The organism is Roseateles sp., assembly GCF_039595595.1.
Taxonomy (GTDB): domain Bacteria; phylum Pseudomonadota; class Gammaproteobacteria; order Burkholderiales; family Burkholderiaceae_C; genus Roseateles.
Window position 1 is genome coordinate 112,557 of record NZ_JBCNLG010000009.1, and the last position, 56,547, is coordinate 169,103.

Here is a 56,547-nt window from a genome sequence, read left to right on the forward strand (position 1 = left end):
TCTGCACCCCGATGCCGATCTGGTTGGTGCCCGCGCCGTTCAGCGCCGAGGCGTACAGGTCCGCGAACTCGGCCCGCGACGACTTCGCGCCGTAGGTCTGCGCGTTGGCGATGTTGTTGCCGATGACCTCCAGGTTCTTGCTGGAGGCGTTCAGTCCGGAGAGGCCTTGTTGGAAGCTCATGGGGATGTCCTTGGGCGGTTCGGTCGGGGGCGGTTGGGAGATGCCGGGATCAGCCCAGCGCGCGGACCTTGTCGTAGTCGACCAGGCCGGAATTCTTCAGATCGAGTTGCAGCGTCGCGCCGGTGGTGTTCACGGCGCGCACCGTGTCGCGCATCAGCGTCGTGGCGGTGACGGCGTTGCCGGACTTGGTCGCGGTGACGCGGAAGGTCAGGTTGGCGGTTTCGCTCGCCTTGGAGGCATCCCAGGTGTAGCTCTGGCTGCCGCCCTTCATCTTGCCCAGGTCCTGCGTCGAGATCACCGCGCCGGCGCCGTTGAGCACCTCCAGCTTGACGGTGTCGGCGGCGTCGGCCAGGTCGAAGTTCATCGTCGCCTTGCCGTCGGCCACCGTGACCTTGTTGCCGGGGACGGTGACGTCGCGGCCGACCAGGCTGACGCTCTGCAGCGCCTGCATCTGCTGGAACTGGCTGGACAGGCTCTGGATGCTGTTGTTCAGCGTTCCGACGCCGGTCACCGTCTGGATCTGCGCGAGCTGGGTCGTGACCTGCGCGTTGTCCATCGGGTTCATCGGGTCCTGGTTCTGCATCTGCGCCACCAGCAGCTTCAGGAAGCGGTCCTGGGTGTCGGCGGCGCCGCTGCTCTGGGCGGCCGAGCTCGTCGAGGTCTTGTTGGTGCTCGAGTTGACGTTCAGCGAGGTGTAGTCCATGACGGGCCTTCCGGTCGGTTCGTTCTATGAAGCGCCGGGCCTCAGCCCTGGCCCATCTGCAAAGTCTTGAGCAGCAGCGACTTGGCGGTGCCCATGACCTCGAGGTTGTTCTGGTACGAGCGCGAGGCCGAGATCATGTTGACCATCTCCTCCACGCTGTTGACGTTGCTGTAGGTGACGTAGCCGTCGGCGTCGGCCAGTTGATGGCTGGGGTCGTGGACGCGGCGGCCCGGGGTCTGGTTCTCCTGCACGCCCACCACCTGCACGCCGACGTCGGTCTGGTCGGTGCCGTTCTGCGCCAGCACGCTCTGGAACACCACCTGGCGCGCCTTGTAGGCCTGGCCGTCGGGGCCGGCCACGGTGTCGGCGTTGGCCATGTTGCTGGCGACCGCGTTCAGGCGCTGGCTCTGCGCGCTCACCGCGCTGCCGCTGATATGGAAGATGCTGAACATCGACATGACGGGCTCCTTGATTCAGCGCGCGGCGTCAGGCGGCGTTGGGCGACTTCATCGCATCCAGCATGGTGCGGATGGAGCCGTTCAGGAAACGCAGCGAGGCCTCGTACTTCACCGTGTTGTCGGCGAAGCTGGCGCGCTCGCGGTCCATGTCGACGGTGTTGCTGTCCATGCTGGTCATGGCGCTGAGGCTGCTCTGCAGCGCGCTTTGGGTGCGCTGCGTGAGGGTCTGGTTGGAATCGGTCCCGGCGGCGGGGGAGGTCGCCGCGCGCAGCGCCTTGGCGAAATCCATGTCCTTGGACTGGTAGCCCGGGGTGTCGGCGTTGGCGATGTTGCTGGCGAGCAGGCGCTGACGCTCGGCCCGCAGGGTCAGCGCCTGGGCCTGGAAATTCATCGCGTCGGTCAGTCTGTTCATCATGGCGATCTCCTTCGGGGACCGGTCCGGCGGGCGGGAGCCACGGCCGTTTGTTCACGTTCGGGCATTGTGGGCAGCGGCCCGGAAAACATGAGCGCGATAAGACGGGTGATCCGGGCGCATTTCCAAGCCAATGGCGCGGCCTGGATCCGTACAGTTGCGCCTCATGCCGACAAGCTGCCCCCACTCTCATGCCGGTGCCCCGCTGGCGCTGCCCGCCCTGCTGGCGGGCGCGCTGCTGGCCGTGTGGATGATGTTCGGGTGGCTGGACGTGGCGCAGGCGCAGACCGTTCAGGTCGCAGCCGCCTCGCAGACGTCGACGGGCGAACCCAATGGCTCCGGGCTGGGCGCGCTCGACGCGACGCTGGAGGACCGGCTGCAGACGCTGGCCATGGCTGGCGCGCGCCAGGTGGCGCCGAATCAGGCCCGCGTCGAGGTGGAACTGGGCCGGCTGGACCCGCGCCTGCGCCTGGCGCCCTGCGCGCAGATCCAGCCTTATCTGCCGCCTGGATCGAAGATGTGGGGCCGCACGCGGCTGGGCCTGCGCTGCCTGGCCGGCGTGACGAAGTGGAATGTCACGCTGCCGCTGACGATCAAGGTCTACGGACCGGCCTATGTCGCGGCATCTGACCTTCCTGCGGGCACGGTCCTGACTCAAGATCACCTGCGTCTGGCCGAAGTCGATATTGCCGGCGAGGCCGGCGCCATCTATACACAAGCGGACGGCTGGGTCGGACGCCATCTGGCCAAGCCGGTCGCGGCCGGCGAGGCCCTGCGCTCCGCCGACCTGAAGCTGCGCCAATGGGTGCAGCCGGGCGACCGGGTGCAGGTCATGGCGACCGGGGACGGCTATGCCATCGCCGGCGAAGGCCAGGCGATGGGCGTCGGGCTGGAAGGCCAGGATGTCCGGGTGCGCTTCGACAATGGCCGCATGGTCACCGGGCGTACGATCGGTGAACGTCGCGTGGAGGTGGTACTGTGAGCACTGTTTTCGCGCGATCTGTCGAATTTGTGAAGCGCGCCCCTCAAGTTCCGCCCAGGCGGGTCGATAAGCCCGTTATTGGAAGGGGTCCGGCAGTCCACGGGCCCATGGAGATTTGCCATGAAGATCGGTAACAACGCTGACCTGAACGCCTACTCGAAAGTGGGCGGCACTGCTTCGGGCGCCGTCGACGGCGGCTCGAAGGCCGCCAAGCCGGGCGGCGCCAAGGCCTCGGAGGCCGCCGGCGCCACCGTCGAGCTGTCGAGCACGGCGAGCAGCCTGATTTCGGGCACCACGTCCGATGACGGCAGCTTCGACGCGGAAAAGGTGGCGCGCATCGCCAGCGCGATCGAGAAGGGCGAGTTCAAGATCAACGCCGACGCGATCGCCGACAAGCTGATCGCCAACGCGAGCGAGATGCTCGGCCGGGCCCAGCAGTCGTCGCACTGACGCTCGATCGCAAGAATCTCAGCTGACGCGCCCACACCCAACGGTTTTCCGGTGATGCCATGACTGCCACGCCCCTGACCACGACCGCCGCCGACCTGGAGCAACCGCTGCAGGACGTCGAAAGCTGCCTCAACCTGCTGGGCGAGGCGCTGCATCGGCGCGATTCGCAGGCGATCGAACTGCACGCCGCGGCGCTGCACGCCGCGCTGGCGCGGGCGATCGAGCAGTTCAGCGCGGCCGCGCGCACCGGTTCGGTGCCGGCGGTGCTGCGGACCCGGCTGATGCAGGCGGGCGGCCGCGTCGCCGCGCAGCGCGAGTCGCTGGCCCGCGCCACCGCGGCGCTGGACCGGGCCATCGACGTGCTGATGCCCGGCGAGCCGTCGGGCCTGTACGGCGCCTCCGGCAAGAACGAGCGCAAGTCGGCGCTGGGCGGATCGATCCAGGCCTGAGCCGGATCCCCTCCCGAAAGAAGAAGGCCACGCGATGCGTGGCCTTTTTCATGGCCTGGACCGTCCCGGCGGCGCGAGCGGCCTCAGACCGGCGTGCGCGTCGCCTTGCGCCGCAGGCAATCCAGGTAGGCGTGACCGTCCGGCGGCAGGCCGCTGCGCTGCGAGCTCCAGATCATCTCGCCCAGGCATTCCATCGCCTCGTGATGCGCCTCGTGCAGCGACTGCCGGCGCGCCGCCAGCAGGTCCAGCGCCTGGCGCACGCCGGTGGGCTGGTCGATCTGATGCTGCTCGATCAGGCTCAGGTGCATCGACAGATGCAGGAACGGATTGGTGCGGCCGTCCTCCACCGTGTAGACGGCCGCCAGCGCCGCGTCCTCGTCGGCGAGCTCGTCGTGATACTCCGGATGCTGCGTGATCCAGTCCGAGGCGATCGCCTCCATCGGCGTGAGCGGCAGCCCGTCGCGCTGCTTGCGGTAGGTCTGGCAGAAGAAGCGCCGGACCTCGAGTTGGGAAGGGGCAAACATAGGGGCGCGATTGTCGCCGGGGCGCTCAGGCCTTGCCCGGCTGGGGCTGATCGGACGGAACGGGCGCCGACCCGGGCGCCTGGTGAGGCTCCTGCCAGGGCTGGGTCCTGCGGCCGTCCGCCAGTTCCCGGCGCTCCGCTGCCAGCCGCTCCTCCAGCTGTTCGCGGCCGCGCTTGGACATCGCGATCAGCGTGTCCAGGTCGCCGCGGTGTGGTCGCATTTCCTCGGTCTGCTCGACGGTATGACGCCGGAAGCGCCACGCCATCTGCCGCGCCGCGTGGCGCTCCCAGCCGAGCTGCTCCAGCACGGAGCGCGCGCTCATCAGCGCCGAGTCCAGCGTCTCGCGCTCGATCAGTTCCACGCCGAGTTCGCGCAGCGCGTAGTAGTGCTGCACGTTGCGCGCCCGCGCGACGATGGTCAGGTGCGGGAAGTGCTGGCGCGCGATCTCGGCGATCTTGACGCTGTGGTTGAAGTCGTCCACCGCGAGCACCAGCACATGGGCGCGCTCGGCGCCGGCGATGCGCAGCAGCTCCAGCCGCGTCGCGTCGCCCCAGAACACCCGCCAGCCGAAGCGCCGCAGCGACTCGACCGTGTCGGCGTCGTGGTCCAGCACCGTGGCCGGGATGCCGTTGGCGAACAGCATCCGCCCGATGATCTGCCCGTAGCGGCCGAAGCCCGCGATGATCACCGCGGATTCCTGCTGCTCCTTGAGCTCGTGCGGCGAGCGGCGCTCCACCTGCCCGGCGCGCCGCTGCGCCCAGGCCAGCAGCGCCGGGGTCAGCGCCAGCGACAGCGCCACCGCCGCCACCAGCACCGAGCGCTGCGCGGCGTCGAGCAGCGTGGCCTGCTCCGCCAACTGGAACACGACGAAGCCGAATTCACCGCCCTGGGCCAGCAGGATCACGAAGACCGCGCGCTCCGGCCTGGGCAGACCCATCAGCCGGCCCAGCACCGCCAGCACCACGCCCTTGCACAGCCACAGCGCCGCCAGCAGGCCGAGCACGGCGAAGGGCTTGTGCCACAGCACGCTCAGGTCCAGGCCCATGCCCACCGCGATGAAGAACATGCCCAGCAGCAGTCCTTTGAAGGGCTCCAGGTCGGCCTCGAGGGCGCGGCGGTATTCGCTCTCGGCCAGCAGCACGCCGGCCGCGAACGCGCCCAGCGCCATCGACAGTCCCACCTTCTGCATCAGCATCGCCGCGGCCAGCACCAGCAGCAGCGAGGCGGCAGTGAAGATCTCCGGCGTGCCGCTGCGCGCGATCCAGCGCAGCAGCGGACGCAGCAGCAGGCGCCCGCCGAGCACGATCAGCACCAGCGCGCCCAGCGCCAGCCAGATCCGTCCGCCCGAGTGGCCGCCGGCGGGCCGCCCCTGGCTGGCCAGGATGGGCACCAGCGCCAGCACCGGGATGGCGGCGATGTCCTGCAGCAGCGCCACGCTGATGACGCTCTGGCCGGCGCGGGTGTTGCCCAGGTTCTTCTCGCTGAGCGTGGCCAGCGCCACCGCCGTGGACGACATCGCCAGGCCCAGCGCCGCGATCACCGCGGCGTGCCAGTCGGCGTCGAGGAAGAACGAGGGGATCAGCAGCAGCGCCGCGCAGCCCAGCATCTGCGCCGAGCCCCAGCCGAAGATCGGCCGGCGCATCGCCCACAGCCGCTTGGGCTCGAGCTCCAGGCCGACCAGGAACATCATCAGCACGACGCCGAATTCACCGACCTCCAGCACCGTCGCGGGCTGGCTGATCAGGCCCAGCACCTGCGGCCCGAGCAGCACGCCGGCCACCAGGTAGCCCAGGATCGAGCCCAGCTTCAGTCCGCGGGCGAGCGGCACCGCCAGCACCGCCGCGGCCAGCAGCACGAGGGGCGTCAGCAGCCAGTTGCCATGAGAGGCTTCCATCAGACCGGCGCTCCTTCCTCGCGCACCGGGCGCTCGTCGTCGGGGACCGCCTCCTGGGCGGGCTCGGGCTGGCGCTCGCACCACTCGGGCAGCGCGCGCAGGCCTTCGAGGAAGGCCTGGGCATGGGCCTGGACCTGCTCGGCCGAGGCCTTCTGCGCGCCATGCAGCACCAGCGGCGGCAGGAAGCGCATGCCGCACAGCGCGGCGGTCTGCGCGTAGGGCAGCAGGAAATCGCCGACCGGATGGCGGTTGTAGCCGCCGGGGCTGTAGGAGTGCGCGCTGCCGCCGGTCGAGGTGACCAGCCACAGGTCCTTGCCGTGCAGCGCGTGCCCGGTCTGGCCGTAGGCGAAGCCCACGCTCAGCACCTCGTCGACCCACAGCTTCATCAGCGCCGGCATGCCGTACCAGTGCATCGGATGCAGCCACACCAGCAGTTCGGCGTCGCGCAGCGCCTCCTGCTCCGCGTGGGTGTCGATCGCGTAATCGGGATAGAGCGCGTAGAGGTCGCGCACGCGGACGTTGGGCGTCCCGTGGGCGGCGGACAGCATCGCCCGCGTGACGCGGGAATGCGCAAGGTCCGGATGCGCGGACAGGATCAGGATGGACGGGGGAGCGCTCATGGCGGCGGATTTTGCGGTATCGCATAACATCCCGCGCACCTCATCGAGGAGAGGAGACGCCATGCCGGTGATCCTGGTCGCCAATCCGAAGGGCGGGGTTGGCAAGAGCACGCTCGCGAGCAACATCGCGGGCTTCCTGGCCCATCGGGGCCTGGCGGCCATGCTGGGCGACATCGACCGCCAGCAGTCGTCGGCGCGCTGGCTGGCGCAGCGGCCTGCGGCGTTGCCGCTGATCCGGGGCTGGGAGCTGGCCTCGGCCGAGCAGTTGCGCACGCCCAAGGGCGTGTCGCACGCGGTGCTGGACACGCCGGCCGGCCTGCGCGGCAAGCGCCTGACGCAGGCGTTGAAGGTGGCGGACCGGGTGGTCGTGCCCCTGCAGCCCAGCCTGTTTGACATCCAGGCGACATACGACTTCATCCGCGAGCTGCAAGATGCCGTCCACGCTCGCGACAAGCCCGGCGCGGCGCCCGAGATCGGCCTGGTGGCCATGCGGGTGCGCGAGGGGACGCTGTCGCAGCAGCAATTGCACCAGTTCATCGAGCAGCTCGGGCTGCCGTTGCTGGCCGAGCTGCGCGACACCCAGAACTACGTGCAGCTGGCCGCCCGCGGCCTGACGCTCTGGGACATCGCCCCGGGCCGGGTGGCGCGCGATCTGGAGCAATGGCAAGGGCTGTGCGCCTGGCTGGAACGGTCGACCCCGGTCGGCAAGGAGTGATCCGTCCGCTTCCGCCCCGGCGCCTGACGACTTCAACAGGACAGGAGATCGGGATGCGGATGTTCGAGAAGCTGGAAGACCTCACCCCCCTGGTGGGGCAGGAGATCGGCGTGTCCGGCTGGATCGCGGTGGATCAGCCGCGGATCCAGGCCTTCGCGGACGCGACCGAGGACCAGCAGTGGATCCACACGGACCCCCGGCGCGCCGCGCAGGGCCCCTTTGGCACCACCATCGCGCACGGCTTCCTGACGCTGAGCCTGCTGCCGCGCTTCTACGAGACCGCCTTTCGGGTGAATGAAGTCCGGATGGGGATCAATTACGGACTCGACCGGGTGCGCTTCCCGGCGCCGGTGCCGGTGGGCAGCCGCCTGCGCGGGCGCTTCGTGCTCAAGCGCCTGGAGGCGATCGAGGGGGGCGTCCAGATGATGGTGGAGGTCACCGTCGAGTCGGAGGCCGGCGGCAAGCCGGTCTGCATCGCCGAATCGCTGACCCGTCAATACCGCTGAGCGCGCGCCCGGCGGGGCGTCCGCTCATCGCCCTGCGCGATCGTTTTGATCAGTTCCCCTGCTTCATTTATCCAGCGACACGCCGGAGAAATAGCCTTTTCGGGCTGTTACTTCGATGTGCGAATACAAAATTCTGGGTTTGCCAATAGAACTTTCCGCTGGTAGCGACGCCACCGTAAGGGGGAGTGCCCGGTCCAAGGCGCGCGCCTATGATCGCGCCCTGGTTCAAGAAGTCATTTGGGACGGTGGCAGGGCCTGCTTCGTCCAACCCATCCAAGGAGACACGCCCGTGAGGGTTTTGCTGATCGACGACCACCCGCTGATCCTGGCCGCGCTCCAGACTGTGATTCAAGGTCTGGGAGAGGACGTGCAGGTCCTGGGTGCCGACAGCGCGGCTCAGGCGCGGGATACGCTCAAGTCGCGCCAGGATTTCGATCTGGTGCTGCTGGATCTGAATCTGGGCGATGCCAGCGGCTTCGACGTGCTGGAGGAATTCCGCGCGCAATACCCGTCGCTGCCCGTCGTGGTGATTTCCGCGTCCGACCGCGCCAGCGACGTGATCCGGGCGATCGACCAGGGCGCGATGGGCTTCATTCCCAAGCGCACCGGCAATGACGTGCTGGCGCAGGCGCTGAAGCTGGTGATGTCGGGCGGTATCTACGTGCCGCCGATGTCGCTGGGCTCCGACGCCCCCGAGCCGGAGCCGATCGTCGTCGCCGAGAGCGCGGCGCCGGTCAATGCCAAGCTGCACCAGGTCCAGGCGCTGGCCAGTCAGGCCGGCTACCAGACCACGGCGGGGCTGGAGAGCCTGCAACTGACACCGCGTCAGACCGACGTGCTGGCGCTGCTGCTGCAAGGCAAGCCCAACAAGATCATCGCCCGTGAACTGGGCGTGTCGGTCGAGACCATCAAGGACCACGTCGCCGCTGTGCTGAAGGCGCTGGGCGTCAGCTCGCGCACGCAGGCGGTGCTGGCGGTCGGCCAGATGGTCCAGCGTCAGCCGAACGCGGCGTTCACGACCTTCCGCTGATCCAGCGCCTGATGCTGGCGCTGTTGCTGGCGCTGTTCGCCGCCGCTCAGGACGGCGAGTAGGCCAGCCGCACGTAGATTGGCGCGAAGGCTTCCGCCTGCGTGATCTCGACCAGGCGCTCCCGCGACAGCTCCAGCATCGCGATGAAGGACACGACGAGCACCTGCGGCCCGCGGTCCAGTTCGAACAGATCCTCGAACTCCACGAAGCGCTGACCTTGCAGCCTTCGCAGCAGGTGCGACATGTACTCGCGCACCGACAGCTGCTCGCGCGAGATCTTGTGGTGCTGATTGAGCTTGGCGCGCCGCATCAGTTCGGCCCAGGCGGCGCGCAGGTCGTCGACGTTGACGTCCGGCAGCCGCGGCGCCAGCGACTGCTCGATGTGGATCTGCGCGCGCAGGAAGTCGCGGCCCAGCACCGGCATCTGGTCCAGCCGCAGCGCGGCCTGCTTCATCTGCTCGTACTCGAGCAGCCGTCTCACCAGTTCCGCGCGCGGGTCCTCGGGCTCGGCGCCGTCATCGCTCTTCTTGGGCGGCAGCAGCATCCGCGACTTGATCTCGATGAGCATCGCGGCCATCAGCAGGTACTCGCTCGCCAGCTCGAGGTTGTGCTTGCGCAACTGCTCGACGTAGCTGAGGTACTGCTTGGTGACCTCGGCCAGCGGGATGTCCAGGATGTTGAAGTTCTGCTTGCGGATCAGGTACAGCAGCAGGTCCAGCGGCCCCTGGAAGGCTTCCAGGAACACCTCCAGCGCATCCGGCGGGATGTAGAGGTCCTGCGGCATGGCGAACAGCGGTTCGCCATACAGCCGCGCGACGGCGACGTTGTCCACCGCCTCGGGCGAAGAAGCGCTGCCGCCCTGATCCGCCGGGTCCTCCGGCAGCGTCAGGGCGGGATCGCGCGTGTCGTCGGCGTTGCTCACGCAGCGGGGCGACGGCAGGTGGTCGGCAGCGGCCGAGTCAGTCCGACTTGGTCTGGTAGACGTAGGGCTGCTGCGCGACGCGGGCGTCGTTGTAGCCGGCCTGGGCCTGGCGGTCCTGCTCGCGGTCCCACAGCAGCGCGCGGCCGGCGCGTTGCTCGGCTTCCAGCGTCGGCTTCTTGGCCTTCAGTTCATTGATGAACTGGGTGGCCTCGGATTCATATTTCTTCCAGAACAGCGGCATGGTCGTCTCTTGATCGGGGTTCGAAAACTGGGGTCGGATTCTAGGGGCCGCGCTCAGCGCACGCGCATGCCGGGCTGGGCGCCGGGGAAGGGCTCCAGCACGAAGATGCCGGGATGGGCCTTTTCGTCGGCGTGGCTGGCGGCCAGCACCATGCCCTCGGACAGGCCGAACTTCATCTTGCGCGGCGCCAGGTTGGCCACCATCACGGTGAGCTTGCCCTCGAGTTGCTCCGGCTGGTAGGCGCTGCGGATGCCGCTGAAGACATTGCGCAGCCGGCCCTCGCCGACGTCCAGCGTCAGGCGCAGCAGCTTGTCCGAGCCCTCGACCGTCTCCGCCTTCACGATCTTCGCGATGCGCAGGTCGACCTTGGCGAAGTCGTCGATCTTGATCTCGGGCGCGAGTTCCTCGCCGCCGGGCAGCACTTTGGGGGGGGCGGGCGGCTCGAACAGCGCCTCCAGCATCTTCGGGTCGACGCGCTGCATCAGATGCTCGTAGCCGCCGATCCTGTGCGCGCCCAGCGCGCGATCAGCGTCGGCGAAGCACATCGGCGCGACCTGCAGGAAGGTCTCGACCTTGGCGGCCAGCGCCGGCAGCACCGGCTTCAGATAGATCGTCAGCAGGCGGAAGGCCTCGATGCAGACGCTGCAGACGTCCTGCAGCACCTGGCCCTTGCCCTCGAGCTTGGCCAGCTCCCAGGGCTTGTTCTGGTCGACGTACTCGTTGACGCGGTCGGCCAGCAGCATGATCTCGCGCAGCGCCTTGCCGAACTCGCGGGTCTCGTACAGCTCGGCGATGGTCGCCTTGTGGGCGCGCAGCGCGTCCAGCAGCGTCAGGCCCTCGACGCCGACGTCCGCCGAGAGCTGCCCGTCGAAGCGCTTGGACAGGAAGCCCGCCGCGCGGCTGGCGATGTTGATGTACTTGCCCACCAGGTCCGAGTTGACGCGGGCGACGAAGTCCTCCGGATTGAAGTCCAGGTCCTCGACCTTGCCGTTGAGCTTGGCGGCCAGGTAGTAGCGCAGCCACTCGGGATTCATGCCGAGCGCCAGATACTTCAGCGGATCCAGGCCGGTGCCACGGCTCTTGGACATCTTCTCGCCGCCATTGACGGTCAGGAAGCCATGCACGTACACGTGGTTGGGCGTCTTGCGGCCGCTGAAGTGCAGCATCGCCGGCCAGAACAGCGTGTGGAAATACGTGATGTCCTTGCCGATGAAGTGGATCTGCTCGGTGGACGGGTCGGCCATGAAGGCGTCGAAGTCGCGTCCGATCTTGCCGAAGTAGTTCTTCAGCGAGGCCAGGTAGCCGATCGGCGCGTCCAGCCAGACGTAGAAGTACTTGCCCGGCGCATCCGGGATCTCGATGCCGAAGTAGGGCGCGTCGCGGCTGATGTCCCAGTCGCCCAGGCCGCCCTTGCCGTCCTCGTCCTTGGCGAACCACTCCTTGATCTTGTTGAGCACCTCCGGCTGCAGGCGGCCGGGGGTCTGGGTCCACTGCTCGAGGAACTCGACGCAGCGCGGGTCGGACAGCTTGAAGAAATAGTGCTCCGAGCTCTTCATCACCGGCGTCGCGCCGGTCAGCACCGAGAACGGGTTCTTCAGCTCGGTCGGCGTGTAGACCGCGCCGCAGACCTCGCAGGAGTCGCCGTACTGGTCCTTGGCGCCGCACTTGGGGCATTCGCCCTTGATGAAGCGGTCGGGCAGGAACATCGACTTCTGCGGATCGAAGAACTGCTCGATCGTCTTCACCGAGATCAGCTCGTTGGCGCGCAGCGCCTTGTAGATCTCCTTGGACAGCTCGTGGTTCTCGGCGCCGTCGGTGGAGTGCCAGTTGTCGAAGCTGACGTGGAAGCCGTCCAGGTACTGCTTGCGGCCCGACGCGATGTCGGTGACGAACTGCTGCGGCGTCTTCCCGGCCTTCTCGGCCGCGATCATGATCGGCGCGCCGTGCGCGTCGTCGGCGCAGACGAAGTGCACTTCGCTGCCCATCATCCGCTGGAAGCGCACCCAGACGTCGGCCTGGGTGTACTCCATGACGTGGCCAATGTGGAAGTTCGCATTGGCGTACGGGAGGGCGGTGGTGACGAAGAGCTTGCGTGTCATGGCGCGATGTGGGCTGCGGTGGTCCCGGGCACGCCCGGCGCCTGGATAGGCGCGGCCGCGTGCGGGGGAGCCGGCGATTTTAGGCGTGCGCGGCGCGTGCCGCGTAGCGCTGGGCGAGCCATGAGCACAGGATCAGCTGCAGCTGGTGATAGAACATGATGGGCAGGACGATCACCCCCACCGCCGGGTGGGCGCCGAACAGCAGCTTGGCCATCGGCACGCCCGAGGCCAGCGTCTTCTTCGAGCCGCAGAAGACGGCGGCGATCTCGTCCTCGACCGGCAGCCCCATCGCGCGCGCGGCCAGGCGGCTCAGCACGATCACCGCGGCCAGCAGCAGCGCGGCGCCGAGCGCGGCCTTGACCAGCAGCTCCGCGCCATGGTCGCGCCACAGCCCCGAGGCCACCGAGTCGCTGAACGCCGACAGCACCAGCAGCACGATCACCCAGCGGTCGATCAGCGCGATGCGCGCCTTGTGGGCGGTGTAGAAGCGCAGCAGCAGCGGCCGCAGCAGCTGGCCCGCCACCAGCGGCAGCAGCAGCAGCTGGGTGAGCTTCCAGACCGCCTCGCCGAAGGGCAGCGTGGCGCCGCTGGTGCCGGCCATCAGCGCCACCAGCAGCGGCGTCAGCACGATGCCCAGCAGGCTGGAGGCGCTGGCGTTGAAGATGGCGGCGGGCACGTTGCCTTTGGCCAGCACCGTCATCGCCACCGAGGAGGAGATCGTCGACGGCAGCGCGCACAGGTAGGCGAAGCCCAGCGCCAGATCGGTGGGCAGCCAGCGGCCGAAGAGGGCGGTGAAGCCCCACCACAGCAGCGGGAACAGGACGTAGGTGCTGAGCTGCACCAGCAGATGGACGCGCCACTTGAGCGCGCCGTCGCGCAGGGCCGCGGCGGACAGGCCCAGGCCGGTCAGGAAGAAGACCAGCGCCACGCCCCAGTTGCTGACCACCTCCAGCCGCAGCAGGCCGCCGCTGCGGCCCAGGTCGGGCCAGGCGCTGGCCAGCGCCACGGCGCCGACCAGCGCCATCAGAAACCATTCCTTGCGGACCCAGGACCGGATGCCCATCGCCTTCCTTCCGCCGGCGCGCGGCCGGCACGTCACCCCTCGGGGAAAACAGGGACTCTAGCGGGCCCGCGTCTTGCCCACCTGTCACGAGCCTTGCCCGCAGGGCGATTTCTCCGTCCGCTGGAACGCTGGCCGCCCCGGATGTCGGATTCGTGACCCGGATCGGCACTTTCATGACGGTAATCGCACGGCTCGAACCGCCCCTGTGCGGGGTTGCGCGGCCAGTCTGTAAAGGCCCGGAGGTGCTCGCCATGCCTTTGCGGCTCCCCCGCAAGGGCGGTTCGGGGGTGTCCGACTTCCCTTGGCGGTTCAAGGAGCGTCGCTAAATCCTTGATTTCAAAGACCCCGGAAAGCTATCCACCGCGGCTGTGGATAACTGTGTGGGAAACTCGCCAGCGACCGCTCTAAACCCTTGATCGACGGCCTTCGGAGGTTCTGTGCCACATTTCCGGGCAGAGGAAATCGCGCCATAAGAATCAATGACTTAGCTGCGTCCCGGGAAAACGAGGAGCTGCGATGCAGCACAAGTGTTCGCAAATGTGCGAGAGCGTTGGAATGGGGATAAGTCAAGTCCCACGTCGTTGATTTTCCGGTTGACAACGCGGCCCTGACCCTGGAAGAGGCGACCTCGGGCCGAATGACACGTCCGCGACGCCAGATGACAACGCGCGGGGCCGATGGAGGCTGGGCAGTCCCCTAAAAGAAGGCGCGCGGCGCACCGCTAAAATCCGCGACTTTGCAAACGCATTCCTCATTTCTTTCATGACGCAGGCAGTGGCGGGCAACGCGCCGGGGCGATCAGCCTCCGGCAGGACTCCGGAACTTTTTGAACTGAAGAGCGCCTCGCTGAGCCTGCTCGCCCTCGTCCTGAAGTCGGCCGACCCGGCCGCGCTCGACGCGGAGCTGACGGCGAAGCTGGGCGAGACGCCCGACGCCTTCCATCACGATCCGCTGCTGCTGGACCTGAGCCAGTTGCCGGCCGTGGCAACCGAGGGGGCTCAGGCGTCCGCGGTGGCCGACGTGGCGGCTGAAACGGCCGAAGCTGCCGGAGCGGCCGAGGGCCAGGGCCAGGGCCAGTTGAACCTGGACGTCGAGGCGGCCCCGGCGGCCGCCGAATCCCGCGCTGCCGCGCCGCGCGTGGACATCGCGGCGCTGCTGCCGCTGCTGCGCCGCCACCGGCTGCAGCCGGTGGGCGTGATCGGCGCGAATGCCTCCGAACTGGCGCAGGCCGCGAGCCTGGGCCTGGCCGAAGCGCCCGACGAGCCGGTGCGCGCCGAGCGCGAGCCGCGCATCCAGAAGGTCGTCCAGCAGGTGATCAAGGAAGTGGTGGTCGAGCGCCCGGTCGAGGTGCCCGTCGAGGTGCCGGTCGCGGCCGAGTCGAAGACGGTCTACGTGGACCGCCCGCTGCGCTCGGGCCAGCAGGTCTACGCCAAGGGCGCCGACCTGGTCGTGCTGGCCGCGGTGAACCATGGCGCCGAGGTCATCGCCGACGGCAGCATCCACGTCTACGCCCCCTTGCGCGGCAAGGCGATCGCGGGTGCCCGCGGCAACGCGCAGGCGCGCATCTTCGCGCAGCAGCTCGAGGCCGAGCTGATCGCCATCGCCGGCATCTACCGCACGAGCGAGAACCCGCTGCCGGACAACGTCCGCGGCAAGGCCGCGCAGGTTCGCCTGGACGGCGAGAAGCTGATCATGGAACCGCTGGGCGCGTGACGCTGGCGGTGCCTCCTCACCAGACACATTGAAAGAAGGACTCCGACCCATGACCAAGATCGTTGTGGTGACCTCCGGCAAGGGCGGCGTGGGCAAGACCACGACCAGCGCCAGCTTTGCCACCGGCCTGGCCATGCGCGGCTACAAGACGGCCGTGATCGACTTCGACGTCGGCCTGCGCAACCTCGACCTGATCATGGGCTGCGAGCGCCGCGTCGTGTACGACCTGATCAACGTCATCAATGACGAGGTGAAGCTGGGTCAGGCGCTGATCAAGGACAAGCAGCTGGACAAGCTCTACATCCTGGCCGCCTCGCAGACGCGCGACAAGGACGCGCTCAAGCAGGAGGGCGTGGAGCGCGTGCTCGAGGAGCTCAAGGCGATGGAGTTCGACTACATCGTCTGCGACTCGCCGGCCGGCATCGAGACCGGCGCGCTGATGGCCATGCACTACGCCGACGAGGCGCTGGTGGTGACCAACCCCGAGGTCTCGTCGGTGCGCGACAGCGACCGCATCCTGGGCATGCTCAACAGCAAGACCAAGCGCGCCATCGAAGGCAAGGAGCCCGTCAAGGAGCACCTGCTGATCACGCGCTACAACCCCAACCGGGTCGAGGGCGGACAGATGCTGTCGCTGGAGGACATCCACGAGATCCTGCGCACGCCGCTGATCGGCGTGATCCCCGAGAGCGAGAGCGTGCTGCAGGCCTCCAACCAGGGCCTGCCGGCGATCCACCTCAAGGGCACGGACGTGGCCGAGGCCTATGCCGACGTGGTCTCGCGCTTCCTGGGCGAGGACAAGCCGATGCGCTTCGTCGAGGCCGTCAAGCCGGGCTTCTTCAAGCGCCTGTTCAGCCGCTGACATCCACGGGGAGAAACCATGGGATTCATGTCCTTCTTCCTGGGCGAGAAGAAAAGCACCGCCAGCGTCGCCAAGGAGCGGCTGCAGCTGATCCTCGCCCACGAACGCAATGGCCGCAGCGCCAGCCCCGACTACCTGCCGCAACTGCAGCGGGAGTTGCTCGCGGTGATCTCCAAGTACGTCGCCATCAATCCGGACGACATCAAGGTCCACATGGAGCGGCAGGACGACCTCGAAGTCCTCGAGGTCAAGATCGAGCTGCCGGAAATCCGCAAGGCCTGATCGGGGTTCCCGCGGCAGCGCCCGTGTAATCCCCTATGCCGGAATCCGCCTCGCGTCACTAGGGTGACGCGAGGCGTCCGGAGCCGTCGATAGACTGACCTGGACAGCCGACAACAAGTCCAGGAGACGACATGGCACTGATGGGCCAGATGATGTCCAGGCCGCTGCTGATCTCGTCCTTGATCACGCACGCGGCGCGGCATGCCGGGGATACGGAGATCGTCAGCAAGCGGGTCGAGGGCGATCTCCATCGCAGCACCTGGGCGGTGGTCGAGCTGCGCGCCCGCCAGCTCGCGCAGGCCTTCGCGCGGCTCGGTCTGCAGCCCGGCGAGTGCGTCGGCACGCTGGCCTGGAACGGCCACCGCCACCTCGAGATCTACTACGGCACCTCGGGCTCGGGCCTGGTCTGCCACACCATCAATCCGCGCCTGTTCCCCGAGCAGATCGCCTGGATCGCCAATGACGCGCAGGACCGCGCGCTGTGCTTCGACCTGAGCTTCCTGCCGCTGGTCGAGAAGCTCGCGCCGCACCTGGGTCAGGTCCGCGACTTCATCCTGATGACGGACCGCGCGCACATGCCGGCCGCATCGGCGATCCCCGGCCTGCGCTGCTACGAGGACCTGATCGAGGCCGAGGACGGCCACTACGTCTGGCCCGAGTTCGACGAGCACACCGCGTCCAGCATCTGCTACACGAGCGGCACGACCGGCCATCCGAAGGGCGCCGTCTACAGCCATCGCAGCTCGGTGCTGCATGCCTACGGCGCCGCGCTGCCGGACGCGATGGCCGTGTCGCGGCGCGACGTGATCCTGCCGGTGGTGCCGATGTTCCACGTCAACGCCTGGGGCCTGCCCTACAGCACCGCGCTGGTGGGCTGCAAGCTGGTGATGCCCGGGCCGCATCTGGACGGCAAGTCGCTCTACGAGCTCTTCGAGACCGAGCAGGTCACCTTCAGCGCCGGCGTGCCGACGGTGTGGCTGGGTCTGCTGAACTACGTCGGCGCCAACGGGCTGAAGTTCTCGACCTTCAAGCGCACGGTGATCGGCGGCTCGGCCTGTCCGCCGGCGATGCTGCGCACGCTGATGGACGAGTACGGCGTCGACGTGATCCACGCCTGGGGCATGACGGAGATGTCGCCGCTGGGCACGCTGTCGCGGCTCGACAGCCGCCAGCTCCAGCTGCCGGTGGAGCAGCAGCGCCGCCTGCTGGAGAAGCAGGGCAAGGCGATCTACGGCGTGGACATGGCCGTCGTCGACGACGGCGGGCGCGCGCTGCCCTGGGACGGCAAGAGCTCGGGCAACCTGGTCGTGCGCGGTCCCTGGGTCATCGACAGCTATTTCGGCCACGAGGACTCGCCGCTGATCCGCGTCACCGGCGAGGATGGTCGCGACGCCGGCCTGTGGTTCCCGACCGGCGACGTCGCCGCGATCGATGCCGACGGCTTCATGCAGATCACCGACCGCAGCAAGGACGTGATCAAGTCGGGCGGCGAATGGATCAGCTCGATCGATCTCGAGAACATCGCGATGGCGCATCCGGCGGTGCAAGAGGCCGCCGTGATCGCGGTGCCGCATCCGAAGTGGGACGAGCGTCCGCTGCTGGTCGTGGTGCGCAAGCCCGGCGAGGCCGGCGCGGCACTGACGCGCGAGGACGTGCTCGGCTTCTACGAGGGCCGGATCGCGAAGTGGCAGGTGCCCGACGACGTCGTGTTCGTCGACGAGATCCCGCACACGGCCACCGGCAAGATGCTCAAGCTCAAGCTGCGCGAGCAGTTCAAGTCCCACCAGCTGCCGGGCTGCTGAGCCCGCCGCAGCAGCGCTGTCGCGCGGCGCCGAGGCGCCGTCCCCGATGCCCTTCCGCAGGAGCCGACCCACCGATCTTTCTCACCGCAGTTCCCAGCAGTCCGCCGCTTCACGCCGTACTACGCCGCTTCCGATCGCCTTGCAATCACAACCACATCAGGAGACAAGCATGAGCAAGCACAGCACGCGTCCGATCCTCTCGCTGGCACGACCCCTGGCGGTCGCCGCATTCGCGGCGCTGGCCGCCTCGGGCGCCCACGCGCAGAAGGGCGAGGTGGTGAAGATCGCCTGGATCGATCCGCTGTCCGGACTGATGGCCCCGGTGGGGCAGAACCAGGTGAAGTCCTTCCAGTTCTTCGCCGAGAAGTTCAACGCCACCAATCCGGCCGGCGTGAAGTTCGAGATCATCCCGATCGACAACAAGCTCAGCCCCGCCGAATCGCTCAACGCGCTGAAGTCGGCGATCGATCAGGGCGTGCGCTACGTGACGCAGGGCAACGGCTCGGGCGCGGCGCTGGCCATCATCGACGCGGTCAACAAGCACAACGAGCGCAATCCGGGCAAGGAGGTGCTGTACCTCAACCACTCGGCGGTGGACCCGGACCTGACCAACAGCAAGTGCAGCTACTGGCACTTCCGCTTCGACGCCGACACCTCGATGAAGATGGAGGCGATCACCACCTTCCTGAAGGACCAGCCCGACGTCAAGAAGGTCTATCTGCTCAACCAGAACTACGCGCATGGCCATCAGGTCGCCAAGTACGCGAAGGAGGGGCTGGCCAAGAAGCGGCCCGACGTGCAGATCGTCGGCGAGGACCTGCACCCGCTGGCGCAGGTGCGCGACTTCGCGCCCTATGTCGCCAAGATCAAGGCCAGCGGCGCGGACACGGTGATCACCGGCAACTGGGGCTCGGACCTGGCGCTGCTGGTGAAGGCGGCCGCGGAGGCCGGCTACAACGGCAAGTTCTACACCTACTACGCCGGCGTCACCGGCACGCCGACGGCCATCGGCGCCGCGGGCGCGGGACGCGTCTACCAGGCGGCCTACAACTACAACAACATGGGCGGGCAGATGGACCAGTGGGCCAATGAATTCAAGGCCAAGTTCAACGACGACTTCTACACCGGCAGCGTCATCCACATCTACAACGCGCTGGGCAACGCGATGGCCAAGGCCAAGAGCACCGATCCGGTGAAGGTCGCGGCCGCGCTCGAGGGGCTGAAGTTCAAGTCCTTCAACGGCGACGTCGAGATGCGCAAGACCGATCATCAGCTGCAACAGCCGATCTACATCTCGCGCTGGGAGAAGGTCGACGCCAAGCACCCGTACAACGTCGAGAACACCGGCTTCAACTTCGCGCCGGTGAAGACCTATGACGCGTATGTGAGCAGCACGCCGACCAGCTGCCAGATGAAGCGTCCCGGCTGATCGTCGACGACAACGCGAGCGCATCGACGTGGAACAGATCCTGATCAACCTCCTCAACGGCTTGTCGTCCGGGCTGCTGCTGTTCATGCTCAGCTCCGGGCTGACGCTGATCTTCAGCATGATGGGTGTGCTGAACTTCGCGCATGCGAGCTTCTACATGCTGGGCGCCTACATCGCCTACACGATCGCCGGATGGATCGGGTTCTGGCCCGCGTTGCTGCTCGCGCCACTGGTGGTGGGCGGGTTGGGCGCGCTGTTCGAGCGCGGCGCGCTGCGGCGCGTCCACAAGTTCGGACATGTGCCGGAGCTGCTGATCACCTTCGGCCTGTCGTATGTCGTGCTGGAACTGGTCCAGCTGGTGTGGGGCCGCACCGCGGTCCCGTTCCCGCCGCCGCCTTCGCTGCAGGGCGCGGCCTTCACGCTGGTGCATGCGCCGGGCCAGGCGCTGCAGTTCGCGTGGGGCGACGCCCCGGCGGCGCTGTGCGCCGCCGCGAGCTGCTCCAAGTTCCCGCTCACGCGCGCCTTCATGATGCTGGTCGCGCTGGGCATGCTGCTGGCGCTGTGGCTGCTGCTCACGCGCACCCGCATCGGGCTGGTGATCCAGGCGGCGCTGACCCACCCGGAGATGGCCGAGGCGCTGGGCCACAACGTGCCGCGCGTGTTCATGCTGGTGTTCGGCAGCGGCTGCGCGCTGGCGGCGCTGGCCGGCGTGATCGGCGGCATCACCTTCGTCACCGAGCCGGCGATGGCGGTGATCGTCGGCTCCATCATCTTCGTGGTGGTTGTGGTCGGCGGCATCGGCTCGCTGGCCGGCGCCTTCGTCGCCTCCCTCGTCATCGGGCTGCTGCAGACGCTGCCGCTGACGGTCGACGTGTCGCTCGCCCAGGCCCTCGGGCTCGGCCCCGGCACCTTCGGCTACCCGCTGCTCAAGCTCACGCCGGCGCAGGTCGCGCCCATCCTTCCCTATCTGCTGATGGTCCTGATCCTGATCTTCCGGCCCAAGGGCCTGCTCGGCACGCGGGAGGGCTGACCGATGTCCGCCGTCATGCCCTCGAGCTCCACGTCCGCCACCACGCCCGCAAGCGCCGGCGCCACCGCCGCCAAGGCGCGTCCGCGGCGCGGGGACTCCTACCACTTCAAGCCCTACAACGTCGGCCGCTGGCTGATCTGGGGGCTGTACGCGCTGGTGCTGCTGCTGGCGCCGCTGCTGTGGACCAGCAGCCTGGCGCAGACCATGCTGTCGCAGATGGGCATCGCGATCATCGCCTGCCTGTCCTACAACCTGCTGTTGGGGCAGGGCGGCATGCTGAGCTTCGGCCACGCGGTCTACAGCGGCCTGGGCGCCTATCTGGCGATCCACACGCTCAACGCGGTGGGCGCCGGCCAGTTGGCGCTGCCGGTGAGCCTGGTGCCCATCGCCGGCGGCTTCGCGGGTCTGTTCTTCGCCGCGCTGTTCGGCTATGTCTCGACGAAGAAGTCCGGCACGCCGTTCGCGATGATCACGCTCGGACTGGGCGAGCTGATCTGGTCGATGTCGCTGATGCTGCCGGAGTTCTTCGGCGGTGAGGGCGGCATCTCCTCCAACCGCGTGGCCGGCAAGGCCGTCTGGGGCATCAGCTTCGGGCCGCAGATCCAGGTCTACTACCTGATCGCCGTCTACGCCTTCGTCTGCACGGCGCTGCTGTACGCGTTCACGCGCACGCCGCTGGGGCGCATGCTCAACGCGGTGCGCGACAACCCCGAGCGCGTCGAGTTCATCGGCTACGACACGCAGTGGGTGCGCTTCCTGGCCTTCCTGATCGCGGGCTTCTTCGCCGGTGTGTCGGGCGGGCTGTCGGCGCTGAACTTCGAGATCGTCACCGCCGAGGTCGTCGGCGCCGCGCGCTCGGGCGCCTATTTGCTGTTCACCTTCCTGGGCGGCGCGACCTTCTTCTTCGGGCCGATCATCGGCGCGGTGCTGATGGTGGTGGCGCTGGTGCTGCTGTCGGAGCTGACCAAGGCCTGGCTGCTGTACCTGGGCCTGGTGTTCCTGTTCATGGTGATGTACGCGCCGGGCGGCATCGCCTCGCTGATCATGATGAACCTGCGCCTGGCCGCCTTCGGCAAGCTGCGGGCGCTGTGGCCGTCCTATCTGGGCCTGGCGGGCGCCGCGGCGACGATGCTGCTGGGCGGCTCCGCGATGGTGGAGATGCTCTACCACCTGCAGCTCAACGAGGCGCTCGGTCCGAAGATGAGCTACCTGGGTCTGGCGCTGAACGCCCGCAGCGTCGAGTCCTGGTTCGGCGCCGGCCTGGTGCTGGCCACCGGGCTGGGCCTGTTCGAGCTGCTGCGCCGCCAGTTCCGCCTCGAGTGGGACCAGGCGCAGGAGGAGATCGAGAAAGAGATCAAGCGGAGGGAAAGCCTGTGAGCGCCCCGTATGCCCTGGAGTTGAAGGCGGTTCGCAAGCGCTTCGGCAAGAGCGAGATCATCCGCGGCGCGGAGCTCGCCGTGAAGCCGGGCGAGCGCGTCGCGATCATCGGCCCGAACGGCGCCGGCAAGTCGACGCTGTTCAACCTGATCAGCGGCCGCTTCGCGCCCAGCAGCGGCGAGATCCGGCTCTTCGGCGAGCGCATCGACCAGCTGCCGCCCTACCAGATCAACCGCCGCGGGCTGTCGCGCAGCTTCCAGGTCTCCAACCTGTTCACGCGGCTGTCGGTCTTCGAGAACATCCGCTGCGCGCTGCTGTGGTCGATGGGGTACCGGTACGCGTTCTGGAAGTTCCTCGCCGGCATGGACGAGGTCAACGAGCGCGTCGAGGAACTGCTCGAGATGATCCACCTCGACAAGAAGCGTGACGTGCCTGCGGTCAACCTGACCTATGCCGAGGCGCGCGCGCTGGAGATCGGCATCACGATCGCCGGCGGGTCGCAGGTGATCCTGCTCGACGAGCCGACGGCGGGCATGAGCAAGAGCGAGACGAAGCGCTTCATCCAGTTGATCCGGCAGGTCACGGAGGGACGGACGCTGCTGACGGTGGAGCACGACATGGGCGTGGTGTTCGGGCTGGCCGACAAGATCGCGGTGCTGGTGTATGGGGAGGTGATCGCCTTCGATACGCCGGAGGCGGTGCGCGCCAACGCGCGGGTGCAGGAGGCCTACCTCGGCTCGGTGCTGGCCGAGTCGCAGGCCGCGGGAGCCCACGCATGAGCGTCGCGATCAACGACAGCAACGCCGGCGCGATGCGCGCCGCCGCTCAGGGCACCGCGGCGGCGGGGACGCGAGCGCTGCGGCTCGAGAACGTCCATGCCTTCTACGGCAAGAGCCATGTGCTGCACGGCGTGACGATGCAGGTGCGGCCCGGCGAGATCGTCAGCCTGCTCGGGCGCAATGGCTCGGGGCGCTCGACGACGGTGAAGACCATCATGGGCCAGGTCGACGGCACCGGCTCGATCACATGGGGCGGCCAGGAGCTGCTGGGCCGCAAGGCCTACGAGATCGCGCATCGCGGCATCGGCTACGTGCCGGAGAACCGCGACATCTTTCCCAAGCTGACGGTGCATCAGAACCTGATGCTGGGCGAGAAGGGGAGCCGGGGCAGCAAGGGCAGCAGGGGCGCGCCGCCGCGCTGGAGCTTCGACGACATGTACGCGATGTTCCCGCGGCTCAAGGAGCGCCAGCACACCGAGGCGGGCGTGCTCTCCGGCGGCGAGCAGCAGATGCTGACGCTGTGCCGCACGCTGATGGGCGATCCGGACCTGATCATGATCGACGAGCCGACCGAGGGCCTGGCGCCCAAGATCGTCGAGCTGGTCGCGGACTACCTCAAGGAGCTCAAGCGTCGCGGCGTGTCGGTGCTGCTGGTCGAGCAGAAGCTGGCGATCGCGCTGGAGATCAGCGAGCGCTGCTACGTGATGGGCCACGGCCGCATCGTCTTCGAAGGCGCGCCCGCCGAGCTGCGCGCGAACGCCTACGTGCGCAAGGAGTGGCTGGAAGTGTGATCCGCCGGAGGATGGGTGACGACGGCGCCGGCCATCGAAGCAGGACCGCGATGCCGAGGCAGGGGCTGAGCCCCTCTCGATCAAGCGGGTCGAGCGACCGGATACGCCCGGCGCAGGGGCGCGAGCCAGTCGTCCATCAGCGCGAGCTGGTGCTCGGCGAGGGCGGCCGGCAGCACCGCGAGCTGTGCCCGTTCGTAGCGCTGGTGATCCTCGGGGCCTGCGTCGTCGTTCTGGATGCGCTCCTCCGCCGCCTCGAATTCCGCTTCGCGGTCCGCCTTGAGCTTCTGGTAGGCCTGATCCGCGAGCAGGCGATCGACCAGGCGCCGGATCGGCCCCTCGGGCGACGACAGCAGGTCACGCAGGCCCGGGAAGCCGGCGCGCACCTCCTCGCCGATGATCTGGTCGGCCATGTGGTGCATCCCGGCCGGCCAGTCCTTCGCCGCGGGCGCGGCCTCGGTGCGGCGCAGCCCGAAGTGCCTGCGCGCGTCGCGCATGCCGGCCGCGGCGCGATAGTGCGGGCGCGCCGTCCGCGTCATCGGCTTGCCGGTGAGGTTCGCGAGCTTGAAATCGATCAGCGCCTGCAGCGCCAGTCCCTGCTCGATGTTCTCCGCCGATGCGTTCTGGAGGGCCACGTGACGATCGGCGGCGTTCATCAGGGCCATGCGCAACAACGCGCCGGAGGGGGCGTCCGACGTGATGTCGACACGGGTTCCGATGGCGAGATCCAGGTCGCGGAGCAACTTCATCTGCGCATCGACACAGGGCGCATCGACGACGAGCTCCCCATGACAGGCATCGAGCAGCGCTGGTTCGTCGGCGAGTGTCCGCATCACGCGGCCAACCCGGGCGCAGGCTTCCTCCCGCATGGCGGCGGCATTCAGCCCGCCCTTGAGCGCTTCAACCCGCCGGTGGAGCGACGCCAGGAACGCCGCCAGCGGCAGTGCTGCCGGTTTGTCGCGGCAGCGATCCCACGCGCGGTCCGCCAATTGGCGCCCGGCGGGCAGGAAATAGTCGAAGGCGGCGTCCGGCCGAACGGCCGCCATGCGGCGCAGGCCAGAGTTCTCGTGCGACCAACCGGCGGGTCGGGCACCGGCGGACGCGTCTGAAGATGGGCCGTGCAGCCATTTGATGCGCTCCAGCGCTGGAGGTGCGTGCTGCGCTAGCTGTTTCGCATGCCGCATCTCGAGGCTCGCGGCGTTTTTGGAGTCCATGCTGTACAACTCGACCCTGCTGACGCTGTCGGGCATCCAGGCAAAGGGAAACTTGTCGTTCGGCACCGCCTCCATGCCGAGATGTGCCAGCTTCAGGCAGGCTGCCGAGGCGCGGAAAGCGCTGGCATCGAGGGGCCGGGCATCGCCCAGGTTCAGCGAGGTGCCAGCGCCAGCGCCAGCAGCGAGGCCCAGCGCGTGCAAGACATGCGGCGGAGGCAACGCCACGTCGCGCAGGCCCGGGTCGTGAGGGGCGCCAACGTGAATGTGGAGCGGCCCACCCTCGGCCCCCGTGGCTCTCTGGTTCATGCGGTCCATCACGGCGCTGCGCACAGCGTCCGCCCCCCGGGCGCGCGCGCTCAGTTGCGCGGCCTCGCCGGGCTCGGTTTCCCATCGCGCGAGGCCAGCCAGGGCCGCGGCCTGGCCGTCCGTCAGGTTCATCGCAGTCCGCAGCTGCGCTTCAATCGAAGCGAACGCGCCCCGGGCGTCCAAGTGTGGGTGAGGGTTGGGTAAGCTGCCCCAACCGTACGCGCGCAGGTCGCTGACCCCTTGGCGAACCTTGGTGTCGAGCAGGCAGAGCGGCACGCTGCGCAACATCTGGGCCGCGTTCGCTCCCAGTTCGGGACCCAGGCGATCTTCGGATCCGCCGTGAGGATGCGCCCTGCGCGGCTTGACCGATTCCCACCACGATGAGAGTGAGAACGGGCGGTGCCGTCCAAGCCGTTCAAGCCGTTCGAGCTTCGCCATCTCTTCCGGCGGCAGCGGCCCCGGGAAGGTCGCATAGGGGTCGGGGCACAGGCGCTCCGAACCCTCGATGACGTGGAACTCGCCCGTCGTCTCGGTGGGCAGGGGGCGGGTCGGAGCAATGGCGGTGTACACGCGTGCGGTTGTCGGGGGGAAGAGGCCTGCTGAGTGTGTGACGCCTGCCCGGCGTGCATGCCGGGACGGCAGAAGTCCGGGCGCTCGCACAGCTCGAGTTGCAACGGAGTCATCACGCACTCCGGCTGGTGGCATGCAATCCGGTGACGAAAGGCCAGCTCCGGTGAGGACTTTTTCTGTGGCCGCACTACATTGCCGGGGCGGATTACAGGAACAGAGGTCCCCCCATGAACTTGATGCAGCCTTGGGTGCTGGCGGCCAGCGTGCTCGCCGGCGCGGGTGCGGGCGCGGCGGTCGCCAGCGCGTGGTGGGGCCGGGAGCTTCGGCATGCGCGCCTGCTGATTGACCAGTTGCTGGCGTCGCGGCGCCAGCTCGAGGAACAGGTCAGCAGCGCGCGTCGCCAGATCGAGCAACTGCAGGTGGAAATGCTGGAGCTGCGTCTGACGACCGAGCACCTGCGCCGCAAGGCCACCACCGCCGAGCGCCTGAGCAGGACGGAGTGGGGCGATGCGATGTTCTCGACCCAGAGCGCGCAGATGCCGCTCAGCCCCGTGCCCGCCGCGCCCGCCGTTCCCGCTGCGCCTGCCGTGCCGCGGCCAGTCTCGCGCGTCTCGCCAGTCCCGACCCGCCAGGAGCGCGCCCGCGAACTGGTGGCGGCCGGCGGATTCGCTCCCACGGAAGCACTGGAGCACGGAGTGCCGCTCGGCTTCCTGCCGACCCAGGCCGATCCGGCGCTCTGACGGCACCCTGACGCCGCCATGACGTCACCCTGACGGCGACGCGACGCCGCCGTCTCCTCGTCTCCTCGTCTCGCGGCGCTTCCCGACACGCTCACCCCCCACGTTCGTGGCCCCCATTCGCGTGGCGGCGTCCCCTGATCGGGGTGGCGCCTGACGCGCTGGCGGGCGGTGCTCCCACTACATTGGCCGGCAGGCAACAAGAACAGGGAGCCGCCCATGAGCACGGTGCAGCCTTGGATGGTGGTGGTCGGGACGCTGGCCGGATTCGCGGGGGGCGCCGCGGTTGCGAGCGGCTGGTGGTGGCGCAAGCTCAAGCGCGCGCGGCGCCTGATCGATCGCATCGAATCGTCGCGGCAACTGCTCAACGAACAGACCACCCAGGCGCGCCGTCAGATCGAGCGCATGCAGCTCGAGCTCGGCGAGCTGCGCCTGATCGCCGAGCGCATGCGGCGCAAGGCCGTGATGGCCGCCTCGCCGCACGAGGCGCATGAGGGCCCCGAATCGATCCTGCCGCTGGACTCCGTGCTGCCGGTGAGCGCGCCCGCGCCGCTGACGCCGGCGGAGCCGCCCAGCCCGCGCGCCGATCGCGCCGGACGGGCCCGCGAGCGCGCCGACGGCGGCTTCGCCCAGACCGAGATCCAGGACGACGACGTCCCGCCGCGCGGCTTCATGCCGACGCAGCTCGACAAGCCGTACTGAGCGGCCCCTTCGCCTCACCCTCGTTTCCGTTCCTTCCGCTTTCGGCGCCCTGCGCCGGACCTGCCCCGGCCCTCGGGGCGCCCGTCGTATCGCCCTGTCACAGCAGAGACAAGCGGCACGCATCGGCGCTGCCTAGAATCGAACGATCGTTCTTTTCGCAGCCGGCGTCCGAGGAGACACCGCGCCGGCCGCGAGGCGTCTCCCCCCACTGGAAGGAACACACATGGGTGCCAGCTACGAAGTCCGCGGCCAGATCGCGGTGATCACGCTCAACAATCCGCCGGTCAACGGCCTGGGCCATGCCACGCGGCTCGCCGTCGCCGAGGGCGTCGAGCAGGCCGAGAACGATCCCGCCATCAAGGCCATCGTCATCACCGGCGCCGGCAAGGCCTTCTCCGGCGGCGCCGACATCCGTGAGTTCGGCTCGCCCAAGGCGCTGGCCGAACCCAATCTGGGCTCGCTGATCAATCGCGTCGAGGCCTGCACCAAACCCGTGGTCGCGGCCATCCACAGCGTGGCCATGGGCGGGGGCCTGGAGCTCGCGCTCGGCTGCCATTACCGCGTCACCGCGCCCGGCGCCAAGATCGCGCTGCCCGAGGTGAAGCTGGGCCTGCTGCCAGGCGCCGGCGGCACGCAGCGCCTGCCGCGCGCGCTCGGCGTCGAGCCCGCGCTCAACATGATCGTCAGCGGCGAGCCCGTGGCCAGCGAGCAGCTCGCCCAGGTGCCCGGCCAGGTGCTGTTCCAGAAGGTGATCGACGGCGACCTGATCGACGGCGCCGTCCAGTTCGCGATGGACATCGCCGACAAGCGCCCGCTGCCGCGTGTGCGCGACATCAAGGCGCAGCATCCCGAGGCGCAGGCCTTCTTCCAGTTCGCCCGCAACACCGTCGGCGCGATGGCCAAGAACTTCCCCGCGCCGCTGCAGTGCGTGGAGACCGTGGCCAACGCCGTGTCGATGAAGTTCGAAGACGGCATGCGCGCCGAGCGCGAGGCCTTCCAGCAGCTGATGCTGACGCCCGAGTCCAAGGCGCTGCGCCATGCCTTCTTCGCCGAGCGCGCCGCCTCCAAGATCCCCGACGTGCCCGAGGACACGCCGCTGCGCCGCGTCGACAAGGTGGCCATCATCGGCGCCGGCACGATGGGCGGCGGCATCGCGATGAACTTCCTCAACGCCGGCATCCCGGTCGTGATCCTGGAGATGAAGCAGGAGGCGCTGGATCTCGGCATCGCCACCATCCGCAAGAACTACGAGGCGCAGGTCAGGAAGGGCAAGCTCAAGGAAGACCGCTACGCGCAGCGCATGGCGCTGCTGGACACGACGCTGAACTACGCCGACATCGGCTCGGCCGACCTGGTCATCGAAGCCGTCTTCGAGGACATCGCCGTCAAGGAGCAGGTCTTCCGCCAGCTCGACGAGGTGATGAAGCCCGGCGCGATCCTGGCCTCCAACACCTCGACGCTGGACGTGGACAAGATCGCCGGCTTCACGAAGCGGCCGCAGGACGTCATCGGCACCCACTTCTTCAGCCCGGCCAACGTGATGAAGCTGCTGGAGGTGGTGCGCGGCGCGGCCACCGCCAAGGACGTGCTGGCCACGGTGATGGCGCTGGGCAAGAAGATCCGCAAGACCTGCGTCGTGTCGGGCGTGTGCGACGGTTTCATCGGCAACCGCATGATCGAGCAGTACAGCCGCCAGGCCGGCTTCCTGCTCGAGGAGGGCTGCACGCCGCAGCAGGTCGACAAGGCGATGGAGCGCTTCGGCTTCGCGATGGGTCCGTTCCGCATGGGCGACCTGGCCGGCAACGACGTGGGCTGGTACATCCGCAAGCGCCGCTATCAGGAGAAGCCGGACCTGCGCTACTCCAAGACCGCCGACCTGCTGTGCGAGATGGGCCGCTTCGGCCAGAAGACCGGCGCCGGCTGGTACGACTACCTGCCCGGCAAGCGCGATGCGATCCCGTCCAAGACCGTGCTGCAGATGATCGACATGCACCGCGCCACGCTGGGCATCACGCCGCGCAAGATCAGCGACGAGGAGATCGTGCAGCGCCTGGTCTACGCGCTGGTCAACGAGGGCGCCCGCATCGTCGAGGAAGGCATCGCGCTGCGCGCCTCCGACATCGACATGGTCTACCTGACCGGCTACGGCTTCCCGCTGTGGCGCGGCGGTCCGATGTGCTACGCCGACACGGTGGGCCTGTACAACGTCGCGCAGTCGATGAAGCGTTTCGCGCGGAACCCGCTGGACGACGCCCGCTTCTGGGAACCCGCGCCGCTGCTCAAGCGCCTGGCCGACCAGGGCAAGGGCTTCAACGACTGACCCGCGGACCTCGAATCAGGAGCAAGACATGAGCAAGGCATTGATCGTTTCCACGGCCCGCACCCCGCTCGCCAAGAGCTGGAAAGGGTCGTTCAACATGACCCATGGCGCCACGCTGGGCGGCCACGTGGTGCGCGCGGCGCTGGAGCGCGCCGGCATCGAGGGCGGCGAGGTCGAGGACGTGCTGATGGGCTGCGCGACGCCCGAGGGCGCGACCGGCAGCAACATCGCGCGCCAGATCGCGCTGCGCGCCGGGCTGCCGGTGAGCGTCGCGGGGCAGACCATCAACCGGTTCTGCTCGAGCGGGCTGCAGACCATCGCGACGGCCTCGCAGCGCATCATCGCCGGCGAAGGCGAGGTCTTCATCGCCGGCGGCGTGGAGAGCATCTCCTGCGTGCAGAACGAAGCCAACCGCCACATGATCCATGAGAGCTGGCTGTCCGCGCACAAGCCCGAGATCTACTGGTCCATGCTGCAGACGGCCGAGAACGTCGCCCAGCGCTACAAGATCCCGAAGGAGCGCATGGACCGCTATGGCGCGGCGTCGCAGCAGCGCGCCTGCGCGGCGCAGGCCGAAGGCCTGTTCAACGCCGAGATCGTCCCCATCACCGTGATGGCCGGTGTCGCCGACAAGGTGCGCGGCATGTCGACGAAGGAGGTCACCGTCTCCGTCGACGAAGGCCTGCGCGTGGGCACCACCTACGAGACCATCAAGGACATCCGCACCGCGCTGCCGGGCGGCGTGATCACCGCCGGCAACGCGAGCCAGTTCTCCGATGGCGCCGGCGCCTGCGCCATCGTCAGCGAGTCCTATGCCGAGAAGAAGGGCCTGAAGCCGCTGGGCCGTTTCCTGGGCTTCGCGGTGGCGGGCTGCGAGCCCGATGAGATGGGCATCGGCCCGGTCTTCGCCGTGCCCAAGGTGCTCAAGCGCCTGGGCCTGAAGGTGTCGGACATCGACCTGTGGGAGCTCAACGAGGCCTTCGCGGTGCAGGTGCTGTACTGCGCGGACACGCTGGGCATCCCGATGGACCGGCTCAACGTCAACGGCGGCGCGATCGCGATCGGGCATCCGTATGGCGTCTCCGGCCAGCGCCTGACCGGCCATGCGCTGATCGAGGGCAAGCGCCGCGGCGCCAAGCGCGTCTGCGTGACCATGTGCATCGGCGGCGGCATGGGCGCTGCCGGGGTCTTTGAAGTGCTCTGACGAGCACCCCCCTACCGGCTGACGCCGGCCCCCTCAGGGGGCGAGCCCGAGGGCCCGGCAGAGCCGGATCCCCGGGCTCCGCTTGAGATGTCGGCGGGACAAGCCCCGCCTCCTTCGTGAGGTGCGCTCATGCGCCAGACCCTGGACTTCCTGCTGTATGACTGGCTGAAGGTCGACCGACTTTCGGCTCGCGAGCGCTTCTCGGAGCATTCGCGGGAGACCTTCGACGCGGTGCTCGACACCTGCGAGAAGATCGCCCGCGAGAAGTTCGCGCCGTTCAACCGCCTCGCGGACACCGAGGAGCCGCGCTTCGATGGCGAACGCGTCCATCTGCCCCGGGCCACGCATGAGGCGCTCGCGGCTTATGTCGGCTCCGGCATGCTGGCCGCCGCGCAGGACTACGAGCACGGCGGCATGCAGCTCCCGTGCGTCGTCGAGATGGCCGCCAACTGCTTCTTCAGCAAGGCCAGCGTGGCCATGGGCGGCTACGCGATGCTCACCAACGGCAACGCCAACCTGCTGATGGCGCACGGCACGCCGGCGCAGCGCGCGGTGTTCGCCATGAATGAATTCGGCGGGCGCTGGTTCGGCACCATGTGCCTGTCCGAACCGCAGGCGGGCTCGTCGCTGTCGGACGTCGCCACGCGCGCCGAGCCCGATGGCGACGGCTTCGAGGCTGATCCGCTGGGGCCGCGCTACCGGCTGACCGGCAACAAGATGTGGATCTCCGGCGGCGAGCACGAGCTCACCGAGAACATCGTCCATCTGGTGCTCGCGAAGATCCCGGGCCCCGATGGCAGGCCGCTGCCCGGAACGAAAGGCATCTCGCTGTTCATCGTGCCCAAGCACCTCGTCGACACGGACGCCCGCCTGACCGGCGAGCGCAACGACGTGACGCTCGCGGGCCTGAACCACAAGCTCGGCTATCGCGGCACGACGAACTGCCTGCTCAACTTCGGCGAGGGCCGCCACACCCCGCGCGGCCGGCGCGGCGCGATCGGCTACCTCGTCGGCCAGCCCGGCGAGGGCCTGCGCTGCATGTTCCACATGATGAACGAGGCGCGCATCGGCGTCGGCCTCGGCGCGGTGATGCTGGGCCATGCCGGCTACGAGGCCAGCCTCGACTACGCGCGCCAGCGCCCGCAGGGCCGGCCGATGACCGCGGCCGGCAAGGACGCGGCCCAGCCGCAGCGGCCGATCATCGAGCACGCCGACGTCAAGCGCATGCTGCTGGCGCAGAAGAGCTACGTCGAGGGCGGGCTCGCGCTGGAGCTGTTCTGCGCGCGCCTCGTCGACGAGCAGCACACCGGCACCGCCGACGAGTCCGCGGCGGCGAAGCGGCTGCTGGAGGTGCTCATCCCGATCGCCAAGAGCTGGCCCAGCGAGTGGTGCCTGGAGGCCAACTCGCTGGCGATCCAGGTGCTGGGCGGCTATGGCTACACCCGCGACTTCCCGGTGGAGCAGTACTGGCGCGACAACCGCCTGAACATGATCCACGAGGGCACGCACGGCATCCAGGCGCTGGACCTGCTCGGCCGCAAGGTCGTGATGGACGGCGGCCAGGCGCTGATGGCGCTGGCCGCGCGCATCAGCGAGACCGCCCAGCGCGCCGGCCAGGTGCCGGGTCTTGCCGAGGCGGGCAACGAGCTGGGCGCGGCGCTGGCGGCGGTCGGCGGCGCGACCAAGAAGGCCTGGTCCACCGGCGAGCCGGAGGAGGCGCTGGCCAATGCCACGCCTTATCTGCAGGCCTTCGGGCACACGGTGCTGGCATGGATCTGGCTCGACGTCGCGCTGGCGCTCGAGGGCCGCGACGACGACTTCGCCCGCGGCAAGCGCGCCGCGCAGCGCTACTTCTTCGCCTACGAGCTGCCCAAGGTCGCGGCCTGGCTGGGCGTGGTCGCGCGGCGCGAGGCGCTCACCCGCGAGATGCAGGACGCCTGGTTCTGATCCCCGCCCCCATTCGAACCGACGAGGAGACGACGATGAGCAGCAAGGTGCAAGACCTTTTCGACCTGAGCGGCCAGGTGGCCCTGGTGACCGGCGGATCGCGCGGGCTGGGCCTGCAGATCGCCGAGGCGCTGGGCGAGGCCGGCGCGACGCTGATGCTGAGTTCGCGCAAGGCGGCCGACCTGGAGGAGGCGGCCGCGCATCTGAAGGCGCGTGGCATCGACGCGCAGTGGATCGCCGCCGACGCGTCCGATGAGGCTCAGGCCCGCGGCATCGTCGAGCAGACGATGGCCAGGCTCGGGAAGATCGACATCCTCGTGAACAACGCCGGCGCCACCTGGGGCGCGCCGGCCGAGGATCACCCGGTCGAGGCCTGGGACAAGGTGATGGACCTGAACGTCCGCAGCCTGTTCGTGATGAGCCAGGAAGTGGCGCGCCGCAGCATGATCCCGCGCCGCTCGGGCCGCATCATCAACGTGGCGTCGATCGCGGGGCTGGGCGGCAACAGCGGGATGATGAAGACCATCGCCTACAACACCAGCAAGGGCGCGGCGGTGAACTTCACCCGCGCGCTGGCCGGCGAGTGGGGGGCCTATGGCATCACCGTCAACGCGCTGGCTCCGGGCTTCTTCCCCAGCAAGATGACCAAGGGCCTGATGGCGGCGATCGGCGAGGACAAACTGGCCGAGCACGCGCCGCTCAAGCGCATCGGCGATGATGAGGACCTCAAGGGCGCCGCCCTGCTGTTCGCGAGCCGCGCCGGGAAGCACATCACCGGGCAGATCCTCGCGGTCGATGGCGGCGTGTCCGCCGTCCACGGCAGTTGAGTGGCTCCGCCCCCTACGCGCTTCGCGCGCCCCCCCACCGGGGGGCAGCCCGAGAGGACCGGCGGAGCCGGTCCTCCGGGCTCTGCTGGGTTGGGGGGCGAGGTGCCGAGGTGGCGCGTCTGTCTGTGATTCGAGGTTGTTGTGACTGAAGAGCCGTCGCTTAAGTTTCCCGTCCATATCCCCTTCGTTCAGCAGCTGGGCTTTGAGCTCGTGCGCATCGACGACGGCGAGGCCGAACTGCGGGTCGACATCCGCGAGCTGCATCTGAACTCGTGGGAGGTGGCGCATGGCGGCGTGCTGATGACGCTGCTGGACGTGGCGATGGCGCATGCGGCGCGCAGCATCCACCGCGACCAGCCCGGCTTCGGGCCGGGCGTGGTGACGGTGGAGATGAAGACCAGCTTCATGCGCCCCGGCGAGGGCGCGCTGCGTGCGGTGGGCCGGCTGCTGCACCGCTCGACCACGATGGCCTTCTGCGACGGCTCGGTCTATGGCGAGGACGGCAAGCTCTGCGCGCATGCGACCGGGACTTTCAAATACCTGAAGGCGCTGCCCGGAAAGGGCCGCAGCCTCAAGGCGCTGCAGCGCAGCGAGGACTGACGGCGGCTTCGTCGTTTGAGCGTCAGCCGCCCGGCGCCCGTCCACGCGGCGTCTGCGGACGGTTTGGCAACGGCGGTTCCTTGTGACCCGCCTCGGAGGCCAGATTCCGCACGACGTTCATGGCATCGACCAGAGGGGCGATCCTCTCCGGCGTGATCTCCATCCGCGTGTTCGGCAAACGCTTGGCCAGAATCCCCTGCGCCGAGATGAACAACAACCGCTGCTTTTCCGTCAAGAGTTGCCGCGGCGTTTGGACCAGCACGCTTGCCACGGCGTCTGCATCAACGGACGACATCGAGCATCGGGGATCCGGGCCCTCTCTGTTGGCGTGGTTCTTACTCCAGGCTTCGAGCAGGCGCACCGCCCTCCACGCCTTGTCGATCTCCGCTTCTGTCGAGAGTTGCCTCGGTTGAGGAGCGGGGCGGTTGATCGGTTCACGTTGACGAAGGCTGACCTGCTGGAGGGACGACGGCTGGTTCTCGTAAATCGGGTGCGCCGTGATCGCGGGGCTCGGGCTCATGTAGCCGCTATCGTCTGCGCTTTGCCGCGCCCGGCCGATCGCTGGCTGATTGGCATGTGCCGGGCGGTCACGCAGGTTGGAGCCCGGCGTTTCATAGATGCCGCCGCTGCGTTTAGGAGGTACGTCGTAGATGCCGCCGCCGCGTTTGGCCGGCACGTCGTAGATGGGATCGCCGCGCTTTGGCGGCACGTCGTAGACGGGATCGTTGCGCTTGGGCGGCACGTCATAGATCGGGTCGCGCGCGTGCATCGTCTTGGCGACGGATTCACGCGGGCGTGGCACGTTGTCGCTCAGCTCGCCAACGGGCGAGGGGGCAGGGGCCGCCGCAGGTGGTCGCGTCAGGAGCTTGGCAACCGGCGCAAGCTTGGCGCGCGGGTGCCGGGCGTATTGGTAGTTCTCGATCGCGCGCTCCAGCGCCTGCGGCTCAATGCGCGTCGGCCGAATGTCGATCTTCAAGCTGGCCGCGAGCCCGGGGGGACAGTTGACCGGCAGGATGAGGCGCTTGCGCGGCTCCTGCAGGCGTATCAGAAGGCTGGATGGCAGGCTCTCCAGCATGCGTGCCGTGGCCAGGGACAGGTCCAGCGTGTCGGTCTTGCGGTCCAGCGCCTTCTCGATCGCGCGGGCCACCGGTTCCGTCTCCTTCTTGTGAAGCTTCTCGTTCTTCACCCACGCGCGCACCTGCTGGTCCCGAGGGGCTTTGGACGGATGGGCGCTGGCGTCGGTCCAGGGGAGGTTCGAACGGCGGAAGATCTGCATGGCGTACGGCTCGAAGGGGCTGGAATGGGGTGGTCAGTCGCCAACCCTCCCTCGAAGTTCTTGACAAGGATGTGCAGGTTCGTCATCGGCCTCGAAGGGAAAAGCACGACCGTTCTTTTCTGTCACCCGAGGGACGCGAGGGGTGGGGCGGGCGTGGTTCAATCGCCGGCATTCCGTCACGGAACGAGGCGCCGCGCGCGCCCGTCCATCACTGCCCGAGGAGTCCCCGATGAGCCAAGTGAACCGCCAGATCCTGCTGGCCTCCCGCCCGACCGGCGAACCGACCGCCGACAACTTCAAGCTGGTCGAGCAGACGATCCCCGAGCTCGCGGACGGCCAGGTGCTGGTCCGCAACCACTTCCTCAGCCTGGATCCCTACATGCGCGGCCGCATGAACGACAGCAAGAGCTACGCCACGCCGCAGCCGTTGAACGAGGTCATGATCGGCGGCACCGCCGGCGAGGTGGTGGCGTCGAAGAACGCGCACTTCGCGGTCGGCGACCAGGTCGTGGGCATGGGCGGCTGGCAGGAGTACCAGCTCGTGGACGCCGGTCAGCGCGGCGTGCTGCAGAAGGTCGACACCCGGCACGTGCCGCTGTCCGCCTACCTGGGCGCCGTGGGCATGCCGGGCGTGACCGGCTGGTACGGGCTGGTGAAGATCATCGATCCCAAGCCGGGCGAGACGGTGGTCGTCAGCGCCGCCAGCGGCGCGGTGGGCGGCGCGGTCGGCCAACTGGCCAAGGCGCGCGGCGCGCGCGCGGTGGGCATCGCCGGCGGCGCGGAGAAGTGCCGCTACGTGGTCGAGGAGCTCGGCTTCGACGCCTGCATCGACTACAAGCAGCACCGCGACGTGAAGTCGCTGTCGGCGGCGCTGAAGGCCGATTGCCCCGACGGCATCGATGGCTACTTCGAGAACGTCGGCGGCATGATCCTGGACGCCGTGATGCTGCGCGCCAATCCGTTCAGCCGCGTCGCCATGTGCGGGATGATCGCCGGCTACAACGGCGAGCCGATCCCGATGAGCGCGCCACAGCTGATTCTGGTGAACCGCATGAAGATCGAGGGCTTCATCGTCTCCGAGCACATGGCGGTCTGGCCCGAGGCGCTCAAGGAGCTCGGCACGCTGGTCGCGACCGGCAGGCTCAAGTACCGCGAAACCATCGCGCAGGGCCTGGACGCGGCGCCCGAGGCCTTCCTGGGCCTGCTCAAGGGCCGCAATTTCGGCAAGCAGCTGGTGAAGCTGGTCTGATGGCCGGCCCGGTCTGGCGCTGCCAGCGCTTCGACGACCTGGGCGTGCGCGGCCTGTACCGCGCGCTGCGTCTGCGCGCGGAGGTCTTCGTCATCGAGCAGCGCTGCCTCTACCTCGATCCGGACGGCCTGGACGAGCACGCCTGGCACCTCCAGGGCATGGGGCCGGGCGCGGACGGCGGCGAGGCGCTGCTGGCCTACGCGCGGCTGCTGCCGCCGGAGATCGGCGGCACCGCGCGCATCGGCCGCGTGATCACCGCGCCGGCCGCGCGCGGCGGCGGCCTGGGCCGCGCGCTGATGAGCCAGGCGGTGGGTGAATGCGGCCGGCTCTGGCCCGGCCAGCCGATCGAGCTCGGCGCGCAGGCGCATCTGCGCGAGTTCTACGGCAGCTTCGGATTCACGCCGGTCTCGGAGGTCTACGACGAGGACGGCATTCCCCACATCGACATGCGCAAGGAGGCGACCCCATGAACGCGGCCATCGACGATGCCACGCGCGGCCCGGCCGGCGACGACCTGGTGCTGCATCACTACGGCAGCTCGCCGTTCGCCGAGAAGGCGCGGTTGATGCTGGGTCTGAAGGGGCTGTCCTGGCACTCGGTGACGGTGCCGATGGTGATGCCCAAGCCCGACGTGGTCGCGCTGACGGGCGGCTACCGGCGCACGCCGTTCCTGCAGATCGGCGCCGATGTCTATTGCGACACCGCGCTGATCGTCGAGGTGCTCGAGCGCCGTCGGCCCTCGCCCAGCCTGTTCCCGGCCGCGATCGCGGGCCAGGCGCGGGCGCTCGCGCAGTGGGCCGACACCGAGCTGTTCTGGACGGCGCTCCCCTATGCGATGCAGCCGGCCGGTGCGACGGCGCTGTTCGCCGGCGCGCCGCCGGAGATGCTGCAGGTGTTCGTCGCCGACCGCAAGGCGATGAGCGAGGGCATGCCGCAGGTGCGCGGCATCGACGCGGGCGCCGCGCTGGCGCAGTACCTGGACTGGCTGTCGTCGATGCTGGCCGACGGCCGGCCGTGGCTGCTCGGCGGCGAGGTGAGCATCGCCGACCTCAGCGTCTATCACCCGCTGTGGTTCCTGACGAAGACCGGGCCGCTGGCCGAGGTGCTGACGCCGCACCAGGCGCTGCGCGCCTGGATGGGCCGTGTCGGCGCGATCGGCCATGGCGAACGGGCCGGCAAGCTCGATGGCGCCGGGGCCATCGCGCTGGCGCGCGCATCGACGCCGCGGCCGGCGGCGGTCGACGCGGGGCTGGGCTTCGAAGCCGGCGAACCGGTGACGGTCACGCCCTACGACTACGCCCGCGACGCGGTCGCCGGCACGCTGGCCGGACTGACGACGCGCACCGTGACGCTGGCGCGCGACGACGAACGCGCGGGCCGCGTGCATGTGCACTTCCCCCGCATCCGCTACACGCTGAAGAAGGCCGGCTGAGACCGGACCTCACGCAAGGAGACAGGCGCATGAAGGACTATCAAGGCAGGACCGCGGTCATCACTGGCGCGGGCTCGGGCTTCGGCCTGGAGGTGGCGCGCATCGCCGCCGCGCGGGGCATGAACCTGGTGCTCTGCGACGTGCAGCAGGACGCGCTGGACCGGGCGGCGGCGGAGTTCGCCGCGCATCCGGTGCTGGCACGCCGCGTCGACGTGGCCAAGGCCGACCAGATGGAGGCGCTGGCCGAGACGGTGCGCGAGCGCTTCGGTGCGCCGAACTTCGTGTTCAACAACGCCGGCGTCGGCTCGGGCGGGCTGATCTGGGAGAACGCGCTCTCCGACTGGGAATGGGTGCTGGGTGTGAACCTGATGGGCGTGGTGCACGGCGTGCGTCTGTTCACGCCGATGATGCTGGCCGCGGCGCAGGCGGATCCGTCCTGGCGCGGACACATCGTCAACACCGCGTCGATGGCCGGCATGCTGAATCCGCCCAACATGGGCGTCTACAACGTGTCCAAGCACGCGGTGGTCTCGCTCAGCGAGACGCTGTACCAGGACCTGGCGCTGGTGACCGACCAGGTGCGGGCCTCGGTGCTGTGCCCGTACTTCGTGCCCACCGGCATCACGCAGAGTCATCGCAACCGCCCCGGCGAGCAGGCCGCGGGCAAGCCGACGAAGAGCCAGCTGATCTCGCAGGCGATGACCGACAAAGCGGTGAGCGCCGGCAAGCTGACCGCGGCCGATGTCGCGCGCATGGTCTTCGATGCGATGGATGAGGAGCGCTTCTACATCTTCAGCCACCCGCAGGCGCTCAAGGGCGTGCAGACGCGGCTGGAGGACGTGATGCAGCTGCGCAACCCGACCGACCCGTTCCAGGACAAGCCCGAGATCGGCGCGCGGCTGCGCGAGTCGCTGCGCGGCTGACGGCGCAGGCGCCTGGGCGCGAGCGGGTCGGCTGCGCGCTCCGGCGAGGGTGAAGACGGCGCGCTCTGGCACACTGCGCGCCCTGCGCAGTACGCTCCCTTCCATGCCGACCACTCCCATCCCACGCTCTCGCCACGCTGTCGTCATCGGCGGCGGTCCCGCCGGCCTGATGGCCGCGGAACGGCTCGTGCTCGCCGGCGTGTCCGTCGATCTGTACGACGCCATGGCCTCCGCCGGCCGCAAGTTCCTCCTCGCGGGGAAGGGCGGTCTGAACCTGACGCACTCGGAGCCGCGGCCCGATTTCGACACGCGCTACTTCGAGCGCCAGGCCGGCGTCGCCGCCTGGCTCGACCGCTTCGACGGTGAGGCGCTGCGCGCCTGGGCCCAGGGGCTGGGTGTCGAGACCTTCGTCGGCACCTCGGGCCGCGTCTTCCCCAAGGACCTGAAGGCCGCGCCGATGCTGCGCGCCTGGCTGTCCCGCCTGCGCGCGCAGGGCGTGCGCTTCCACATGCGCCATCGCTGGCTTGGCTGGGACGCGGACGGCGCGCTGCGCTTCAATGGCCCGGACGGCGAGAGCGCCATCCGCGCAGAAGCCGTGGTGCTCGCGCTGGGCGGCGCTTCGTGGCCGCAACTCGGCTCCGACGGCCGCTGGGCGCCGCTGCTCGCCGGTGCCGGCGCGACGGTGTCGCCGCTGCGCGCGGCCAATTGCGGCTTCGATCTCGGCCCGGCGCGAGCGGGCGCAGCCGACGGCTGGTCGCCGTTCTTCGCCGAAAAATTCGCCGGCCAGCCGATCAAGCCGGTGGCGCTGAGCGCCGAAGGCGTGGACGGCCGCCGGTTCTCGCGCCAGGGCGAGTTCGTCGTGACGGCGAGCGGCATCGAAGGCTCGCTGGTTTACGCCGCGTCGGCGCTGCTGCGCGAGAGGATCGAGCGCGATGGCGAGGCGCTCGTTCACCTGGATCTGCTGCCCGGCCGCGATGCGGCATGGGTGCTGGAGCAGGTCGCGCATCCGCGCGGTTCGCGCTCGATGTCCTCGCACCTGAAGAGCCGGCTGAACATCGAAGGCCTGAAGGCCGGCCTGCTCCATGAGGTGCTCAGCAAGGACGAATACGCCGACGCGCCGACGCTGGCGCGCACCTTGAAGGCGCTGCCGCTGCGGCTGCGCGGCGCGCGTCCGGTGGCGGAGGCGATCAGCACGGCGGGCGGGGTGACGCTGGAGTCGCTCGACGAGCGCCTGATGCTCAAGTCGCGGCCCGGCGTGTTCGTCGCAGGCGAGATGCTGGACTGGGAAGCGCCGACCGGCGGCTACCTGCTGACGGCGTCGATGGCGAGCGGCTTGGTCGCCGGCGATGGGGCCGCGGCGTTCCTGAACTGAGCGCTCATTTCAGCGGCTGAGCCGCATTTCTGAAAATGCGGCTCGCAATTTGAGCCGTAAATGCCAGAATACGGCTCATGACGACTGCGACGACCTCGAAATCCTGGATCTGGCAGCGCGCCGGATGGCCGGATTTCCGCTACGACAGCGGGACGCTGGCGCCGTTCCTGATGGAGGCGTATCTGATGCACGGCGCCATCGAAGGCAAGTCGATGGCGATCGGTCTGGGCGACGCCAGCCCGCTGGTGCTGAACGCGTTCTCGGATGAGGTGCTTGCCACCGCCGCGATCGAGGGCGAGCGTCTCTCCGCCGACACCGTGCGGTCCTCCGTCATGCGGCGCCTGGGGCTGAGCGATGCGGATCCCGTCGATCGTCATGTCGATGGATTGGTGGCCGTGGTGGACGATGCATGGGCCAACCGCGATCAGCCGCTGGACGAGGATCGCCTGTGCCGGTGGCAGGCGGCGCTGTTCCCGGGAGGCGTTTCCGTCCTTCAGCGCATCGCCGTCGGACGCTATCGCGATCACGAGGACCCGATGCTGATCGTCAGCGGCCGGCCGGGACGCGAGGTCGTGCACTACCAGGCGCCACCCTCGCGCGAAGTGCCGGCGCAGATGGCCCGCTTCCTCGAGTGGTTCGCGGCGACGGCGCCGCGCAAGGGCGTGGCGCCGCCGCTCGAAGGCCCTCGGCTCGATGGCCTCGCGCGCGCGGCGATCGCGCATCTCTGGTTCGAGAGCATTCATCCGTTCGAGGACGGCAACGGCCGGATCGGCCGCGCCATCGTGGAGATGGCGATCGCGCAGCATCTGCGTCCGCCGCGCCGGCTGCTCAGTCTGTCCAGGCAACTGCTGACGTCCCGTTCGGCCTACTACGAGGCGCTGAACCAGGCGCAGAAGGGGCCGGTGGACGTGACGCCCTGGGTGGAATGGTTCGTGCGCCAGTACACCGGGGCCTGCGACGCTGCGGGACGCGTCATCGACCTGGCCATCGAGAAGCAGCGCTTCTGGCAGATGCATGCGGTGAGCGCCTTGGGCGAGCGTCAGCGCAAGGTGCTGCAGCGCCTGCTCGACGACGGCGATGGCGGCTTCCTCGGCGGGCTCAATGCCGAGAAGTACATCAAGATGACCGGCGTCTCGAAGGCGACCGCGACGCGCGACCTGGCGGAGATGACGGCCGCCGGCCAGTTGCGCCTGCAAGGCGCGGGCAAGGCCTCGCGCTATTACGTCAACGTGCCGGGATGGCGGCACGGACTCGAGGCGGGGACGGACGGCGGGGACGCGGCTCAGGACCAGGTCGACCGGCGCTGAACCGTTTGGCGACTGTCCGATTCGTCCAAAGACCTGGCCCGAGCGGGATGGCATCCCGTCCTACAGGCTGACGTGGAGCCTTCCGGCAGAGCGCCCGCGGCGCCCCGGATAAGGTCTCGCTCAACGACTTCTTCTCTTGAGCCCGACCATGAACCACACGTCCACGACCCCCTCCGCACCGACCCGCGCCCATGCCACGTCCGCACCGGCCGAGGTGGACGACGGCGCCGCGTTCTCCGGCATCGACGCCGGCATGCTGCATTACTACCGCGCGTCGCTGCTCGAGGCGACCGGCCGCGTCACCGAGGCGCTCGAAGCCTATGAGCAAGCCCTGACCCTGGACGTGGACCTGGCCGACGCGCATTACCGGCTGGGCGTGCTCTACGAGCAGCTCAACGAGCCGGTGGCCTCGCTGTTCCACTTCCGCGCCTATCAGCAGCTGCGCGGCGCACTGGTGCAGGGGACCGCGCTGAACTGATCGCGCCGCGCGGTCCCGATTCCAGCCGTCATTGCGGCCGGTAGGTCACCTTCAGCTGGTAGTTGCCCGCCGCGTAGCCGTACAGCAGCACGTAGACGTCGCCGTTGGCCGTCATCGTGACCGAGCAGCCCTCGGTCGAGGTCGAGCCGTCCGACTTGCAGGTGTAGGTCGACGTCGTCGGCACCGCGCCCTTGCGGACGTAGAGGTCGATGTCGCCGGTCCCCGTCGTGCTCGCCGACAGGCTGCCGCCATTGGCGACCTTGAACGGACCGAAGCTCCTGCTCTGGCCGCGCGTCAGGCTGCCGCTGAAGTTCTCGGTCTTGTCGACCGGACCCGTGCCCGGACCATCGCTGCCCAGCTCCACCGCATACGCCGCCGCCAGCCGCGAGAACTTCAGCGCGTGATCGGCCTGGCTGCCCATGTTGGCGTAGGTGTCGTTGGCGCTGTGGATGTACGGGTTGTCGCCGTTGAAGCTGGACTCGAAAGGCATGCTCGCCGCATAGCCCTTGGCGTTCCAGGACGCGTGGTCCGAGCACGCATAGCCGCAGCGGTCCGTGCCCACCGTCAGCGTCGGCAGGTAGGTCGCGATCAGGTTGGACAGGAAGGTGTTCTGCGCGCTGTCGGTGTAGTCGCTGAAGAGGTAGATGTCGCTCGCCGCGCCCTTGTAGTTGGTCATGTCCAGCTGCAGCACGCCCACCACATTGGTGCCCGCCGCGGCGAAGCTGTTCGCGATGTCCTGCGAGCCGCGCAGCCCGACCTCCTCCGCCGCGTAGGCCATCAGCTTGATGGTGCGGCGCGGCTTGTAATTGGCCTGCACCAGCGCGCGCAGCACCTCGGTGAGGCTGGCGACGCCCGAGGCGTCGTCATCCGCGCCCGGCGCGCGCATCGTCTCGCCGGAGCCGCCCGACTGGTTGATCGAGTCCAGGTGCGCGCCCATGACGATCACCTCGCTGCCGTTGTCGCTGCCCTGGATCGTCGCGATCACCGACTTCTGCGCCCAGCCCGAGTGGGTGAACTGCTCGACGGTGATGTCGCTGCGGCCGCCCGCCAGCGTGGTCCAGCGCTGCTTGAGCCAGTTGGACGCGTTCACGCCGCTGCTGCTGGTGTAGTAGCGGTTGGTGTAGCCCGACAGGTCGACGATGGTCTGGCCGATGTTGCTGGCCTGCATCTGCGAAAGGATCGGCGTCACCACCGCCTGCTGGTCGATCACGTAGCTCGGCCGCGTGGCCGTGGCCGCCGCCAGGCGCTGCGCGGACAGCGGCGTGCTGTGCCGCTGCAGCGCGGCCATGCCGGCGTCGCGGCTCGGGTGGTACATGTAGCCGCCGCAGCGGCGCAACTCGTCGTGGATCGAATGGCTGAGCGAGGCCAGCGCCTCCTCGTCGATCTCGACAAGGTGGATGGTCTCGGGCTTGGCCCGGCCCGAGGCCGGGGCCGACATGGCGGATCCGTCCAGGGCCGCATCGGACGAGAGGCTGGCGACGCTGGCGACGGCGCGCGCCGCCGGACGATGCTTCTGCAACTGGGCCAGCGCGGCGTCGCCGAGGCTGATCCAGACTTTCTCGCCGGCATGGGCGGGGGTGAGCACGGCCAGGCCGAAGCACACGGCCGTGATGGCAAGGAACTGACGCATGGGATGTCTCTCCAGGCTTGGGGACAGGCATGACGAAGCCGGCGCGCGGCCCGTGCAAGGGCGGCGCGCCGGAGCGGTTTCAGCGCGGGATCAGTAGGTCGCGACCAGCGACGCGCCGGAGACGGTCCGGTACGCGTTCAGCAGCACGTAGTACGTGCCCGAGGTCGGCGAGTTGAACGTGATCGTCTCGCTGTTGGTCGAGCCGTCCGACTTCTTGTCGTAGCTCGTGGTGGTCGGCGCGGAGCCGCGGCGCACGTAGATGTCGCCATCGCCCGAGCCGCCGCTCAGCCGCACCGTCAGCGTGCTGCGGCCCGCCGGGACGTTGATGCTGTACAGCTTCTTCGAGTTGGTCGACAGCGAGATGCCGGTCACCGGCACACCGCTGGTCAGCGGAGTTGCCGTCGGGGGCGGCGTGGTGCCGCTGCAGCTCACGCCCACCGTCGCGAAGGCGGCGGTCACGTCGGCCATCGTGTAGCCGCGGTCGGTCGCGGCCTTCTCCACGCCGCAGGCGCCCTGGTTGAAGGTGCTGTTGGCCGTCCAGTACAGGCGGTTGGCGTCCACCATCACCTCGAAGGCCTTGCGCGTGTTCCAGCCCGGCTTGTTGGCCAGCAGGTAGAACGCGCGGTTGTACACGCCGCTCGAGTAGTGCACGTCCATGCCGCTGCGGTAGTCCGCGGCATTGCCGATGGAGCTGCCGTCGCGCGTCGGATCGTCGAAGTAGCGCAGCGCGCCGCTCGCCTTGAAGATCTGCGCGCCCACCAGCCAGTCGTTGCTGCCGCCATTGCGGTAGTACTCGGCGGCTTCGCCGGCCATGTCGGAGAAGGCTTCGTTCATGCCGCCCGATTGGCCGGAGTAGGTCAGGCCCGAGTTCTGCTCGGTGAAGCCGTGGCTCACCTCGTGCGCGGACACGTCCAGCGAGACCAGCGGGTAGAACGTCGAGCCGCCGTCGCCGAAGTTCATGCCGGCGCCGTCCCAGAACGCGTTCTCATAGTTGCTGCCGTAGTGCACCCGCATGTAGAGCGTGCCGGTCAGCGGACGCAGGTTGAACCAGTCCCGGTACATGTTGAAGATCACGCCGCCGAAGAAGTGCGCGTCGTTCAGCGGCGAGTAGGCGCCGTTGATCTGCTTGTACTCGTTGCGCGGGCAGGTGAACTGGAACGGCGTGTTGCTCGCGCCGGTGCTGCCGTTGAGGTTGACGGTGATGACGTTGCCATCGCTCATCTGGCACGAGTCCGTGACCTGCAGCGCAGGGTAGTTGGTGCCGTACTCGTAGCGGCCGGTCTTGGTGTTGCCGCCGGGGCCGGTGGCGTCGCGGTGCGCCAGGCCTTCCCAGCGCTCCAGCACGGCGCCGGTGGTGGCGTCGATCATGAAGTGCGGACGGCTCGGCGTCTTGGTGTCCTCGCGCAGGAAGGACACCAGGTAGAACAGCTGGGCCTGGTTGCGCGCGTTCAGCCGCACGTAGAGCTTGACCTGCTCATTGGCGGTCAGCACCGCGTTGACCGCGCCCTTGGCCTGCGCGAGCGCGCCGGCGGCGGTCAGGCTCGGCTGCGCCGTGGCCAGGTCCTGGTGGATGTTGCTCAGCATCGTGCCGGAGTAGCGCGACGTGCCGGCGCGGGTGTCGCGGTGCTCGACCACGCCTTCGCCCCAGACGGGCACGCCTTGGTAGAACTGCTGATGCCGGGTGACGACCTTGCCGTTCGCATAGGTCTGGCTGCGCAGCGCCTGCAGGTCGCCGGCCGCCAGGCCGAGCGCGGTGGCCGCGTTCTGGGGAGCGCTGGAGGCGCGCATCTGGGTGTTCACCGGGGACGTCTCGTCGAGCTGGACGCGGTCCGCGGCGATCGCCTGGCAGGCGGCGGTAGCCGCGACGGCGACGAGGGAGGCGCGCAGCGCGCGCTGGATGAATGCCTGTGTCATATGCCTCTTTCTTCCGTGTTGGATCGGTGAGATCTCCCGAAGAAAAATGGCCGGACTCGCTCGGATGTGAACGGGAGCGGCCTCCTCCGTTCGCGGCCCATGATGAGGTCGCCCCGGATGTTGTTGGAGGTGCGGCTGGCGCCGCGTCCCGAATGTCGCCGGATGCCCCGGAGAACCCGGGGTCGTGTGTGGTGGTAGCCGTCGACCAGCGCGAATGTAGGGGCAAGTTCAAGCGCTTTCGGCCTGTCAGGCCTGACATCCGGGCTAACCCTGGAAGGCGCCGGCGCGGGCATGCCATTCGCTCGCGTACGCGCGTAGACGCTGGACTAGACTGCCGCGACCCTTGTGCGATGGACGGGGAAACCCGGGAGAGGCAACAGATGGCAACGATCGCTTCCAAGAGCACCGCGAATACCCACGCCGCCAACCCTGGATGGCGCACGCACGAGGTCACGAACCAGGTCGACGAGCTCAGCGGCCACTCGCTGCTGGCGACCGATCCGGCGCTGAGGGAGGCGCTCGAGCGCGCCGGCGCCGCGGCCTTCATACCGGCGCTGTCGGCGTACGCCGTCGAACTGGGCCGCCCCGAGACCGCCGCGATCGCCGAGCGCATCAACCGCGTCACTCCGGTGCTGGAGAGCTTCGACAAGCGCGGCCGCCGCATCGACCGCGTGGAGTTCGACGCCGGCTGGCACGCGCTGCTCGCGATGTACCGCCAGGCCGACCTTGTCGCGATGCCGTTCCGCGACGAGCGTCCCGGCCGCTGGGCGGCGTGGGCCGCCGGCTTCTACCTGCACGGCCAGGTCGAGGCCGGCACGCTGTGCCCCGCGACGATGACGCAAGCGAGCATCCCGGTGCTGCGCCGCGAGCCCGCGCTGTGGGAGGCGCTGCGCGAGCAGCTGTTCAGCACGGCGTACGACGGGCGCGACCTGCCGCTCGCACAGAAGCGCTCGATCTGGCTGGGCATGGGGATGACCGAGAAGCAGGGCGGTTCCGACGTGCGCGCCAACACGACGCGCGCCGAGCCGGCCGGCGCCGGCGGCCGCGGCGCCGAGTACCGCCTCACCGGCCACAAGTGGTTCTTCTCGGCGCCGATGTGTGACGCGCACCTGGTCGTGGCCAAGACGCCGGATGGCGCGCCGGGCTGCTTCTTCGTGCCGCGCTGGCGGCCGGACGGCACGAAGAACGCGGTGCATATCCAGCGTCTGAAGGACAAGGTCGGCAACCGCAGCAACAGCAGCTCGGAGGTCGAATTCCAGGACGCCTACGGCGTGCTGATGGGCGAGGAAGGCCGCGGCATCCCGACCATCATCGAGATGGCAACCCACACGCGCTTGAACTGCGTGGTGGGCAGTGCGGCGATGCTGCGGCAGGCGCTCGCGCAGGCGTTGCACTACGCGCGCCATCGCAGCGCTTTCGGCAAGCGATTGGTCGAGCAGCCGCTGATGCGCGCGGTGCTGGCCGACCTGGCGCTGGAGAGCGAGGCCGCGATGCAGCTGAGCCTGCGTCTGGCGCAGGCCTTCGAGCATCAGGACGATCCGCGCGAGCGGACCTGGATGCGGCTGGTCACGCCAGCGGCGAAGTTCTGGGTCTGCAAGCGCGCGGTGGAACTGACCGGCGAGGCGATGGAGGTCCTCGGCGGCAACGGCTACATCGACGACGCGATCATGGGGCGGCTCTATCGCGAGGCGCCGGTCAACTCGATCTGGGAAGGCTCCGGCAACGTGATGTGCCTGGACGTGATGCGCGCCGTCGCGCGCGATCCGCAGGCCTTCCTCGCGCTGCTCGACGAGATCGGCCAGGCGCTGGCCGAGGACCGCGCGGCGCGCGCGGAGCTCGACGCGCTGCGCGCGCTGCTGGCCACGCCGCCCGAGCAGCTCGAGGCGCTGGGCCGGCGGCTCGCCTCGCGCCTGGTGGTGCTGGCGCAGGCCGCGCTGCTGCGGCGGCACGCGCCCGCCTTCGTCGCCGACGCCTTCATCGCCAGCCGCCTCGATCCCCAGTGGGGCGCGGTCGCCGGGACGCTCGACACCCGCGCCGTCGACGTCGAGGCGCTGTTGCACAGGGCCTTCCCGGCGTGACCTAAACTCCCGCGCTTTCGTTGCTCATCGGGCCGGTCGGCCCCGCCGCTGTTTTGGACAAGATCCTCCTCCAGATTGCCGCCGAACTGAAAGTCCGTCCGGCCCAGGTCAACGCCGCCGTCGAACTCCTCGACGGAGGAGCCACCGTCCCCTTCATCGCGCGCTACCGCAAGGAAGCCACCGACGGCCTCGATGACATCCAGCTGCGCGAGCTGGAAGCCCGGTTGAGCTATCTGCGCGAGCTCGAGGACCGCCGCGAGGCGGTGCTCAAGTCCATCGAGGAGCAGGGCAAGCTCACGCCGGAACTCGCCGCCGCCATCGCGGCCGCGCCGACCAAGCAGGAGCTCGAGGACCTCTACCTCCCGTACAAGCAGAAGCGCCGCACCAAGGGCCTGATCGCACGCGAGGCCGGCCTGGAGCCGCTCGCCGACAAGCTGTTCGCCGATCCCTCGCTCGATCCGATGACCGAGGCGGCCGGCTTCCTCAATCCCGACGCCGGCTTCGCCGATGCCTTCGCGGTGCTCGACGGCGTGCGCGACCTCTTGTCGGAGCGCTGGGCCGAGGACGCCGCGCTGATCGGCAAGCTGCGCGAATGGCTGTGGGAGGAGGGCCTGTTCAAGTCGAAGCTGATGGACGGCAAGGACGAGAACAACCCCGACATCTCCAAGTTCCGCGACTACTTCGACTACGCCGAGCCGATCCGCACCGTGCCCTCGCACCGCGCGCTGGCCGTCTTCCGCGGCCGCACGCAGGAGTTCCTTGACGCCAAGCTGGCGCTCGACGAGGAGCTCGTGCCCGGTCAGCCCTCGCTGGCCGAAGGCCGCATCGCGCGCCACCTCGGCTGGAGCCACGCCAAGCGCGCCGGCGATGAGCTGATCCGCAAGACCATCGCCTGGACCTGGAAGGTCAAGCTGTCGCTGAGCCTGGAGCGCGACCTGTTCGCCCGCCTGCGCGAGGAAGCCGAGAAGGTCGCGACCAAGGTCTTCGCCGAGAACCTGCGCGACCTGCTGCTGGCCGCACCGGCCGGCAAGCGCGTCGTGATGGGCCTGGACCCCGGCATCCGCACCGGCGTGAAGGTCGCCGTGGTCAGCGACACCGGCCGCGTGCTCGACACCTCGACCGTCTATCCGCACGAGCCCAAGCGCGACTGGGAAGGCTCGATCCACACGCTGGGCCGGCTGTGCGCCACGCACGGCGTCAACCTGATCGCGATCGGCAATGGCACCGCCTCGCGCGAGACCGACAAGCTCGCCGCCGACCTGATCAAGCGCATCCAGTCGATGTCGCCGGAGACGGTGATCGAGAAGGTCGTCGTCAGCGAGGCCGGCGCGTCGGTGTACTCGGCGTCGGAATTCGCGTCCAAGGAGCTGCCCGACCTCGACGTCTCGCTGCGCGGCGCCGTGTCGATCGCGCGCCGCCTGCAGGACCCGCTGGCGGAGCTGGTGAAGATCGATCCGAAGTCCATCGGCGTCGGCCAGTACCAGCACGACGTCAACCAGAGCGAACTCGCGCGCACGCTGGACGCGGTGGTCGAGGACTGCGTGAACTCGGTGGGCGTCGACCTGAACACCGCGTCCGCGCCGCTGCTGTCGCGCGTGTCCGGCCTCTCGGCCGGCGTGGCCGCCTCCATCGTGCGCTGGCGCGATGCCAACGGCGCGTTCCGCAACCGGCAGCAACTGCTCGACGTCACCGGCCTGGGGCCCAAGACCTTCGAGCAGGCGGCCGGCTTCCTGCGCATCCGCGACGGCGACAACCCGCTGGACGTGAGCGGCGTGCACCCCGAGACCTATCCGGTGGTGGAACGCATCCTCGCCAAGGTCGAGCGCCCGATCACCGACGTGATGGGCAAGTCCGACGTGATCCGCGCGCTGAAGCCGGAGGCCTTCGCCGACGAGCGCTTCGGCGCGATCACGGTGAAGGACATCCTCGGCGAGCTGGAGAAGCCGGGCCGCGATCCGCGTCCCGACTTCAAGGTCGCGCGCTTCAACGACGGCGTCGAGGACATCAAGGACCTGAAGGAGGGCATGGTGCTGGAGGGCACGGTGTCCAACGTGGCGCAGTTCGGCGCCTTCGTCGATCTGGGCGTGCACCAGGACGGCCTGGTCCACGTCAGCCAGCTCGCCAACAAGTTCGTCAATGACGCCCGCGAGGTGGTCAAGACCGGCGACATCGTCAAGGTGAAGGTGCTGGAGGTCGACCTGGCCCGCAAGCGCATCTCGCTGACGATGAAGCTGGACGCACAGGCCCCGCGCGGCGGCGCGAAGGCGGACAACAGCTTCCGCCCCGCCGGCCGCAACGAGCGCCAGGGCGGTCATCGCCCGGCCGGCGGCCGCGACGCGCAGGCGCCGGTCGGCAACGCGATGGCCGCGGCCTTCGCCAAGCTCAAGCGCTGAGCCTTGTCCTTGAAGACCCACGCCATCGCCCGGGGCTGCGCCCTTGTCTGCCTGTCCGCGTCCGCGACCCTGCCGGCGGCCTTCGCGCAGGAGGGCCCGCCGGCGACCGGCGCCGAGCAGGGCAGCGGCCGCCGGCTTGATCGCGTCGAGATCAGCGGCCGCAACACCGACTCCGAGCTGCGCCGCCGCGCGCCGGTCGCCAAGCAGATCTATGGGCGCGAGGAGCTGGACCGCTATGGCGACACCAGCGTCGCCGACGTGCTCAAGCGCCTGCCCGGCGTGAACGTGTCGGACGGCGCGCCGCGCATGCGCGGCCTGGGTTCGGGCTACACGCTGATCCTGATCAACGGCGATCCGGCGCCTCCTGGCTTCAAGCTGGATCAGCTGGATCCCGCGCAGGTCGAGCGCATCGAGGTCACCAAGGGCCCGAGCGCGGACCAGAGCGCGCAGGCCGTGGCCGGCGCGATCAACATCATCCTCAAGGAAGCGCCGCGCGTGTCGCAGCGCGATCTGCGCCTGGGTGCCGGCTACAACATCAACCACCCGGTGCCGTCGGCCACCTTCACCTTCGGCGAGCGCTTCGGGCCGGTGTCGCTGTCGGTGCCCGTCTCCGCTTTCCAGTGGCTGCAGGAGATGCGCTCCTCGACCGAGCGCAACGGCACCGACCTGAACGACCAGCCGGTCGTCGCCGCCCAGCACGGCAAGATGCGCAACTGGGGGCACGCGTTCAACTCCGCGCCGCGCGCGACCTGGAAGATCAGCGACGACGAGAACGTGTCGCTGCAGGGCTTCGCGCAGAAGGGCTGGTGGAACAACGCCGTGCGCCTGGTGCCGGACGGCTCGTACAAGACCCCGCGCCTGGACGACGACAGCGACAACCAGGGCGTCTGGCAGATGCTGCGCGCCAACCTGCAATGGAACAACCGCTTCAGCGAGACGCAGAAGTGGGAGCTCAAGGCCGGCGCGCAGGATGCGAAGAACCACATCGAGAACCGCACGCTGAATCCGGTCGCGCCAGTGGATGCACTGATCGACAGCCGCGACCGCAGCCTCACCCAGGCCGGCAAGTACAGCCAGATCCTGGGCGACGAGCACACGGTGACGCTGGGCTGGGACCTGGAATTCCGCCAGCGTGACGAGATCCGCGACACCACCGTGGCCGGCGGCGAGCAACTGCCGGCGCTCAACGGCGAGAACTTCGGCGCGCGCATCCGCCGCCAGGCCTTCTTCATCCAGGACGAGTGGGAAATCAACCCGCAGTGGTCGACCTATTTCGGCCTGCGCCATGAGCGCATCGTCACCATCAGCCGCGGCGTCGCCACCGATGCGCGCAACAGCTCCGGCGTGCTGTCGCCGCTGTGGCACCTGACCTACAAGCTGGACCCCAAGGGGCGCGACATGATCCGCGCCAGCCTGACGCGCAGCTACAAGGCGCCGGAGTTGACGCAGATGCTGGGCCGCTACACGCTGAACAGCAAGTTCCCCGATCCCGCGCAAGCCAACGATGAGCTCAATCCCGACCGCGTCGGCAATCCGGGCCTCAAGCCCGAACTCGCCACCGGCCTGGACATCGCCTACGAGAAATACCTGAGCGGCGGCAGCCTCTTCAGCGTCGGCCTGTTCCACCGCAACATCAGCCAGCTCATCCGCAACGTCGTGACGCTGGATCCGGCGAGTGCGCTGGTGCCGGTGCCGCGCTACGTGATCCGCCCGATCAACTTCTCCAGCGCCATCACCAGTGGCATCGAGCTGGAGCTCAAGGGTCGCGCGGGGGAGCTGTTCCCGTCGCTGTTCGACGCCAAGACGCCGCTGAACCTGCGCAGCTCGTTCAGCGTCTACCGCTCGCGGGTCAAGGCCGTGTCCGGACCGGACAACCGCCTGGACCAGCAGCAACCGTGGACCGCCAACCTGGGCTTCGACTACCGCTTCAGCAGCGTGCCGGTCACCACGGGTGCCAACCTGAACTACACGCCGGTCTACACCGTGCGCCAGACCGACCGGCAGAGCGTCGAGTACTCGCGCAACCGCGGGCTGGACGTCTTCGCGCAGTGGGTGGTGAGCCCCAGGACCTCGGTCCGCTTCTCGGCCAATAATCTGTTCCCGCTCGACGCGCGGGCCGAGACCACGCTGGCCAATGGCGATTTCTACGCCACCGGGCGCAGCCTCAAACCCTGGTTCCAGCTGAACCTGGAGATGAAGCTCTGACCCTGAACGCCAGGTGAGGAGCGGCCGGCCGCGCCGCAGGCCTTTTCCCTCATGAAAGGATGACCCGCCCGATGCAGGCCTTGCAGATCCTCGCCGGACCCCGCGCGCGTCAGCGGCTGCGCGACCACGGCCTGCGCGCCGCCGACGTGCGCGCCGTGCCCGGCGCCGCCGGCGGCCCGAAAGGGCTGATCCTCAGCGCGCTCGACGCCCACCTGTTCGGGGAGTTCCTCCCCTCCGGCGGTCAGGAGGTGCATCTGCTCGGCGCCTCGATTGGCGCCTGGCGCATGGCCACCGCCTGCCTGACCCGCGACGCCGCGCAGGCGCGCGCGGAGTTCGAGCGCCTCGCCCACGACTACGCCCACCAGGACTACCAGTCCGAGCCCGGCAAGCGCCCCACCGCGGCGACGGTCTCGCGCGCGTTCTCCGGCAAGCTCGCCGAGATCTTCGGCGGCCGCGAGGCCGAGGTGCTGTCGCATCCGCAGTTCCGGCTGCATGTGTTCACCTCGCGCGGCAAGCATGTGCTGCGCAGGGAAGGGCGGCTGCGCACGCCGCTGGGCTATCTCGGCGCCTTCGCCGCCAACGCGATGTCGCGCCGCGCCATGGGCGCGTGGCTCGAACGGGTGGTGTTCTCCGACCGGCGCTCGCCGCTGCCGATGCCGCTGGCCGACTATCGCAGCCATCAGGTCGCGCTGGACGCGGGCAACCTCAAACCCAGCCTGCTGGCGAGCTGTTCCATCCCGTTCTGGCTCCAGGCCGTGCACGACATCGAAGGCGCGCCCGCCGGCGCCTACTGGGATGGCGGCATCACCGACTACCACCTGCATCTGAACTACGCGGCAATGGTCGGCGATGGCATCGCGCTGTATCCGCATTTCCAGTCGAGCGTGATTCCCGGATGGCTGGACAAGGCGCTCAAGCACCGGCACCGCACCAGCGCCTTCCTCGACAACGTCGTGCTGCTGACGCCGAACCCCGCGTGGGTGAAGACGCTGCCGGGTGGCAAGCTGCCGGACCGCAACGACTTCCAGCGCTACCTGAACGACGTGCCCGGCCGCGCCCGCGACTGGCTGCGCGCCGTGCGCGAGGGCGAGCGGCTGCGCGACGAATTCCAGGAGGCCTGCGCGCGGCCCTCGCTCGACATCCAGGCGCTCTGAGCTACACTGAGCGCTTCATTTTCTTTTTCCAACAAGGACCGGGAAAGGCGAATTGGTTATGACACCGCGGACTACCACCTCCTCTGCGAAGGTTTGAGCGGCCGCGGCTCGTCACGTCTTTTCATCAGCTGTCCGGAAAAAGTCAGCACCCCAGAAGAAGCGCGGCAAGTGGCCGCGCTTTTTTGTTTCTGGAGCACACGAACATGTCGAACATTTCCATCCAATTGCCCGACGGCTCGAAGCGCGAGTTCCCGCAGCCGGTGACGGTGGCCGAGGTCGCCGCCTCGATCGGCACGGGCCTGGCCAAGGCCGCGCTGGCCGGCCGCGTCGGCGCGGGCGAGAACGCCCGGCTCGTCGACACGAGCTTCCTCATCGACCAGGACACGCAGCTGGCCATCGTCACGGACAAGGATCCGGACGGCCTGGAGGTGATCCGTCACTCGACGGCTCACCTGCTGGCCTACGCGGTCAAGGAGCTGTTCCCCGAGGCCCAGGTCACGATCGGTCCGGTCATCGAGCACGGCTTCTATTACGACTTCTCCTACAAGCGTCCCTTCACGCCCGAGGACCTCGCGGCGATCGAGGCCAAGATGGCCGAGCTCGCGAAGAAGGACGAGAAGGTGGTGCGCTCGGTGCTGCCGCGCGACGAGGCAGTGCAGTACTTCAAGGGCATCGGCGAGGCCTACAAGGCCGAGATCATCGAGAGCATCCCGGCCGACCAGGACGTGTCGCTCTACGCCGAGGGCGGCTTCACCGACCTGTGCCGCGGCCCGCACGTGCCCTCCACGGGCAAGCTCAAGTTCTTCAAGCTGATGAAGGTGGCGGGCGCCTACTGGCGCGGCGACCACCGCAATGAACAGCTGCAGCGCATCTACGGCACGGCCTGGGCGACGAAGGACGACCTGGCCAATTACCTGCGCATGCTCGAGGAAGCCGAGAAGCGCGACCATCGCAAGCTCGGCAAGGACCTGGAGCTGTTCCACATCGACGAGCACGCGCCGGGCGTGGTCTTCTGGCATCCCAAGGGCTGGACGGTGTGGCAGGAAGTCGAGCAGTACATGCGCCGCGTGTACCGCGACAACGGCTATCAGGAAGTCAAGGGCCCGCAGTTGCTGGACAAGACGCTGTGGGAGGCCACGGGCCACTGGGACAAGTACCGCGACAACATGTTCACGACGGAATCGGAAAAGCGCGATTACGCGCTCAAGCCGATGAACTGTCCCGGCCACATCCTGATCTTCAAGCACGGCATCAAGAGCTACCGCGACCTGCCGCTGCGCTTCGGCGAGTTCGGCCAGTGCCACCGCAACGAGCCCACGGGCGGGCTGCACGGGATCATGCGTGTGCGCGGCTTCACGCAGGACGACGGCCACATCTTCTGCACGGAAGACCAGATCCTGGCCGAGTGCGTGGCGTACACGGCCCTTCTGCAGAAGGTCTACAAGGACTTCGGCTTCGAGAACATCATCTACAAGGTCGCGACGCGCCCCGATGCGCGCATCGGCTCCGATGAAGTCTGGGACAAGGCCGAGTTCGCGCTGATGGAGTCGCTGCGGGCCTCCGGCGTGGAATTCATCATCGCCCCGGGCGATGGCGCCTTCTACGGTCCGAAGATCGAATACACCCTCAAGGACGCGATCGGCCGCCAATGGCAGTGCGGCACGATGCAGGTCGACTTCTCGATGCCGGGACGGCTGGGCGCCGAGTACGTCGGCGAGGACGGCGAACGCAGGACGCCCGTGATGCTGCATCGCGCGATCGTCGGCAGCCTGGAGCGTTTCATCGGCATCCTGATCGAGCAACACGCTGGCGCGTTGCCCGTTTGGCTGGCGCCGACGCAGGTCGTTGTCGCGAATATCACCGACGCCCAGGCGGATTACGTTTCCGACATTGTGAAATCGCTGCAAAAACAAGGGCTTAGGGTCCAGGCGGATTTGCGCAATGAAAAAATCACGTATAAAATCCGCGAGCATTCGCTGCAAAAAGTGCCGTTCATCCTCGTCGTCGGCGACAAGGAAAAGGCGAACGGCGCGGTTGCAGTACGCGCCCGAGGCAACCAGGATCTGGGTGTGATGTCGCTGGAGGACTTCGTGTCGAAGCTCTCGCAAGCCATCGCGGACAAGACCTGAGTCGGGCGCTTTTTGCGTTGCATTGATCACTTCGGCTCCTTGCCAGGGCCTGTCGAAAGGTAACCACCATCGCTACTTTTGCTGACCGTCGTGCGATTCCGGAGCGCAAGCACCGCCTGAACCGCGAAATCACCGCTTCCGAAGTCCGTCTGAATGGCCCGGAGAACGAGCCGATCGGCATCGTCTCGATCCAGGAAGCGCTCCGGATGGCCGGTGACCTGGACGTCGATCTGGTTGAAATTGCCGCCACGGCCGTCCCGCCGGTGTGCCGCCTGATGGACTACGGCAAGTTCAAATACCAGGAGCAGAAGCGCGCGGCGGAAGCCAAGTCCAAGCAGAAGGTCATCGAGGTCAAGGAAGTCAAGTTCCGTCCGGGCACGGACGAAGGCGACTACCAGATCAAGATGCGCAACCTGCGCCGCTTCATCGCGGAGGACGGCGACAAGGGCAAAGTCACGCTGCGCTACCGCGGCCGCGAGATCACCCACCAGGACATCGGCATGCGCATGCTCGAACGCATCCGCGATGAACTGGCGGACGTGGCGGTGGTGGAGCACATGCCCAAGCTCGAGGGTCGTCAGATGATCATGGTGCTGGCGCCGAAGAAGCGCTGAGCATCTGCGAGAATCGCGGCGGGGCCGGAAGGCCCCGTCTCAGTTTCAGCCCGCCGATCTGGTCGTCGGCGGGCTTATTAGTCTCCTGCAGGCCAATCAAGTACTCCGGAGCCCGGGGTCGCCTGGAGGGACGCACATAGAAGGAGCAGTCATGCCCAAGATGAAGACCAAGAGCAGCGCGAAAAAGCGTTTTCGCGTTCGTCCGGGTGGTACCGTCAAGCGCGGTCAGGCGTTCAAGCGCCACATCCTGACCAAGAAGACCACGAAGAACAAGCGCCATCTGCGTGGCGCCACGACCGTGCATGAGACCAACATGGGCCACATCGCCGCGATGCTGCCCTCCGCTGGTCTGTAATCCAGCTGTAGACAAGGAGATACAACATGCCTCGCGTCAAACGTGGTGTTACCGCACGTGCTCGTCACAAGAAGGTCCTGGCTCTGGCCAAGGGCTTCCGTGGTCGTCGCAAGAACGTCTTCCGCATCGCCAAGCAGGCGGTGATGAAGGCGGGCCAGTACGCCTACCGTGACCGCCGTGCCAAGAAGCGCGTGTTCCGCCAGCTGTGGATTGCCCGTATCAACGCGGCGAGCCGTGGCCTGGGTCTGAGCTACAGCAAGTTCGTGGCCGGCCTGAAGAAGGCCCAGATCGACATCGACC

52 protein-coding genes (2 of these 52 running past the window's edge) are annotated in these 56,547 nt (G+C 68.6%); 37 read left to right on the forward strand and 15 right to left on the reverse strand.

Annotated features, from left to right (window positions below):
• The 4 genes in view from flgE to flgB are tightly spaced (at most 49 nt apart) and all read right to left on the reverse strand, a layout consistent with a single transcriptional unit that may run on beyond the window.
• On the reverse strand, positions 1-181 hold the start of the coding sequence (gene flgE / locus ABDW61_RS13390) for a flagellar hook protein FlgE (RefSeq protein WP_343639296.1). It extends 1,223 nt beyond the left edge of the window; the window shows 181 of its 1,404 coding nt (coding positions 1-181); its start codon is at positions 179-181; its stop codon lies beyond the left edge, outside the window.
• 49 nt (positions 182-230) lie between these two features.
• The gene (locus tag ABDW61_RS13395; protein ID WP_343639297.1) at positions 231-884 is read right to left on the reverse strand and encodes a flagellar hook capping FlgD N-terminal domain-containing protein; all 654 of its coding nucleotides are present in this window, start codon (positions 882-884) and stop codon (positions 231-233) included.
• A gap of 41 nt (positions 885-925) precedes the next feature.
• On the reverse strand, positions 926-1,342 hold the full coding sequence (flgC, locus tag ABDW61_RS13400; protein WP_343639298.1) for a flagellar basal body rod protein FlgC: 417 nt from the start codon (positions 1,340-1,342) through the stop codon (positions 926-928).
• A gap of 28 nt (positions 1,343-1,370) precedes the next feature.
• Entirely contained in the window at positions 1,371-1,757 is a 387-nt protein-coding gene (gene flgB / locus ABDW61_RS13405; protein ID WP_343639299.1) for a flagellar basal body rod protein FlgB, read from the reverse strand.
• A 163-nt stretch (positions 1,758-1,920) separates the two neighbouring features.
• Between flgB and flgA the strand changes: the two genes are divergently transcribed.
• The 3 genes from flgA to ABDW61_RS13420 all read left to right on the forward strand — a co-directional run bounded on the left by flgA (position 1,921) and on the right by ABDW61_RS13420 (position 3,635).
• A complete protein-coding gene (gene flgA, locus ABDW61_RS13410; RefSeq protein WP_343639301.1) occupies positions 1,921-2,736 on the forward strand; it encodes a flagellar basal body P-ring formation chaperone FlgA in 816 nt (271 codons plus the stop codon).
• Between the two features lie 120 nt (positions 2,737-2,856).
• Entirely contained in the window at positions 2,857-3,186 is a 330-nt protein-coding gene (gene flgM / locus ABDW61_RS13415) for a flagellar biosynthesis anti-sigma factor FlgM (RefSeq protein ID WP_343639302.1), read from the forward strand.
• 59 nt (positions 3,187-3,245) lie between these two features.
• Positions 3,246-3,635, forward strand: coding sequence for a hypothetical protein (locus tag ABDW61_RS13420; RefSeq protein WP_343639303.1), 390 nt, complete (start codon positions 3,246-3,248; stop codon positions 3,633-3,635).
• An 83-nt stretch (positions 3,636-3,718) separates the two neighbouring features.
• On the opposite strand, the gene ABDW61_RS13425 is transcribed toward ABDW61_RS13420, so the two are convergent.
• The 3 genes from ABDW61_RS13425 to ABDW61_RS13435 are packed head-to-tail and all read right to left on the reverse strand — an operon-like array spanning position 3,719 to position 6,673.
• Positions 3,719-4,159 (reverse strand): DUF1841 family protein, encoded by a 441-nt coding sequence (locus tag ABDW61_RS13425; protein ID WP_343639304.1) that lies wholly within the window; start codon positions 4,157-4,159, stop codon positions 3,719-3,721.
• Positions 4,160-4,184: 25 nt separating this feature from the next.
• Positions 4,185-6,053: a glutathione-regulated potassium-efflux system protein KefC gene (gene kefC / locus ABDW61_RS13430; protein ID WP_343639306.1), complete on the reverse strand. Its 1,869-nt coding sequence runs from the start codon at positions 6,051-6,053 to the stop codon at positions 4,185-4,187.
• Positions 6,053-6,673, reverse strand: a complete 621-nt coding sequence (locus ABDW61_RS13435; protein ID WP_343639307.1) for an NAD(P)H-dependent oxidoreductase — start codon at positions 6,671-6,673, stop codon at positions 6,053-6,055. Before ABDW61_RS13435 ends, kefC begins: the two co-directional genes overlap by 1 nt.
• A 61-nt stretch (positions 6,674-6,734) precedes the next feature.
• On the opposite strand from ABDW61_RS13435, the gene ABDW61_RS13440 reads away from it, so the two are divergent.
• The 3 genes from ABDW61_RS13440 (at position 6,735) to ABDW61_RS13450 (ending at position 8,924) form a co-directional block, all read left to right on the forward strand.
• Positions 6,735-7,388, forward strand: a complete 654-nt coding sequence (locus tag ABDW61_RS13440) for a ParA family protein (RefSeq protein WP_343639308.1) — start codon at positions 6,735-6,737, stop codon at positions 7,386-7,388.
• Positions 7,389-7,441: 53 nt separating this feature from the next.
• Positions 7,442-7,894 (forward strand): MaoC family dehydratase, encoded by a 453-nt coding sequence (locus tag ABDW61_RS13445; RefSeq protein ID WP_343639309.1) that lies wholly within the window; start codon positions 7,442-7,444, stop codon positions 7,892-7,894.
• 289 nt (positions 7,895-8,183) lie between these two features.
• The gene (locus ABDW61_RS13450; protein ID WP_343639310.1) at positions 8,184-8,924 is read left to right on the forward strand and encodes a response regulator transcription factor; all 741 of its coding nucleotides are present in this window, start codon (positions 8,184-8,186) and stop codon (positions 8,922-8,924) included.
• A gap of 46 nt (positions 8,925-8,970) precedes the next feature.
• Here ABDW61_RS13450 and ABDW61_RS13455 read toward each other — a convergent pair whose 3' ends face one another.
• The 4 genes from ABDW61_RS13455 to ABDW61_RS13470 form a co-directional block, all read right to left on the reverse strand.
• Complete coding sequence (locus ABDW61_RS13455) at positions 8,971-9,813, reverse strand: ScpA family protein (protein WP_343639425.1); 843 nt, start codon at positions 9,811-9,813, stop codon at positions 8,971-8,973.
• Between the two features lie 70 nt (positions 9,814-9,883).
• Positions 9,884-10,087, reverse strand: a complete 204-nt coding sequence (locus ABDW61_RS13460; RefSeq protein WP_343639311.1) for a DUF3460 family protein — start codon at positions 10,085-10,087, stop codon at positions 9,884-9,886.
• Between the two features lie 53 nt (positions 10,088-10,140).
• Positions 10,141-12,186, reverse strand: coding sequence for a methionine--tRNA ligase (gene metG, locus ABDW61_RS13465; RefSeq protein ID WP_343639313.1), 2,046 nt, complete (start codon positions 12,184-12,186; stop codon positions 10,141-10,143).
• 79 nt (positions 12,187-12,265) lie between these two features.
• The gene (locus ABDW61_RS13470; RefSeq protein WP_343639314.1) at positions 12,266-13,249 is read right to left on the reverse strand and encodes a bile acid:sodium symporter family protein; all 984 of its coding nucleotides are present in this window, start codon (positions 13,247-13,249) and stop codon (positions 12,266-12,268) included.
• A 762-nt stretch (positions 13,250-14,011) separates the two neighbouring features.
• On the opposite strand from ABDW61_RS13470, the gene minC reads away from it, so the two are divergent.
• The 9 genes from minC (at position 14,012) to ABDW61_RS13515 (ending at position 23,314) form a co-directional block, all read left to right on the forward strand.
• Complete coding sequence (gene minC / locus ABDW61_RS13475) at positions 14,012-14,962, forward strand: septum site-determining protein MinC (RefSeq protein ID WP_343639315.1); 951 nt, start codon at positions 14,012-14,014, stop codon at positions 14,960-14,962.
• Positions 14,963-15,011: 49 nt separating this feature from the next.
• Positions 15,012-15,824: a septum site-determining protein MinD gene (gene minD, locus ABDW61_RS13480; protein ID WP_343639317.1), complete on the forward strand. Its 813-nt coding sequence runs from the start codon at positions 15,012-15,014 to the stop codon at positions 15,822-15,824.
• 18 nt (positions 15,825-15,842) lie between these two features.
• On the forward strand, positions 15,843-16,106 hold the full coding sequence (gene minE, locus ABDW61_RS13485) for a cell division topological specificity factor MinE (protein WP_343639318.1): 264 nt from the start codon (positions 15,843-15,845) through the stop codon (positions 16,104-16,106).
• Between the two features lie 131 nt (positions 16,107-16,237).
• Positions 16,238-17,908, forward strand: a complete 1,671-nt coding sequence (locus ABDW61_RS13490; RefSeq protein ID WP_343639319.1) for a 3-(methylthio)propionyl-CoA ligase — start codon at positions 16,238-16,240, stop codon at positions 17,906-17,908.
• A 169-nt stretch (positions 17,909-18,077) separates the two neighbouring features.
• Positions 18,078-19,337 carry a branched-chain amino acid ABC transporter substrate-binding protein gene (locus ABDW61_RS13495; RefSeq protein ID WP_343639320.1) on the forward strand — a complete coding sequence of 420 codons (1,260 nt, stop codon included), beginning with the start codon at positions 18,078-18,080 and terminating at the stop codon, positions 19,335-19,337.
• Positions 19,338-19,359: 22 nt separating this feature from the next.
• Positions 19,360-20,367 carry a branched-chain amino acid ABC transporter permease gene (locus ABDW61_RS13500; protein WP_343639426.1) on the forward strand — a complete coding sequence of 336 codons (1,008 nt, stop codon included), beginning with the start codon at positions 19,360-19,362 and terminating at the stop codon, positions 20,365-20,367.
• 3 nt (positions 20,368-20,370) lie between these two features.
• Positions 20,371-21,744, forward strand: coding sequence for a branched-chain amino acid ABC transporter permease (locus tag ABDW61_RS13505; RefSeq protein WP_343639322.1), 1,374 nt, complete (start codon positions 20,371-20,373; stop codon positions 21,742-21,744).
• Positions 21,741-22,523, forward strand: a complete 783-nt coding sequence (locus tag ABDW61_RS13510; protein ID WP_343639323.1) for an ABC transporter ATP-binding protein — start codon at positions 21,741-21,743, stop codon at positions 22,521-22,523. The genes ABDW61_RS13505 and ABDW61_RS13510 overlap by 4 nt, the downstream gene beginning before the upstream one ends.
• Before the next feature lie 32 nt (positions 22,524-22,555).
• Positions 22,556-23,314, forward strand: a complete 759-nt coding sequence (locus ABDW61_RS13515) for an ABC transporter ATP-binding protein (RefSeq protein WP_343639427.1) — start codon at positions 22,556-22,558, stop codon at positions 23,312-23,314.
• An 80-nt stretch (positions 23,315-23,394) separates the two neighbouring features.
• On the opposite strand, the gene ABDW61_RS13520 is transcribed toward ABDW61_RS13515, so the two are convergent.
• On the reverse strand, positions 23,395-25,401 hold the full coding sequence (locus ABDW61_RS13520; RefSeq protein ID WP_343639325.1) for a hypothetical protein: 2,007 nt from the start codon (positions 25,399-25,401) through the stop codon (positions 23,395-23,397).
• 227 nt (positions 25,402-25,628) lie between these two features.
• Here ABDW61_RS13520 and ABDW61_RS13525 point away from each other — a divergent pair, with 227 nt between their 5' ends.
• The 7 genes from ABDW61_RS13525 (at position 25,629) to ABDW61_RS13555 (ending at position 33,738) form a co-directional block, all read left to right on the forward strand.
• Complete coding sequence (locus ABDW61_RS13525) at positions 25,629-26,141, forward strand: hypothetical protein (protein WP_343639327.1); 513 nt, start codon at positions 25,629-25,631, stop codon at positions 26,139-26,141.
• Between the two features lie 216 nt (positions 26,142-26,357).
• Entirely contained in the window at positions 26,358-26,840 is a 483-nt protein-coding gene (locus ABDW61_RS13530; RefSeq protein ID WP_343639329.1) for a hypothetical protein, read from the forward strand.
• A 223-nt stretch (positions 26,841-27,063) separates the two neighbouring features.
• Positions 27,064-29,160 (forward strand): 3-hydroxyacyl-CoA dehydrogenase NAD-binding domain-containing protein, encoded by a 2,097-nt coding sequence (locus ABDW61_RS13535; RefSeq protein WP_343639331.1) that lies wholly within the window; start codon positions 27,064-27,066, stop codon positions 29,158-29,160.
• Between the two features lie 28 nt (positions 29,161-29,188).
• The gene (locus tag ABDW61_RS13540) at positions 29,189-30,364 is read left to right on the forward strand and encodes an acetyl-CoA C-acyltransferase (RefSeq protein WP_343639333.1); all 1,176 of its coding nucleotides are present in this window, start codon (positions 29,189-29,191) and stop codon (positions 30,362-30,364) included.
• Positions 30,365-30,493: 129 nt separating this feature from the next.
• Entirely contained in the window at positions 30,494-32,311 is a 1,818-nt protein-coding gene (locus tag ABDW61_RS13545) for an acyl-CoA dehydrogenase (RefSeq protein WP_343639335.1), read from the forward strand.
• A gap of 35 nt (positions 32,312-32,346) precedes the next feature.
• The gene (locus ABDW61_RS13550) at positions 32,347-33,138 is read left to right on the forward strand and encodes an SDR family oxidoreductase (protein WP_343639337.1); all 792 of its coding nucleotides are present in this window, start codon (positions 32,347-32,349) and stop codon (positions 33,136-33,138) included.
• Positions 33,139-33,279: 141 nt separating this feature from the next.
• Positions 33,280-33,738, forward strand: coding sequence for a PaaI family thioesterase (locus tag ABDW61_RS13555; RefSeq protein ID WP_343639338.1), 459 nt, complete (start codon positions 33,280-33,282; stop codon positions 33,736-33,738).
• Between the two features lie 22 nt (positions 33,739-33,760).
• Here the strand turns inward: ABDW61_RS13555 and ABDW61_RS13560 are convergent, their stop codons facing one another.
• Positions 33,761-35,014 carry a hypothetical protein gene (locus ABDW61_RS13560; RefSeq protein ID WP_343639340.1) on the reverse strand — a complete coding sequence of 418 codons (1,254 nt, stop codon included), beginning with the start codon at positions 35,012-35,014 and terminating at the stop codon, positions 33,761-33,763.
• 229 nt (positions 35,015-35,243) lie between these two features.
• Between ABDW61_RS13560 and ABDW61_RS13565 the strand changes: the two genes are divergently transcribed.
• From ABDW61_RS13565 to ABDW61_RS13595, 7 genes are all read left to right on the forward strand, one after another.
• Positions 35,244-36,263, forward strand: a complete 1,020-nt coding sequence (locus tag ABDW61_RS13565; protein WP_343639342.1) for an NADP-dependent oxidoreductase — start codon at positions 35,244-35,246, stop codon at positions 36,261-36,263.
• Positions 36,263-36,733, forward strand: a complete 471-nt coding sequence (locus ABDW61_RS13570; RefSeq protein ID WP_343639343.1) for a GNAT family N-acetyltransferase — start codon at positions 36,263-36,265, stop codon at positions 36,731-36,733. The genes ABDW61_RS13565 and ABDW61_RS13570 overlap by 1 nt, the downstream gene beginning before the upstream one ends.
• Positions 36,730-37,695, forward strand: a complete 966-nt coding sequence (locus tag ABDW61_RS13575) for a glutathione S-transferase family protein (RefSeq protein WP_343639344.1) — start codon at positions 36,730-36,732, stop codon at positions 37,693-37,695. The genes ABDW61_RS13570 and ABDW61_RS13575 overlap by 4 nt, the downstream gene beginning before the upstream one ends.
• A gap of 29 nt (positions 37,696-37,724) precedes the next feature.
• Entirely contained in the window at positions 37,725-38,618 is an 894-nt protein-coding gene (locus tag ABDW61_RS13580; RefSeq protein WP_343639346.1) for an SDR family oxidoreductase, read from the forward strand.
• A gap of 103 nt (positions 38,619-38,721) precedes the next feature.
• Positions 38,722-39,990, forward strand: a complete 1,269-nt coding sequence (locus ABDW61_RS13585; RefSeq protein ID WP_343639348.1) for a TIGR03862 family flavoprotein — start codon at positions 38,722-38,724, stop codon at positions 39,988-39,990.
• A 77-nt stretch (positions 39,991-40,067) separates the two neighbouring features.
• Positions 40,068-41,297, forward strand: coding sequence for a Fic family protein (locus ABDW61_RS13590; protein WP_343639350.1), 1,230 nt, complete (start codon positions 40,068-40,070; stop codon positions 41,295-41,297).
• A gap of 148 nt (positions 41,298-41,445) precedes the next feature.
• On the forward strand, positions 41,446-41,775 hold the full coding sequence (locus ABDW61_RS13595) for a tetratricopeptide repeat protein (protein WP_343639351.1): 330 nt from the start codon (positions 41,446-41,448) through the stop codon (positions 41,773-41,775).
• Positions 41,776-41,803: 28 nt separating this feature from the next.
• On the opposite strand, the gene ABDW61_RS13600 is transcribed toward ABDW61_RS13595, so the two are convergent.
• Both ABDW61_RS13600 and ABDW61_RS13605 read right to left on the reverse strand, forming a co-directional pair.
• The gene (locus ABDW61_RS13600) at positions 41,804-43,405 is read right to left on the reverse strand and encodes a M20/M25/M40 family metallo-hydrolase (RefSeq protein WP_343639352.1); all 1,602 of its coding nucleotides are present in this window, start codon (positions 43,403-43,405) and stop codon (positions 41,804-41,806) included.
• 90 nt (positions 43,406-43,495) lie between these two features.
• A complete protein-coding gene (locus tag ABDW61_RS13605; RefSeq protein ID WP_343639354.1) occupies positions 43,496-45,319 on the reverse strand; it encodes a M4 family metallopeptidase in 1,824 nt (607 codons plus the stop codon).
• Positions 45,320-45,699: 380 nt separating this feature from the next.
• Here ABDW61_RS13605 and ABDW61_RS13610 point away from each other — a divergent pair, with 380 nt between their 5' ends.
• The 8 genes from ABDW61_RS13610 to rplT form a co-directional block, all read left to right on the forward strand.
• Positions 45,700-47,397 carry an acyl-CoA dehydrogenase family protein gene (locus ABDW61_RS13610; protein WP_343639356.1) on the forward strand — a complete coding sequence of 566 codons (1,698 nt, stop codon included), beginning with the start codon at positions 45,700-45,702 and terminating at the stop codon, positions 47,395-47,397.
• Positions 47,398-47,450: 53 nt separating this feature from the next.
• A complete protein-coding gene (locus tag ABDW61_RS13615; protein WP_343639357.1) occupies positions 47,451-49,790 on the forward strand; it encodes a Tex family protein in 2,340 nt (779 codons plus the stop codon).
• Positions 49,791-49,799: 9 nt separating this feature from the next.
• Positions 49,800-51,995, forward strand: a complete 2,196-nt coding sequence (locus ABDW61_RS13620) for a TonB-dependent receptor (protein ID WP_343639358.1) — start codon at positions 49,800-49,802, stop codon at positions 51,993-51,995.
• Positions 51,996-52,066: 71 nt separating this feature from the next.
• Entirely contained in the window at positions 52,067-53,149 is a 1,083-nt protein-coding gene (locus tag ABDW61_RS13625) for a phospholipase (protein ID WP_343639428.1), read from the forward strand.
• 203 nt (positions 53,150-53,352) lie between these two features.
• On the forward strand, positions 53,353-55,278 hold the full coding sequence (gene thrS / locus ABDW61_RS13630; RefSeq protein WP_343639360.1) for a threonine--tRNA ligase: 1,926 nt from the start codon (positions 53,353-53,355) through the stop codon (positions 55,276-55,278).
• Between the two features lie 68 nt (positions 55,279-55,346).
• Positions 55,347-55,892 (forward strand): translation initiation factor IF-3, encoded by a 546-nt coding sequence (gene infC / locus ABDW61_RS13635; protein WP_279759897.1) that lies wholly within the window; start codon positions 55,347-55,349, stop codon positions 55,890-55,892.
• Between the two features lie 151 nt (positions 55,893-56,043).
• Positions 56,044-56,247, forward strand: a complete 204-nt coding sequence (gene rpmI / locus ABDW61_RS13640; RefSeq protein WP_067062292.1) for a 50S ribosomal protein L35 — start codon at positions 56,044-56,046, stop codon at positions 56,245-56,247.
• A gap of 26 nt (positions 56,248-56,273) precedes the next feature.
• Positions 56,274-56,547, forward strand: partial view of a 50S ribosomal protein L20 gene (rplT, locus tag ABDW61_RS13645; RefSeq protein WP_058934277.1) — the 5' portion only. The gene runs 83 nt beyond the window's last position; 274 of the gene's 357 nt are visible here — the first part of the coding sequence; the start codon lies at positions 56,274-56,276; its stop codon lies off the right edge, out of view.

Coding starts and splice junctions, on each gene's coding strand:
- ABDW61_RS13395 (WP_343639297.1), bottom strand. CDS start 884: ATGGACTACACCTCGCTGAACGTCAACTCGAGCACCAACAAGACCTCG.
- flgC (WP_343639298.1), bottom strand. CDS start 1,342: ATGTCGATGTTCAGCATCTTCCATATCAGCGGCAGCGCGGTGAGCGCG.
- flgB (WP_343639299.1), bottom strand. CDS start 1,757: ATGATGAACAGACTGACCGACGCGATGAATTTCCAGGCCCAGGCGCTG.
- flgA (WP_343639301.1), top strand. CDS start 1,921: ATGCCGACAAGCTGCCCCCACTCTCATGCCGGTGCCCCGCTGGCGCTG.
- flgM (WP_343639302.1), top strand. CDS start 2,857: ATGAAGATCGGTAACAACGCTGACCTGAACGCCTACTCGAAAGTGGGC.
- ABDW61_RS13420 (WP_343639303.1), top strand. CDS start 3,246: ATGACTGCCACGCCCCTGACCACGACCGCCGCCGACCTGGAGCAACCG.
- ABDW61_RS13425 (WP_343639304.1), bottom strand. CDS start 4,159: ATGTTTGCCCCTTCCCAACTCGAGGTCCGGCGCTTCTTCTGCCAGACC.
- kefC (WP_343639306.1), bottom strand. CDS start 6,053: ATGGAAGCCTCTCATGGCAACTGGCTGCTGACGCCCCTCGTGCTGCTG.
- ABDW61_RS13435 (WP_343639307.1), bottom strand. CDS start 6,673: ATGAGCGCTCCCCCGTCCATCCTGATCCTGTCCGCGCATCCGGACCTT.
- ABDW61_RS13440 (WP_343639308.1), top strand. CDS start 6,735: ATGCCGGTGATCCTGGTCGCCAATCCGAAGGGCGGGGTTGGCAAGAGC.
- ABDW61_RS13445 (WP_343639309.1), top strand. CDS start 7,442: ATGCGGATGTTCGAGAAGCTGGAAGACCTCACCCCCCTGGTGGGGCAG.
- ABDW61_RS13460 (WP_343639311.1), bottom strand. CDS start 10,087: ATGCCGCTGTTCTGGAAGAAATATGAATCCGAGGCCACCCAGTTCATC.
- metG (WP_343639313.1), bottom strand. CDS start 12,186: ATGACACGCAAGCTCTTCGTCACCACCGCCCTCCCGTACGCCAATGCG.
- ABDW61_RS13470 (WP_343639314.1), bottom strand. CDS start 13,249: ATGGGCATCCGGTCCTGGGTCCGCAAGGAATGGTTTCTGATGGCGCTG.
- minC (WP_343639315.1), top strand. CDS start 14,012: ATGACGCAGGCAGTGGCGGGCAACGCGCCGGGGCGATCAGCCTCCGGC.
- minD (WP_343639317.1), top strand. CDS start 15,012: ATGACCAAGATCGTTGTGGTGACCTCCGGCAAGGGCGGCGTGGGCAAG.
- minE (WP_343639318.1), top strand. CDS start 15,843: ATGGGATTCATGTCCTTCTTCCTGGGCGAGAAGAAAAGCACCGCCAGC.
- ABDW61_RS13490 (WP_343639319.1), top strand. CDS start 16,238: ATGGCACTGATGGGCCAGATGATGTCCAGGCCGCTGCTGATCTCGTCC.
- ABDW61_RS13495 (WP_343639320.1), top strand. CDS start 18,078: ATGAGCAAGCACAGCACGCGTCCGATCCTCTCGCTGGCACGACCCCTG.
- ABDW61_RS13505 (WP_343639322.1), top strand. CDS start 20,371: ATGTCCGCCGTCATGCCCTCGAGCTCCACGTCCGCCACCACGCCCGCA.
- ABDW61_RS13515 (WP_343639427.1), top strand. CDS start 22,556: ATGCGCGCCGCCGCTCAGGGCACCGCGGCGGCGGGGACGCGAGCGCTG.
- ABDW61_RS13525 (WP_343639327.1), top strand. CDS start 25,629: ATGAACTTGATGCAGCCTTGGGTGCTGGCGGCCAGCGTGCTCGCCGGC.
- ABDW61_RS13530 (WP_343639329.1), top strand. CDS start 26,358: ATGAGCACGGTGCAGCCTTGGATGGTGGTGGTCGGGACGCTGGCCGGA.
- ABDW61_RS13535 (WP_343639331.1), top strand. CDS start 27,064: ATGGGTGCCAGCTACGAAGTCCGCGGCCAGATCGCGGTGATCACGCTC.
- ABDW61_RS13540 (WP_343639333.1), top strand. CDS start 29,189: ATGAGCAAGGCATTGATCGTTTCCACGGCCCGCACCCCGCTCGCCAAG.
- ABDW61_RS13545 (WP_343639335.1), top strand. CDS start 30,494: ATGCGCCAGACCCTGGACTTCCTGCTGTATGACTGGCTGAAGGTCGAC.
- ABDW61_RS13550 (WP_343639337.1), top strand. CDS start 32,347: ATGAGCAGCAAGGTGCAAGACCTTTTCGACCTGAGCGGCCAGGTGGCC.
- ABDW61_RS13560 (WP_343639340.1), bottom strand. CDS start 35,014: ATGCAGATCTTCCGCCGTTCGAACCTCCCCTGGACCGACGCCAGCGCC.
- ABDW61_RS13565 (WP_343639342.1), top strand. CDS start 35,244: ATGAGCCAAGTGAACCGCCAGATCCTGCTGGCCTCCCGCCCGACCGGC.
- ABDW61_RS13570 (WP_343639343.1), top strand. CDS start 36,263: ATGGCCGGCCCGGTCTGGCGCTGCCAGCGCTTCGACGACCTGGGCGTG.
- ABDW61_RS13575 (WP_343639344.1), top strand. CDS start 36,730: ATGAACGCGGCCATCGACGATGCCACGCGCGGCCCGGCCGGCGACGAC.
- ABDW61_RS13580 (WP_343639346.1), top strand. CDS start 37,725: ATGAAGGACTATCAAGGCAGGACCGCGGTCATCACTGGCGCGGGCTCG.
- ABDW61_RS13585 (WP_343639348.1), top strand. CDS start 38,722: ATGCCGACCACTCCCATCCCACGCTCTCGCCACGCTGTCGTCATCGGC.
- ABDW61_RS13590 (WP_343639350.1), top strand. CDS start 40,068: ATGACGACTGCGACGACCTCGAAATCCTGGATCTGGCAGCGCGCCGGA.
- ABDW61_RS13595 (WP_343639351.1), top strand. CDS start 41,446: ATGAACCACACGTCCACGACCCCCTCCGCACCGACCCGCGCCCATGCC.
- ABDW61_RS13600 (WP_343639352.1), bottom strand. CDS start 43,405: ATGCGTCAGTTCCTTGCCATCACGGCCGTGTGCTTCGGCCTGGCCGTG.
- ABDW61_RS13605 (WP_343639354.1), bottom strand. CDS start 45,319: ATGACACAGGCATTCATCCAGCGCGCGCTGCGCGCCTCCCTCGTCGCC.
- ABDW61_RS13610 (WP_343639356.1), top strand. CDS start 45,700: ATGGCAACGATCGCTTCCAAGAGCACCGCGAATACCCACGCCGCCAAC.
- ABDW61_RS13625 (WP_343639428.1), top strand. CDS start 52,067: ATGCAGGCCTTGCAGATCCTCGCCGGACCCCGCGCGCGTCAGCGGCTG.
- thrS (WP_343639360.1), top strand. CDS start 53,353: ATGTCGAACATTTCCATCCAATTGCCCGACGGCTCGAAGCGCGAGTTC.
- rpmI (WP_067062292.1), top strand. CDS start 56,044: ATGCCCAAGATGAAGACCAAGAGCAGCGCGAAAAAGCGTTTTCGCGTT.